The organism is Luteimonas aquatica, from assembly GCF_022662575.1.
In the GTDB taxonomy this organism is placed as follows: Bacteria; Pseudomonadota; Gammaproteobacteria; order Xanthomonadales; family Xanthomonadaceae; genus Luteimonas; species Luteimonas aquatica.
The window spans coordinates 56147-111208 of record NZ_JALBFU010000004.1 but is presented as its reverse complement, the minus strand read 5'-3'; the positions used below and the strand labels follow the sequence as shown (position 1 = coordinate 111208).

The window sequence follows — 55062 nt, the reverse complement described above, 5'->3', positions numbered from 1 at the left end:
TGCGCCTGCCGCACCTGGCCGCGCCCGCCGGACCGTACGCGAACGCGGTGCGCCACGGCGACACCGTCTACCTGTCCGGCCTGACCGCCTTCGGCACCGAGGCCGCCCGGGGCGACACCGCCGCGCAGACGCGCGCGGTACTCGCGCAGCTGCACGGCGCCTTGCGCGATCTCGGCGCGGACTGGCCGGCGGTGGTGAAGGTGACCATTTTCCTGACCGACCTGAAAACGCTGCCTGCCGTGCGCGCGGCACTGGTGGAGGCCTACGGCGCCTCGCCGCCAGCCAGTTCGCTGGTGCAGGTCTCCGGCCTGTTCGATCCCGCGCTGAAGGTGGAGATCGAGGCGGTGGTCGTGGCGCCCGCGCAGAAGCCGTAGCGCCGTTTTCCCGATCGTCCCGAAGCCTGCGCGGCGCCGCCGCGCGGGTCCAGGGAAGCGTTTGCCCGGCCTTCGCCGGCCGGGCGTCCAAAGCTGCGCGGCATTGCCCGCGCACCTCCCTTCACTTCACGGAGCATGCCCCATGAAAACCCGCACCCTCGGCCGCAACGGCCCCGCAGTCTCCGCCCTCGGCCTCGGCTGCATGGGCATGAGTTTCGGCTACACCACCGACACCGACGAATCCGAATCGCTGGCCACGCTTTCGCGCGCGCTCGAACTGGGCGTCAATTTCTGGGACACCGCCGAGATCTACGGCCCGCACACCAACGAGCAGCTGATCGGCGGCTTTCTGAAAGGCAGGCGCGACCAGGTCTTCCTCGCCACCAAGTTCGGCTTCGTCATCACCCCGGGCATGCAGGACGCGCGCGCCGGCGGCATCGACGGCAGCCCCGCCAACGTGCGCGCCGCCGTCGAGGGCAGCCTCAAGCGTCTGGGCACCGACTACATCGATCTGTACTACCAGCATCGCGTCGATCCGAACGTGCCGATCGAGGAAACCGTCGGCGCCATGGCCGACCTGGTGCGGGCCGGCAAGGTGCGTTACCTCGGCCTGTCCGAGGCCAGCGCCGACACCCTGCGCCGCGCGAATGCCGTGCATCCGATCACCGCGCTGCAGAGCGAGTACTCGCTGTGGACGCGCGATCCGGAGGAGAACGGCGTGCTCGCCGCCTGCCGCGAGCTCGGCATCGGCTTCGTCCCGTACTCGCCGCTCGGCCGCGGCTTCCTCACCGGCGCGATCCGCTCGCCGGAGGACTTCGAGGCCGACGACTGGCGCCGCACCAATCCGCGTTTCCAGGGCGAGAACTTCGCCAGGAACCTGGCGCTGGTCGAGCAGATCCGCCAGCTCGCCGCCGACAAGGGCGTGTCGCCGGGACAGCTCGCGCTCGCCTGGGTGCTGGCGCAGGACGAACACATCGTGCCGATCCCCGGTACCAAGCGCCGCACGTATCTGGAAGAGAACGTCGGCGCCGTCGATGTCGCGCTCGGCGACGACGAGCTGACGCGCATCGAGCTGGCGTTCCCGCTGCATGCCGCCGCCGGCGCGCGCTATGTCGCGGCGGGGATGCAGATGATCGAACGTTGATCGCGTTGCGCGCGGTGGCGGATCAATCGCGTTCGGCGATGTCCGTCACCGGGCGCGGCGTGTCGTCGCCGTTCAAGGTGTAGGCCTCCACGCCGGTGCCTTCGGCGCCGGCGACTTCGATCGACGCGATGCTGCCGGGTTCGCCGCTCAGCACGACCGAGACGGAATTGGAATTGCCGTTGGCGTCGTCGAGGCGCACCGTCTCGGACTGTCCGTTGGCGTAATGCACCGTGATTTCGGTGCCTTCGTCGAAGGTGCCGTCGTCCATGCTCAGGTAGAGGCGATCGTAGGGCTGGACCGCGTCCAGCTTGCTTCCGCCGCCGTCCGCGCCCTCGCGCCGCATTTCGGCGTTGGCCACGCGCCAGGTCCACGGGTTCTCGCGCATCACTTCGTTCGTGGCCGGGCCGGGTTCGTTGGAGGCGTCGCGCCCGGTGTTGGGGCCGGCGTCCACCAGCACGGGCACGCCGGAATAACCGCGGTTGCGGCGATCGCCCGGATCGTCCCAGCGCACATTGTTGTGTTCGTTGCTGATGGCGATGCCGGGCAGGCCGGTCGGGCCGAGTGCGTTGTTCATCTCGCGCACGCCGCGGTCGTCGTCGTGCAGGATGGCGCCGCCGGCGCCGCTGGAGGCGTTCTTGCCGGAGAAATCGATCACCTCGCCCCCGGCGTCGATCGTCACCTCGTAGACGCGCTCGTCGTCGGTGGTGCGGCCCCAGCGATTGCTGAGCACGGCCGGATCGCTGCCGTCGCCGCCGTCCTCGTTGCTGTACAGGATGCGGTAGGCGATGGTGGTGGTGCCGTCGTCGTGATGGATCACCTGCGCGGTGGTCATCAGCGGCGTGTTGTTGGTGGCCTGTTCGTTGTCGGCCAGCGCCAGGTTGGGCGCGTAGCGCGCGGCCAGCGCCTGATCGCGCACGGCCGGGTCGCTCGAATCGACATCGAGATTGGTGGCGTCCATGCGCACCGATGCGGGGTCGATGCGCGCTTCCGGCGCACCGGTGCCGAGCGCGCTGCTGTCGCGCAGCTCGATGGTGTGCGGGCCCGGTCCGAGCACGCCGAGGTTGACGTCGGCGCCGTCCGGATTCTCCGCGAAGATCGTCGCGTCGGCGACGTATTCGCCGTCGACGTAGACCGAGACGATGCCGGCGCGCGGTCCGCTCGCGTTGCTCCAGCTGGCGCCTTCCGGCGGCACGGCGTCGATGTGCAGCACGGTGGGATCCTGCGCCGAGCCGTCGACCTGCCGCGTGGCCAGCGTCGGCAGGGCGGAGGGCTGCTCGCGCACCGTGTAGCTGGTCAGGTCCTTGGCGCTGATCACGCCGTCGCGCTCGCCCCCCTTGGCGGCGGTGTCCAGGCGATCGCGCAGGTCGGGGGTATCGAGCAGGTGGCTGGCGGCGTCCACCAGCTCCTGGTCGCGGCTATGTTCGACGACGGCCTGCAGGTCGCCGCGGCTGATCTTGCCGTCGGCGTCGCCGCCCTTGGCCGCGGTGTCGAAGTCGCCGAAACGGCGATTGAGCACGTCCAGCGCAACATCGTCGGTGATGCGGCGCGGCGGCACGCGCGCGGGCTCGGCGTAGTGCACGGGGGCGGGTTCGGCCCGGACTCCATCGACGGACATGGCGGCGGCTCCTGGATGGCGCTGTCGGACCCTACCTTAGCCCCGCGCAGCGCGCATGACAGCTAGGAATGCCCCTAGCCGGCGCTACATGGAGGGACCGCCGCCGCGCGCGCTACCATCGGCCCCTGCCTGCCCACGGAGCATTGCCGATGCCGTCTCCACGCTGCCTTTCGCCGCTGCTCGCCGGCGCCCTTCTCGCCGGCATGCCGCTCGCCGCCGCCGCGCAGCAGACGCCGCCCACGCAACGCCCCGAGGTCGCGGCCGCCGCCGCCAAGCTGCGCCAGCAGGTGATCGATTGGCGGCGCGATTTCCACCAGCACCCGGAACTGTCCAACCGCGAGGAGCGCACCGCCGCGAAGGTGGCCGAGCACTTGCGCGCGCTCGGCCTGCAGCCGCGCACGGGCATCGCCCATCACGGCGTGGTGGCGATCATCCGCGGCGGCAAGCCGGGGCCGAGGATCGCGCTGCGCGCCGACATGGACGCGCTGCCGGTGCGCGAACAGACCGGGCTGCCGTTCGCCTCCCAGGCCACCGCGACCTTCCGCGGCGAGACGGTCGGGGTGATGCACGCCTGCGGGCACGATGCGCACACCGGCATCCTGCTCGGCGTGGCCGATGCGCTGGTGGCCATGCGCGAACGGCTGCCGGGCGAGGTGATGCTGATCTTCCAGCCGGCCGAGGAGGGCGCGCCGGCCGACGAGGAGGGCGGCGCGGCGCTGATGCTCAAGGAAGGCCTGTTCCGGGACTTCAAGCCGGAGGCCGTGTTCGGCCTGCACGTGTTCTCCTCCGTGCAGGCCGGCAAGATCGCCGTGCGCGGCGGCCCGCTGATGGCGGCCTCCGACCGCTTCACCATCAAGGTGCACGGACGCCAGACCCACGGCTCGGCGCCGTGGAAGGGCGTGGACCCGATCGTGGCCAGCGCCGATCTGATCTCCACCGCGCAGACCATCGTCAGCCGCCGCACCGACATTTCGCGGCTGCCGGCGGTGGTGACCTTCGGCGCCATCAAGGGCGGCATCCGCTACAACATCATCCCCGACGAGGTGGAGATGGTCGGCACCATCCGCACCTTCGACGAGGGCATGCGCCAGGACATCTTCGCCGACCTGAAGAACGTCGCCGAGCACGTCGCCAGCGCGCACGGCGCGCGCGCCGAGGCGCAGGTGCCCGACCAGCCGGGCAATCCGGTCACCTACAACGACCCGGCGCTGACCGCGAAGATGCTGCCCAGCCTGCAGGCGACGGTCGGGGCCGGCAACGTCTACGAACCCTCGCTGCAGATGGGCGCGGAGGATTTTTCCTTCTACGCCAAGCAAGTGCCGGCGATGTTCTTCTTCGTCGGCTCCACCGCCGAGGGCACCGATCCGGCGACCGCGCCCAGCAACCACTCGCCGAAGTTCCTGCTCGACGAATCCTCGCTCGACGTCGGCCTGCGCGCGCTGCTGCAGGTCACGCTGGATTATCTCGGCGCGCCGCGCGCCTAGCCGATCAGGGCAGCTCGCGGCCGGAGTGCGGGTCCAGCGCGTAGGGATGGTCCTCGTCGAGGAAGCCCGGTTGCGCGCGCACGCGCGCGATCCAGGCGCGCAGGTGGGCGAACGGCGCCAGCGACAGCCCGTCGGCCTCGTCGCTGCGGCTGGCGTAGGCGAACAGGGCGATGTCGGCGACGGTGTAGGCCTGGCCGGCGACAAAAGGCCGGCCGGCCAGCTGCGCGTCGAGGACGGCCAGCGCCTTGCGGCCGGCCGCGCGCTTGCCCTCCACCAGCACCGGCGCGCGCCGCGCCAGCTTGCCGGTCTGCGTCCAGTGGCGTAGCGCGCCGATCTGGCTTTCCACGCGCTCCTGCTCGAAGGACATCCACTGCAGCACCTTGGCGCGGTCGAAGCCGTCCGCGGGCAGGTAGGGCGTGCCCTCGGCGAGGTGGAACAGGATCGGATTGGACTCCGACAGCACGCGGCCGTCCTCGAAGCGCAGCGCCGGCACCGTGCCGGTGGGGCTGATCTGCAGATAGTCCGGGCGCTGGCCTTCGCCCTCGAAGATGCTGACCGGGACGCTGCGGTAGGGACGGTCCAGGTGCCGCAGCAGCTGGCGGACTTTCCAGGCGTTGCGCGAGGGCAGGTAGTCGTAGAGCGTGAGCATGGGCGCGAGAGGGTTGCGGGGTCGGGACGCAGTGTCCGGCGCGCGCGACCGCGGCGATATCCGCTTCTTGCGCGGGCGGCGTAAAATTGGCCCATGTCTTCGCAACTCCCGCTCGGCCGCGACGTCGCGTATCCGCGTCATTACGATGCTTCGCTGCTGTTTCCCATCCCGCGCGCGCAAGGGCGTGCCGGCCTGGGCTTGCACGGGGAAGCGCTGCCCTTCGTCGGGACGGACCGCTGGCATGCCTACGAGCTGAGCTGGCTGGACGGGCGCGGCAAGCCGGTCGTGGCCACCGCCACGATCAGCGTGCCGGCGGCCTCGCCCCACCTGATCGAATCCAAGTCGCTCAAGCTCTATCTGAACTCCTTCAACGCCGAGCGCTTCGACAGCGCCGAGCAGGTCCGCGCGCGCATCGTCGCCGACCTGTCGCACGCCGCCGGCGCCCCGGTCGAGGTCGTCGACGGGTTGCCCGCCATCGGCGAGGACGCCGGCCTGCAATCGCTGGACGGCCTGGCCGTCGACTGCGACCGCTACGACGCGCCGGACCCGGCGTTCCTGGCCGTGGCCGACGCCGGCGAGGTCGAGGAGCGCCTGCACTCGGCCCTGCTCAAGTCCAACTGCCCGGTCACCGGCCAGCCCGACTGGGCCGGCGTGACCCTGGCCTACCGCGGCCCGCGCATCGACCGCGCCGGCCTGCTGCGCTACCTGGTCTCCTTCCGCGAGCACGCCGAATTCCACGAGCAATGCGTGGAACGCATCTTCGTCGACGTGCTGGCGCGCTGCCGCCCGCGGGCGCTGTCGGTGGAGGCGCGCTACACCCGCCGGGGCGGGCTGGACATCAATCCCTGGCGCGCCACGCCCGGCCTGCCGCCGCCCGTTCCGGGCCGCGACCTGCGGCAATAAACGCCGCGCAAACAGCGCGACGGACTTCACGGCCGAAATATGATTTTTTAACAACGTTCGTGGGACGCTGCGCGCCGTCAACGCGGCATAGGAGCCCCTGATGAGCAACCCCCAGAATCCCAACGATCCGAACTCGCTCTCGCTCGCGTCTGGCGGTGCGAAGAATGACGAACCCAAGGCCGACTTCTCCGGCGTGACGAGCAAGGTCACGAGCACCGAACAGGAAGCGACCAAGGCCGACTTCAGCGGCGTGACCTCCAAGGTGACCTCCACCGAGGAAGCGGTCGGCGAACAGACCTATACCGTGCAGAAGGGCGACACCCTGTCGCATATCGCCAAGCAGTTCTACGGCAAGGCGAGCGCATGGCACCAGATCTTCGAGGCCAACAGCGATCAGATCAAGGATCCGGACTTGATCAAGCCCGGCCAGGTGCTGAAGATTCCGGCCAAGGCCGACTGAGCAGTTTCGCGTCTGTTTCCTGCGCGCCGGGCGCTGCCCGGTTCCGACCATTCCTGACCCTCTCACGGAGATACCCATGACAAGCAAGACGCTCAATCTCGCCATCGCCGCCGCCCTGGTCGGCTCGCTGGCGCTGGTCGGCTGCAAGAAGAAGGAAGAGCCCGCCGCCACGCCGCCGGCCGCCACCGAACCGGCCGCGCCTGCGCCGACCACGACGCCCGAACCCGCGCCGGCCCCGGCCGCCGCCACCGTCTCGGTGACCTCGGTCGACCTGGGCAACGCCGCCGGCCCCGACGGCAAGATCACCACCCCGACCTCGGCCTTCGGCAAGAAGGACAAGATCATCGCCGCCGTCAGCACCAGCAACTCCGATCCGGCCGCCGCCTCCACCGGCAAGCTGACCGCCAAGTGGACGTTCCAGGACGGCCAGGTGGTGAAGGAAGACTCCCAGGAGTTCAACTTCACCGGCCCCGGCGTGACCAAGTTCGAGCTGACCAACGACAAGGACTGGCCGGTGGGTAAGTACAAGGTCGAAATCTCGCTCGACGGCGCCGTCGTGCAGAGCAAGGACTTCGAGGTCAAGTAAGCGACCGCTCCATCCGCAAGACCCGCAGGGCGCGCCGAAAGGCGCGCCCTGCGCATTTCCGGAGAGCGCATCGTTTCAAGGAGCGCGCGCAATCGAACGGCCGGATTCGGGCGGCGCCCTCGCGCGGCGGCGGCGAACGCCATGCGTGCCGCATCCTGGGGCCAACCCTAGCTAGGACACGTCCCAGGTCGTCCGGCCCGGCAGCGCCGACTAGGCTTGGACCGTCGCCACGGATTCCGAGCACGCCATGACCACCATTTCCTCGCAGGTCCAGCCCTCCTTCGAAGCGCCGCCGCTGCCCGCGCAGCGCCCGCAGACGCCCGCCTCCGACGCCGCCGCGCGCGCGCCGGTCGCCGACGGCGTCTCGCGCATGCTCGCCGCGGTGCCGGCCAAGCGCCCCGACGACGGCGGCGGGGCCCCGAGCGGCGAGCGCGAACTGGTCGCCTCCGAGGACAGCGTCACCGCCGGCGGCGTGCGCGATGCCTACGACATGCAGCTGTACCGGGAGGCCGACGGCACCTATACCCTCGAACTCGACATGAAGATCGAGTTCAACTTCCAGGAAGGCCCCGACGGGCAGACCTGGACCGAGCAGGACAAGCAGCAGTTCATCGCCGACTACAAGCAGGCCATCGAGAACGCCTGGAGCGGCCACACCATCACCACCGACGACGGCCAGCAGGTCACGCTGGACGTCAATCTCGACGTCGGCGAGGCCCCGGGCGGCTTCTTCGGCGGCCTGAAGGATGCGGTCGACGGCAGCGAGAACTGGAACATCGACGTGGTGAAGATCGACGAGGGCGGCTTCAACCAGAGCTACGTGGTGCCGAGCCAGAACACCGGCCGCTTCGACAGCGAGGACGTCAATCCCGTGAACAAGGGTGCCTCCGACCCGCAGGTCGGCGCGGCGCACGAGTTCGGCCACATGATCGGCCTGCCCGACGAGTACAATGGCAACGGCGGTCCCGACGCGGCCAAGGACACCGACAGCATCATGCATACCGGCATGGACGTGCGCGAGCGCCACCTCGACATCCTGGAAACCTGGGTAGAGGACCACACCTGAACCCGCTCGCGCCCGCCCCGCTGATCCGCCCGCTGCTGGCATGCTGCCTGCTGCTGGCCGCGTGCGGCGGCCGCCTCCACGGTGACTCCATGTCCGGCAACGACGCGACCGACAACGCATGGCAGGCGGTACGCGCCGCCGCCACCCCCGAGGACCAGCGCCGCGGCATCGACGCCTTCCTGGCGCTGCAGCAGGGCGCCGGCGCGCCGCCGCTGCAGGTGAGCGTGCGCGAGCTCGCCTCCGGGCAGAAGGCGCGCATCGACCAGGCGCTCTGGGACCATCCGCAGCAGTACGAGGTCACCCTGCGCTACGGCGACCGCCAGTACCCCTTCGTGCCGCAGTCGCGCGCCAGCCTCGAGCCGCTGTTCCGCGAATAGGCCCGCAGCGTTGCGATTTTCCTCAGGCGCCGTCCCGCGGCGTCTTTTTTCGCCTGCCGCCGGCCCCTGAGGGACGGCCGCCGCCACCGGCCGGCCCGATCCGCTCGTCGCGCGCTTTGCCGCGGACCGGCTAAACCGCGACAATAGGCTTTCGTACGCGCCAGTCGAGCTGCCGCCCCGATGCGGTCGTATCGGCTGCGGACCCGCCGGTCCGCGGCCGGTGCCCAAGGCCACCGGCCCAGCGCGATCCCTCACCTCGGAGATTCCGATGTCAGATTTCACCCCGACAGTTCCTGCCGGTGGCAGCAAGATCACCCAGTCCGCGCAAGGCCTCAACGTTCCCGACCGTCCGATCATCCCCTTCATCGAGGGCGACGGCACCGGTCCCGACATCTGGCGCGCCAGCGTGCGCGTGCTCGACGCCGCGGTGGCCAAGGCCTACGGCGACAAGCGCAAGCTGGAATGGATGGAAGTGCTGGCCGGCGAGAAGGCCTACAACGCCACCGGCAACTGGCTGCCCGACGCCACCGTCGAGGCCTGCCGCGAATACCTGGTGAGCATCAAGGGGCCGCTGACCACGCCGGTCGGCGGCGGCATCCGCTCGCTCAACGTCGCCCTGCGCCAGATGCTCGACCTGTACGTGTGCCTGCGCCCGGTGCGCTGGTTCGAGGGCGTGCCCTCGCCGGTGAAGAAGCCCGGCGACGTCGACATGACCATCTTCCGCGAGAACACCGAGGACATCTACGCCGGCATCGAGTTCGAGCCGGGCAGCGCCGAGGCGCAGAAGGTGCTGGACTTCCTCGCCAAGGAATTCCCGCGCTCGTTCGACAAGATCCGCTTCGGCACGGCCGAGAAGGCGGCGGCCTGGGAGAAACAGCTGCAGGACATCGGCATGCCGGCCAAGGAGCCGGGCATCAAGGTCGGCGTCGGCATCAAGCCGGTCAGCTGGCTCGGCACCGAACGCCTGGTGCACGCGGCCATCCAGTACGCGATCGACAACGACCAGAAGTCGGTCACCCTGGTGCACAAGGGCAACATCATGAAGTTCACCGAGGGCGCGTTCCGCGACTTCGGCTACCAGGTGGCGCGCGACAACTTCGGCGCGGTCGAGCTCGACGGCGGCCCCTGGCACGTGATTCCGGAAGGCAAGCCGGGCGCGGGCATCGTCATCAAGGACGCCATCGCCGACGCCTTCCTGCAGCAGATCCTGCTGCGGCCGAAGGAATACGACGTGGTGGCCACGCTCAACTTGAACGGCGACTACCTCTCCGACGCCCTGGCCGCGCAGGTCGGCGGCATCGGCATCGCCCCGGGCGCCAACATCAACTACGTCACCGGCCACGCCGTGTTCGAGGCCACCCACGGCACCGCGCCCAAGTACGCCGGCCAGGACAAGGTGAACCCGGGCTCGGTGATCCTCTCGGGCGAGATGATGCTGCGCTACATGGGCTGGACCGAGGCGGCGGACGCGATCATCGCCGGCATGGACAAGGCCATCGCCAGCAAGCGCGTCACCTACGACTTCGCCCGCCTGATGGAGGGCGCGACCGAGGTGAAGTGCAGCGAGTTCGCGGACGAGATCATCAAGCACCTGTAAGGCGCAAGCGTTCCGCCCGCATGGAAAAGGCCCGGCATCGCCGGGCCTTTTCTGTTTTCGGCATATGCCGTGTGGCCCGCCAATGCTTCCTTATCTGCTGACGTTGCCGCCGCCATCGAAGCAAGCCGCCAATCCGTTCGCGTAATTGGCGACGGTGTTGCCGCGGCACACGGACTTGTTCCCGGTGTCGATGTAGATGCCATATCCCGGCGTGGCGCCGCTGTTGATGATCGTGTTGTTGCGATAGCTGGACACGTTCTCCGACGGCCCCATCCAGGCGAGGATCCCGTTCGCGGTGCCGTTGCTGCCGATCGTCACCACGCCGAGAATCCGGTTGTCGACGACTTCGAACGGGCCGGATACGGCATGGATGCCCACTGGATTGCCCCAGCTGCTGTCGGCCGCCGGCTTGACGCCACTCACCAGATTGTTCGCAACCAGGCCGTTGCCCTGCACGAAGATGCCTTTGGCCGTGCCCACCGACGGGCGGCCGCCGGTGTCGGTCACCTGATTCGCCCGCACGATGCTGCCCCATCCCTGCACGTCGATGCCGACCATCGTGCTCGCATCCACGTGATTGTGCTCCACCAGATGTCCCTGGCTGTTGCTGTTGTCGGTGTTGCCAAGCTGCAATCCGATATAGAACCCGCGAATACTGCAGTGGCGGATGGTGACATCGGCCCTGTTCTGTGCGCGAATGCCGAACGCCACCGTGCCCGGACCCGCGGCGGAACCGTCGATACTGCGTCCATTGCAGTCGATGGTCACATTATCGGTATTGATCGTGATGGCATTGCCGCTGACGATGGCGGTCGCCAGGTTCTGGTCGAGGCAGTACAGACCCGGCGTACCGATCGTCGCCGGAAGGGTGTCGATCGCGGTGCAGTTGCCGGCCTCGGCATGGGCCGCGAAACCGCAGCTTCCCAGGAGCAGGCCGGTGATGATCGATGAGCGCATGATGTATCTCCTTTGCATGGTGTTTCGGACGAATTGTTCGGCTTGCCTTGCTGCTGCGTGGCGCATACCACCCCCTTGTTGGCGCACGGTCGCGTAGCCGAAGGAGCCGGCTCCTTCGATCGCGATGCGTGATGACGTTAAGCGCGTTCCCCGACGCGCCTGCGAACCGGGCATGACGCCCGGCGATTCACTACGGCTAAACCACGCCGCGACCCTTCATGTGCGATCGGAATGGCGTCGGCGTGATCAGAAAATGATAGCCAGGGAGGGTCTCATAGCCGGAGACCACCGATTAAAAATTCAGCTTTTTGGATGCTCTGGCGCTGAGCGCTCGCCGCTTGCGTGAATCATCTCGCCGTCGACGTCACGGCTATTGACCGCCACTCGGTGCTCGCCCATGTCGGCGGGAAACAACGTATCGGAAGTGGACTGCAGGAGCTGTTCCAAGGTTCCCATCGTGATGCATCTTCCAAATGCGACAAGGCCAGAAAGGCGGACGCTGTCTGCAGGATCGCTCTTGCATATCCCTAAGAGCATCCTCTCTATCCTTGGTGTTTCTCCAGCATCACCGCCGGCTCCGGCTTCACCCGCACCGCCCACACCACGCCGCCGACCAGCAGGGTGATGCCGAGCAGGGTGAGCGGCGGCGGCATCTGGCCGCGCAGGGCGAAGGCGTAGCCCAATGCGGCCAGCGTCTCGAAGACGATCAGCTGGCCGACCAGGGCGGTGGGCAGGCGCTGGCTGGCCTCGTTCCAGCACAGGGTGCCGAGCCAGGAGGCGAACAAACCGATGGCGACCATCAGGCCGACGAAGAACATCGGCCGCGGGCCGAGCGGCATCGGGAATCCGTTGCCCGAGACCGCGTACCAAGCCCAGACCAGGACATAGCCGATCAGGGCCTGCGGCAAGACGGTGAGGCCCTGCGCGGTGGCCCAGGCGCGCGGCTTGCGGCCGGGGTGGTCGCGCAGCCAGTCGGCGTTGCGCAGCGGGTACCAGGTCCAGCAGGCCACGGCGACGATCGCCAGCAGCGCGCCGAGGGCGTAGCGGGTCGGATCGGCATTCGGTTCGTCGCGCAGCGCCTGCAGTTCGGCGCGGTTGACGCAGGCGATGCCGAGCGCGATCAGCAGCAGCGACGGCGCCAGGCGCCGCCAGGGCAGGCGGCCGTCGCGGCGGTGGTTGCGCAGGTTGGCGCTGATCGCGATCACCACCGGCAAGGTGCCGATGATCATGGTCGGCAGCGGACCGCCGGCGCGCTGGATGGCGGCGGCCAGGCAGACGTAGTACAGCAGGTTGCCGATCGCCGAGAGCTTCACCGCCTCCAGCCAGTCGGCGCCGCGCAGCTTGCGCAGCTCGGCGCGGTCCAGCCAGGCCAGCGGCAGCGCGATCAGGCCGAAGGCGAGATAGCGCCCCATCGCCAGCAGCGCCGCCGAGTATTCCGGCAACAGCAGCGGGGCGACGAACACCAGCCCCCACATCAGCCCGGCGGCGAGTGCGTACAGCGTGCCCAACCACATGGCCGATCCCCGGAACGAAACCGGCAATGTACCCGAAGCGCGCATCCGCGCCGCGTGCACGCGGCTCACGTGGTGGCGGCGATCTCGTAGTGCTGCACGCGCTCCTCGCGCGCCAGCAGATAGCGGTCGTCCTCGGGGTAGTAGCGGGCGCGGGTGAGATCGGCGCCGGCGAAGCCCTCGATGGCCTGCAGCGATTCCCAGGTCGAGACGATCAGGAAATGGGCGATGCGGCCTTCGCGCCGCTGCAGCACCTGCACACCGAGGTTGCCCGGCGTGGCGCGGTAGTCGGCCACGCCGCTGGCGAGCAGGTAGGCCAGGTAGTCGTCGGCGACCTCGCTCAGGGTGGTGCCGTGCCACAGGCGCGCGATCATGCGAAGTGCTCCGTTCGTGTCGATGGCGATGCCGGCCGCCGGGCGGCCGGCGCCTGGGGATCAGCGGAACGGCGACAGGGCGGTCGCCGAGCAGATCGCGGCGATCGCGCCGCGCTTGAACGCCAGGCAGGGCGACTCGCGGCGCGGCGTGCCGGCGCCAGCATCCGCCGATGCCGGCCTGGCCTCGGCATCGGCTTCCTGGTTCGCCAGGGAGAGGGCCAGGTCCGTATTCAGGATATGGCCCTGCTGGAACAACAGTCCGGTAAACAGGTTCATGGCCGACCTCGGTGATTGAGTGAAATCGAAGATACGCGCATACTCAGGCCCGAAAAAGCGACAAAACGGCAACCAAGCCTTGAGGTGAGTTCACAATGGGCCGACCCCCACTGCATGCCCTGCAGGGCTTCGTCGCCGCCGCGCGCTTCGGCAACCTCTCGCGCGCGGCCGAATCGATGCACGTCACCGTCAGCGCGCTCAGCCACCAGATGCGCGCGCTGGAGGAACGGCTGGGCTACAAGCTGCTCGCGCGCAACGCGCGCGGGGTCTCGCTCACCGCCGAGGGCCAGCGCCTGCTCGAGCGCATCGCCCCGCACCTGGACGCCATCGCCCAGGCGGTACAGCCCTTCGCGGCGCGGCGCGACGACATCCTCACCGTCAGCGCCACGCCGTCGATGGCCTCGAACTGGCTGGTGCCGCGGCTGGGCTCGTTCCTGGCCGCCCATCCGAAGATCGAGATCAACCTGCTCTCCAGCGAGGCGGTGGTGGATTTCGCCAGCAACGACGGCATCGACGCGGCCTTGCGCATCGGCTACGGGCAGTGGCCGGGGGTGACCGCCGAGCACCTGTTCGACGAGTGGCTGGTGCCGATGGCCAGCCCGGCGCTGGTGGAGCGCATGGGCGGCGGCATCGATGTCCGCCCGCTGGCCGAATGGCCGCTGCTGGGCGATCCGGACGGGGAATGGAACAACTGGTTCGCGCAGGCCGGCGGCACGCCGCCCACGCGCTTCGTGGCGGTGTTCGACAGTTCCGAATCGCACCACCGCGCCGCGCTCGACGGCGTCGGCGTGGCCATGGGGCGCCTGACCCGCGCGCGGCTGCTGCTCGAATCCGGACAGCTGGTGCGGCTCTCGCCGCAGCGGCTGAAGACGCGCTACGCCCACTACCTGGTCTACCCGCAGCGCTCGGCCGAGCACCGCGGCTTCCTGTCGTTCCGCGACTGGCTGCGCGAGCAGGCCGCCGAGCACGTCCGCAAGACCGAGTGAGGGCGCGGCGGGCAGGGCGGAGGCCTTGGCCGCTGTTACTCTCTCCCCGCGCCTCTCCCCTCGCTCCCGGGCCCATGGACGACATCGCCGCCGCTTCCATCGCCACCCTGATCCGCGACGCGTTCGAGGACTACCACGCCCGCTTCGCCGAGATCACCCGGCGCGCCAAGACGCGCTTCGAGACCATGGACTGGGCGGCCGCGCGCCTGGACGCGGTGGCGCGCATCGAGCTGTACGACGAATGCATCGCCGAATGCGCGCTGCGCCTGCAGGCCGCGCTGCTCGGCCGCGCGCACGACCGCGGCCTGTGGTCGGCGGTGCGCGACTACTACGCCGGCTCCATCGCCGAGCTGATCGACCGCGAGCTGTACAAGACCTTCTACAACACGCTTACCCGGCGCTTCTTCAAGACCCAGGGCGTGGACCGGGCGATCGAGTTCATCGCCATGGACATCGAGCCCACCGATGCGATCACGCATCCGGTGGCGCGGCACAGCTACGCGGTCTCGGGGCAGGTGGCCGACATGTTCGCGCGGGTGCTGGCCGACTACCGCTTCGAGGTGCCGTACGCCGACCGCGACGGTTGCGCGCGGCGGCTGGCGAAACGGCTGGAGCAGGACCTGGCGCACTGGGGCGAGCATCCGGTGCGCTCGATCGACCTGCTCGACACGGTCTTCTACCGCGAGCGCCGCGCCTACCTGATCGGCCGCGTGCTCGGCGAGCACCGCTTCTCGCCCTGCGTCATCGCCCTGGTCAACGACGGCGGCAAGCTCCGCGCCGAGGCGGTGCTGACCCGCCGCGCCGACGTCGCGCACCTGTTCAGCTATGCGCGCAGCTATTTCCAGGCCGACCTGTCCACGGTCGGCGACGCGGTGGTGTTCCTGCGCACGATCCTGCCGGCCAAGCCCATCGACGAGCTGTACACGGTGCTCGGCCGCGCCAAACAGGGCAAGACCGAGCGCTTCCGCACCTTCGTGCGCCACTTCACGCAGCACACGGACGAGGCGCTGACCCAGGCCGAGGGCATCCGCGGCATGGTGATGGCGGTGTTCACGCTGCCCAGCTACCCGCTGGTGTTCAAGGTGATCCGCGACCGCTTCGCCGAGCCCAAGACCATGTCGCGGCAGGACGTGGAGGACAAGTACGCGCAGGTCTTCCACCTCGACCGCGTCGGCCGCCTGCTCGACTCGCAGCCCTACCGCCACCTGCGCTTTCCGCGCGCGCGCTTCGCGCCGGAGCTGCTGGAGGAGCTGCTCGGCAGCTGCGCGGCCAGCGTCTCGGTGGACGGCCGCGCCGTGGTCGTGCACCTGTGCTACGTGCAGCGCCGGCTGCGCCCGCTCAACCTCTACCTGCGCGAGCAGGCGAACCCCGAGGACGCGCTGCGCGTGGCCCTGGACTACGGCCAGGCGATCAAGGACATGGCGCGCAACAACATCTTCCCCGGCGACATGCTGCTGAAGAACTTCGGCGTCAACCGCCACGGCCGGGTGGTGTTCTACGACTACGACGAGCTGTGCCTGGTCACCGACTGCCGCTTCCGCGACTGGCCGGAACCGACCTGCTACGAGGAGGAGATCGCCGACGAGCCCTGGTTCCACGTCGGCCCGCACGACGTCTTCCCCGAGCGCTTCCCGCATTTCCTCGGCCTGCTGCCGAGCATGGCGCAGGCGTTCCGGCAGGCGCACTCGGAGCTCTTCGACCCCTCCTGGTGGCGCGCGCTGCAGGCGCGGCTGCGGCGCGGCGACTATCCCGACACGCCGCCCTACCCCGACGACGCGCGGCTGCGCTGAGCCGCGCGCATCAGGCCACGCGCACCACGCGCTTGCCGAAGTTGTCGCCGCGCAGCAGGCCGATCAGGCCCTGCGGCGCGTTCTCCAGGCCTTCGACGATGTCCTCGCGGTAGCGGATCGCACCCTCGCGCAGCCAGGCGCCCATCTCGCGCAGGAACCGCGGGTACAGGGCGATGAAATCGCGCTGGATGAAGCCGCGCACGGTCAGGCGCCGGCGCAGGATCATGCTCATCAGCGCACTGGTGCGATCCGGGCCCGGCGGCGGCGCGGTGTCGTTGTAGTGCGCGATCAGGCCGCACACCGGCATGCGCGCGAAGTCGTTGAGCAGCGGCAGCACGGCGTCGAACACCGGGCCGCCGACGTTCTCGAAGTACACGTCGATGCCGGCCGGGCAGGCGGCCTGCAGCTGCGCGGCGAACTCGGGATCGCGATGGTCCAGCGCGACGTCGAAGCCCAGTTCCTCGCGCAGATAGTCGCGCTTGGCCGCGCCGCCGGCGATGCCGACCACGCGCGCACCGCGCAGCCGCGCGATCTGTCCGACCGTGGCGCCCACCGGACCGGCCGCCGCGGCCACCACCACGGTCTCGCCGGCCCTGGGCTTGCCGATCTCGTGCAGGCCGGCGTAGGCGGTGAACCCGGGCATGCCGTGGACGCCGAGCGCGGTGCTCGGCGGCGGGCCGGCCGGATCGAGCTTGCGCGTGAGCGCTGCGCCCTCGGCCAGCGCATAGACCTGCCAGCCGGCGTCGGCGGTGACGACTTCGCCCGGCCTGAAGTCCGGATGCAGCGATTCCACCACCTCCGAGACCGTGCGCCCGACCATCACCTCGCCGATCTGCACCGGCGGCGCGTACGACCTGGCATCGCTCATGCGTCCGCGCATGTAGGGATCGAGCGAGAGGAATCTCGTGCGCAGCAATACCTGGCCGGCGCGCGGCACCGGGAGCGGGGCGCGTTCGAGGCGGAAGTTCTCCAGGGTCGGTTCGCCGTGCGGGCGCGAGGCCAGCACGATGCGCACGTTCTCGGTCGCGGCCATCTCAGCGCCCCTGCGCGTCGGGACGGTGGTGCACGTACTCCACCACCGTGCCGTCGGGATGCACCGCGTTGAAGCAGGCGCCGGTGGGCACCCGCTGCAGCGGGAAGATGATCTTCGCGCCGGCCGCGACCAGGGCGTCGTAGTACGGCTGCACGTCCTCGACCAGCAGCGTGCCGGTGGTCGACTTGAACGGCGCCAGCGCCTGCTCGCTGCCCTCCAGCAGCAGGAACGCGCCGACCATGGCCAGGCGCAGGCCCGCTTCCGGAAACGGAAAGCCGCCGTCGGCCGCCACGCCCTGCAGCCGCTCGTAGAAGGCGACCGCCTCGTCCAGCGTGCCCGGCGGCACGAACACGCGGATCATCACCCGCGGCGTCTTCAGTCCGCGCGTGTCGTTGCGTTCGCGCCAGAGCGCGTCGAATCGGGAGGCGGGTGTCATGGGGATTCCGGGATCGATGCGTGCCCGCACCATACGGAGATTCGGCCAGCATGCCGACGCCACCGGCGGAAAGGCGGCGTTCCGTCGCTGCAACGCAAAACGCGATCGTCGCGGGAATGTGGCAGGCTGCGCGTCTTCCATTCCCCCGGAGTCGCGCCATGTCGTCGCCAAAATCCCTGTCCCGCGCCACCCTCGCGCTCTCGCTCGGCCTGCTGTGCGCTCCCGCGGCGCTGGCCGAGGCGCCCAAGGCCGACGCCGCGGCGGCACAGGCCGCGCCAGCGGTGTCCGCGGAGCTGCGGCAGGCCGTCGCCGGCGACTGGCGCGGTCCGAAGAACGTGCTGCGCGACGCCTATCGCCACCCGGGCGAAACCCTGAGCTTCTTCAAGCTGCAGCCGACGCAGACGGTCATCGAGATCACGCCCGGCGGCGGCTGGTACGCGGAGATCCTCGCGCCCTACCTGCGCGAGAACGGCAAGTACGTGGCCGCGATCGTCGACCCGGACAAGATCGAGAAGGGCCGCGAGTACCAGCAGAAGCAGAAGACCGCGCTGGAGACGAAGTTCGCCGGCGCGCCCGCGCGCTACGACCGCGCCGCCACCGTCGCCTACGATCCGGCGAAACCCTCGTTCGGCGCGGCGAACTCCGCCGACCTCGTGCTGACCTTCCGCAACGTGCACAACTGGCGCAGCGCCGGGCAGGCCGAGGGCATGTTCAAGGGCTTCTACGACGTGCTCAAGCCCGGCGGCGTGCTCGGCGTGGTCGAGCACCGCGCCAAGGCCGACGTGCCGGCCGACGACGGCAGCGGCTACGTCGGGCAGGCGCAGGTGATCGCGCTGGCCGAGGCCGCCGGGTTCAAGCTCGACGCGCAGAGCGAGATCAACGCCAATCCCAAGGACACCAAGGACCATCCCAACGGCGTGTGGACGCTGCCGCCGAGCAACGACCATCCGGCCGCGGACGATGCCAAGTACCAGGCGATCGGCGAGAGCGACCGCATGACGCTGCGCTTCGTGAAGCCCTGAGGGCCGCGCGCCGACAGCGCCTCGTCCTCCCGGCGCCATGCTGATCGCCTTCAACAAGCCCTACGGCGTGCTGTGCCAGTTCACCGACCGCGGCGTGCCGCCGCGGCGCACGCTGGCCGAGTTCGGCCTGCCGCCCGGCGTCTATGCCGCCGGGCGCCTGGATTTCGACAGCGAGGGCCTGCTGCTGCTCACCGACGAGGGGCCGCTGGCGCAACGCATCAGCCACCCGCGGCACAAGCTGCGCAAGACCTACCTGGCCCAGGTGGAGGGCGCGCCGCAGCCGGCGCAGCTGCAGGCGCTGCGCGCCGGGGTCGCGCTGAATGACGGTCCGACGCTGCCGGCCCGGGTCCGCCTGCTGGAGGCCCCGCCGGCGCTCTGGCCGCGCGACCCGCCGGTGCGCTACCGCAAGACGGTGCCCGACGCCTGGCTGGAGATCGGCCTGTCCGAGGGCCGCAACCGGCAGGTCCGGCGCATGACCGCGGCCGTGGGCCTGCCGACGCTGCGCCTGGTGCGCGCCGCCATCGGCCCCTGGCACCTGGCCGACCTCCCGCCCGGGGCCTGGCGGGAGGCCGGCGACGGCACTTCCTGAACACGTTTGGCCTCCGGCCGCACGCCGATTGGCGGGGCGTCCGGCGATTCTGCTAACGTGTTCGTCACACCTGTTCAGGTTTGGGGCGTGAGCGCGATATCCGCTAACTTCGGGCCGGCAACTCCTGCGCCGATACCGGGCAGGATTCTCGTTGTCGACGATCAGCCCGTGAACCTGCGGGTGGTCAGCTCTTTGCTGGCGCGCCACGGCTACGAGGTGGTGGTCGCCGAGAGCGGCGGCGAGGCCCTGCAGATCGCCACGGCCCAGGCGCCGGACTTGCTGTTGCTGGACATGCTGATGCCGGGCATGGACGGCTTCGCCCTGCTCACCGAGATCAAGCAGCGCGCCGAACTGCTGCGCCTGCCGGTGGTGTTCCTCACCGCCGCGCACGACCGCGACCTGCTGCTGCGCGCCTTCGACGCCGGCGCCGTCGACTACGTCACCAAGCCGTTCATGCCCGAGGAGCTGCTGGCGCGCGTGGACGCGCACGTCGGCCTGAAGCTGGCGCGCGATCGCCTGGAACGCGTGGCGCGCGAACGCCAGGATCTGGTCAACCTGGTCGCGCACGACCTGAAGAATCCGCTCAGCAGCGTGCTGTTCGCCAGCGACATCCTGCTCAGCGACGGCACGCGGCCCGAACGCATCCCGCGCTATCTGCAGATGATCCACGACAGCGCGATGGACGCGCTGGGCTACATCAAGCGCTACCTGGAAACCCAGGCCGACCATGCCGCCGTCGCAAGCGGGCACGAGGCGCGGGTGAGCGCCGCGCTTCCGGAAATCCTCGCCTGGCTGTCGGGACGCTACGGCCTGCAGCTGGAAACCCGCGGCCGGCAATTGCGCATGCAGGCACCTGCCGAGCATTGCCGCCCGGTGGCCATCGACGCGCTGGTGCTGCGCCAGGTGATGGAAAACCTGATCAGCAACGCGATGAAGTACGCGCCGGCCAGCGACATCGACATCTGCGTGCGCCCCGGCGCGCCGGGCTTCCGCCAGGTGGTGGTCGAGGACCGCGGCCCGGGGATCTCGGTGACGCGCCAGCACGAGCTGTTCAAGCCATTCGTCCGCCTGACCGATCGCGACCCGGGCCTGTCGAGCGGCCTCGGCCTGTCGCTGGCCAAGCAGATCCTGGTCAACGCCGGTGGCCAGCTCTGGTACGAGGACCGCGAGGACGGCGGCGCGCGCTTCGTGATCGAACTGCCCGACGCACACGCCTGAGGCACGCCGGCGCCGCCATCGCGGCGCCGGCGCGGATCGTCAGCTCTCCGAGGACGTCGAGGCCTGCGCGGTGTCCTTGCGCGCCGCACGCGGGCGCGAGGGCGCCTTCCTGGCTTCGATGCGCGTGGCCTTGCCGTCGATCGGCTGGCCCAGCGCCTTCTTTTTCTGGTGGCGGCGCACCAGATACCAGAGCACGCCCGCTCCGGCGACGGTGGCGATCGCCACGGCGGGATTGCGCCGCACCAGCGTGGTCGCCGCGCGGCCGCCGGCCTTCACCGCGCCGAGCGCCGCGCCGGTCTCCACCCACTTCATGGCGCGATCGGGCACGCTCTTCTTCAGGCTGTCGCCGACGCTGCCGGCGATCTCGAGCGCGCGGCCGGTGAGGGATTCGAACTTGCTCATGGGCTCATCTCCGTTGCTCCGATTCGCCGCCAGTGTGGCAGGAATCGCGTTGGCTTGGCGTTAGAGCATGCCGACGGAAGATGAACGCCGGCTGGTCCCCGGCCGCGCCCCCGCGGCGCGGCGCGGCTCAGCTGCCGCGCGGCTTGGCGCGATGCGTGGCCACCGCGTTCCAGGGATCCTCCGGCCAGGGATGCTTGGGATAGCGGCCCTTCATTTCCTTGCGTACCTCCGGATAGGTGCGTTCCCAGAAACTGCGCAGGTCCTGGGTCATCTGCAACGGCCGGCCGGCCGGCGAGAGCAGGTGCAGGGTCAGCGGCACGCGGCCCTCGGCCACGCGCGGCGTATCGGCCAGTCCGAACAGTTCCTGCAGCTTCACCGCCAGCACCGGCGCGGCCGGCGTGCCGTCCTCGCCGATGGCGTACTCGATGCGCCGCTCCATGCCCGAGGGCACCAGCAGGCGCGCGGGTGCGAGCGCGTCGATGCGCTGCTGCAGGCTCCAGTCCAGCGATGCCCGCAGCGCCTGCGCGAAGGCATCGGCATCGAGCGCGTCGAAGCGCGTCTTGCCGGCGAAGGCGGGGCGCAGCCAGTCCTCGCGCGTCGCCAGCAATGCTTCGTCGGAGAGATCGGGGAGCGCGAGCTCGGGCATCCACGCGCGCACGCTGCGCACCCGCGCGCGCCACTGCGCGAGCGCCTCGCTCCACGGCAGCGCGTCCAGTCCCAGCGTCTGCACCGCGTCGCTGAGCGCGCGCGCGGCGGCCTCGGGCTCGACGCGGCCGCCGGGCCGGGTGTCGAGCACGATGCCGTCGAAGCGGCGCACGCGCTCGCTGACCAGCGCGCGGCGCGCGGCGTCCCAGCGGGTTTCGTCGCCGTCGCGGAAATGCGGCGCGAAGCGCGCGCGCAGCGCCGCCTCGTCCAGCGGCGCGCCGCGCAGCAGCAAGGCGTCCTTGGCCTCGTAGCGCAGCTCGCTGGCGACCAGCCAGGGTTCGCCGAGCAGGGCACTGTCCTCAAACAGCCGCGCCATGCGGCCGTTGGCGAGCTGGTAGCGGCGCAGGTCGTCGGCATGACGGTAAGCGATGCGATCGGGAAAGGCGTGCGCGAGCAGATCGCCGAGCGCGTGCGCCTCGATCATCGACGGCGGCGCTGAATCCACGCGCAGGCGCCGCCGCCATTGCCTAGCCGCGGCGTCGATGGCCGCCAGCGCGCCGCGGCTGGTGTCGGGGGGCGCGCGTCCGTTGCGGAACGCGGCCAGCGCGCGCCAGCGCGCGGCGAGGGCATCGCCCCGGTTGCGAAGCGGGTCGCGCGCCTCGAGCAGCGCGGCCAGATCGCAGGCCAGGGCCTGCGCGACCGGATCGCGCGCGGACAACAGCATCGCCGCCAGACGCGGATGCGTGCCCAGCGCCAGCATGCGCCGGCCCTGCGCGGTGATGGCATGGCCCTGGTCGAGCGCATCGAGCCGGCGCAACAGGTCGTGCGCCGCCGCCAGCGCGCCGCGCGGCGGCGCATCGACGAAGCGCAGGTCCGCGCTGCCCCAGGCGGCGAGTTCCAGCGCCAGGCCCGCCAGTTCGACCTGCGCGATCTCCGGACGGCGCTGCGGTTCGAGCCGCTGCGAGGCCGGCCACAAGCGGTACGCCCAGCCTTCGGCGATGCGGCCGGCGCGGCCGGCGCGCTGGTCGGCCGACGCCTGCGAGATCGCCACCGTGTCCAGGCGCGCGAATCCGCTGTTGGGGTCGTAGCGCGGTTCCCGCGCCAGGCCCGCGTCGACCACCGTGCGCACGCCGGGCAGCGTGACGCTGGATTCGGCGACGTTGGTGGCCAGCACCACGCGGCGCCGGCCTTGCGGGTCCGGCCGCAGCGCCTCGGACTGGCGCTCGACCGCAAGCTCGCCGTGCAGCGGCAGCACCGCGACATCGCGCATCGACGGCGCATCGCCGCCGGTCAGTGCCGCCTCCACGCGGGCGATCTCGCGTTGGCCGGGCAAGAACACCAGCACGTCGCCCGGATGCGCGTCGAGCGCGTGCGCCACCGCGCGCCGCGCCTGCGCCTCCAGCGTCTCCTCGCGGCGCGCCGGGAAGTGCGCGATGCGCACCGAAAAACTGCGGCCGGCGCTGGACAATCGCGGCGCGTCGAGAAAAGCCGCCAGCCTTTCGCCGTCGAGCGTGGCCGACATCGCCACGATGCGCAGGTCCTCGCGCAGGCCGGCCTGCACGTCCAGGGCCAGGGCCAGGCCGAGATCGCCGGCGAGATGGCGCTCGTGGAATTCGTCGAACAGCAGCGCGCCCACGCCCTGCGGGCCGCCGCCTCCCAGTTCGGGATCGTCCTGCAGCATGCGGGTGAGGATGCCCTCGGTGACCACCTCGATGCGCGTGCGCGCGGAGACCTTGTTCTCGAAGCGGATGCGGTAGCCGACGGTCTCGCCCACCGCCTCGCCCAGTTGCGCGGCCATGAAGCCGGCAGCCGCGCGCGCGGCGACGCGGCGCGGCTCGAGCATGAGGATGCGCCGCCCCTGCAGCCAGTCGGCCTGCAGCAGCGCCAGCGGCACCTGCGTGGTCTTGCCGGCGCCGGGCGGCGCTTCCAGCACCAGCCGCGGGTGCGCGCGCAGCGAATCGATGATGCGCGGCAGCAATTCGGCGATGGGGAATGCGTCGGCGCTCACGTTCTGCGGGGCTTGCTGCGGTTGCGGATGGCGAGTGTCACATAACTGGGCTAGATTCCTGGAGTCTTTTGCCCGGGGAGTACAGATGTCGCGTTCGCCTTTCGCCGTCGGCGCCCTTGCCTGCGCCCTGTCCCTGGCCCTGCCGACCGCGCGGGCCGAAGTGTTCATCAACGAATTCCACTACGACGACGCCACCTCCTCCGGCGACGTCGGCGAGCGCATCGAGGTCGTCGCCACCGCCGGCGAGAGCCTGGGCACGTACCGCATCTACCTCTACAACGGCAGCACGCCGTCCTCGGCCACCACCTACGACAACGACCTGGTGCCGGCCGGCAGCACCGTCACCTGCGGCGGCAGCGTGCGCATCGCCACGCTCAGCTATCCCACCAACGGCATCCAGAACGGCAGCAACGACGCCATCGCTCTGGTCGACGGCAGCGGCAACGTGGTGCAGTTCCTCAGCTACGAAGGCCAGGTCACCGCCAGCAACGGCCCGGCGTCCGGACGCACCAGCGTCAACCTGCCGGTGTCCGAATCCGGCTCGACCGCGGCCGGCACCTCGCTGCAGCTTTCCGGCAGCGGCAGCGGCTACGCGCAGTTCTCCTGGCAGGGCTCGGCGACGCAGACCTTCGGCGCCTGCAACAACGGCCAGACCTTCACCACCACCGCGCCCAACACGCCGCCGAGCGTGACCTCGACCACGCCGGCCAACGGCAGCGGCGGCTTCCCCGCCGCCGGCGACCTGGTCGCCAACTTCAGCGAGGCCGTCACCCTGGCCAGCGGCGCGCTGACGCTGCAGTGCGCGCAGTCCGGCGCGGTGTCGCTCACCTACCCCGGCAGCGGCACGGCCATCACCGCCTCCACCGGCACGGCACTGCACGCGGGCGAAAGCTGCACCTTCACCGTCGTCGCGTCCAAGGTCAGCGACGCCGGCGGCGCGCATCCGGCGCAGAACACCGTGGTCGGCTTCACCGTCGCCGACGGCGGCAGCGGCGGCGACTACTACTCGCGCGTGAACACCAGCAGCGCCAGCCAGCTGCGCTGCTCGCTGCACGAGATCATCAAGGACCACACCGCCTACCCCTACAGCGGCGGCACCACCAACACCTGGAGCATCCTCGAGATCGCCGACGAGGACCCCAACAACAGCGGCCGCGTGCTCGACGTCTACCGCAACCGCAGCTACGCCAAGGGCAGCGACCGCGCCGGCACCGGTTCGGGGCTGACCTACAACCGCGAGCACACCTGGCCCAACTCGCTCGGCTTCGGCAGCGCCACCGGCGACCTCGGCCTGCCCAACGCGCCCTACACCGACACGCACATGCTGTACCTGAGCGACACCAGCCACAACGCCGACCGCGGCAACAAGCCCTACGCCGACTGCCCGTCCTCCTCCGGCTGCAGCGAGCGCACCACCGAGGTGAACAACGGCAGCGGCGGCAGCGGGCAGTCGAACTGGTTCAAGGGCCCCGACGGCAACGGCGGCTCCTTCCAGACCTGGAGCAAGCGCAAGGGCGACACCGCGCGCGCGGTGATGTACATGGCGATCCGCTACGAGGGCGGCACCGGCGCCAACGGCCAGTCCGAGCCCGACCTGGAACTCACCGACAACCGCAGCCAGATCGTCATCACGTCCAGCTCGCCGGCCTACATGGGGCTGCTGTCGACACTGCTGGCCTGGCACCAGGCCGATCCGCCGGACGCGGCTGAGCGCGCGCGCAACGAGGTGATCTACAGCTTCCAGGGCAACCGCAATCCCTTCGTCGACCATCCGGAGTGGGCGACCAACGCGCTGTTCACCTCCAGCAAGCCGGCGAGCTGCCAGCTGGCGAACTGACGCCGCAGGGCGGGCCGCGGTTCCCCGGGCGGGAACGTGCAAGCGGGAGCGCGGCCCGCCCCTTACACTGGCGCAATGCAACTAATCGACATCGGCGCCAACCTCACCCACGACAGCTTCGACCACGACCGCGACGCGGTGCTGGCCCGCGCCCACGCCGCCGGCGTGGCGCAGCTGGTGGTCACCGGCGCCAGCCGCGAGCACTCGCCCAAGGCGCTGGCCCTGGCGCAGGCGCATCCGGGGGTGCTGTTCGCCACCGCCGGCGTGCATCCGCACCACGCCACCGAGTACACCGACGAATGCGACGCCGAGATGCGCGCGCTGCTGGCGCATCCGCAGGTCGTGGCGGTGGGCGAATGCGGACTCGACTACTTCCGCGACTTCTCCCCGCGCCCGGCGCAACGCAAGGCCTTCGAGCGCCAGCTGCAGACCGCCGCGGACACCGGCAAGCCGCTGTTCCTGCACCAGCGCGACGCGCACGCCGACTTCATGGCGATGATGAGGAACTTCGACGGCCGGCTCGGCCCGGCGGTGGTGCACTGCTTCACCGGCACCCGCGAGGAACTGTTCGACTACCTCGACCGGGACTGGCACATCGGCATCACCGGCTGGCTCTGCGACGAGCGCCGCGGCCGGCACCTGCGCGAGCTGGTGCCGCACATCCCGGCGCAGCGCCTGATGATCGAGACCGACGCGCCCTACCTGCTGCCGCGCACGATCAAGCCGGCCCCGGCGCACCGCCGCAACGAGCCGATGTACCTGGCGCACATCGTCGAGGAGCTGGCGCGCGATCGCGGCGAGACGGCGGACGCGGCGGCCGCCTCGACGACGGCCGTCGCGCGGGAGTTCTTCCGCCTGCCGGGGTGAAGCGCCGCGGCGCCGCGGCGCGGCACCCCGGCAGGCGGAAGAACGCCCGCGCGACGGCCGTCGACGGGGCGGCCGCCGCGACGCCGGCCGTCGCGCGGGAGTTCGTCCGCCTGCCGGGGTGACGCGCCGCGGCGCCGCGGCGCTTGCGCAACCCCTACTGCACCGTGCCGGTCGCCTTCTCGCGCCGGAAGAGGCCGAGCAGCTTCTTGCCGAAGGCCACCACCACCACCAGCAGCGGGACCAGCAGCTTCTTCAGGCCCAGCAGCAGCACGCCGATCTTGGCCAGCAGGCCGGTCTTGGCGGCAAGGCCGCCGCCGATCAGCGCGGCGACGCCGTAGGCGGCGATCTTGTCGGTGGAGGCGTCGTAGTCGGCGTAGCGCGCACCCTGGTCGAACTCGGTCATCGGCAGCAGCTGCTGCATGCCGGCCTGCACCGCCGGCAGCTCGGCCATGTCCGAGACGGCATTGAGGCTGAGGAAGCCGCGACGGCCGAGCACGCGGATGTCGTAGTTGAGGGTGTGCTGCGGCGAGCCTTCGAAATCCAGCTCCTTGGCCCAGTACAGCTTCTTGCTGGCGCTGTCGTAGCGCGGCGGCACCGCCCAGCCGACCAGTTCCACGGTCTCGTAGCCCTGCTTCTTGCGCTCGGCGTTCTCCTCCCGGGTGCCGGCCTGCAGGTCCTTGAGCATGGCGTCGTAGTCGGTCTTGGCGGCGTCCTCGTCGGAGACGTAGCCCTCGTCGGAGTACGTCACCACCACCGCCCAGGACTGCTCGCTGTCCAGCGGCGCGGCGCTGGGCACCACCATGCCGAGCACGCTCTCGTCGGGCGGGTTGCCCCACAGCTGCTCCAGCACCTTGCGGGCGTCGGCCTTGTCGAGATAGCGGAAGCCGGCGTCGAGCTTGAAGTGCGCGTCGGCCTCGGGCACGGCGATCTCGCCGCTGCGGAAATGCAGGCCGTCGACGAAGGCCTTGAGCTTGCCCTCGTCGGGCTGGGCGTAGGCGCCCGCGGTCACGGCCAGCAGGCCGATCGCCAACCATCTTGCGAACATGTCGTGTCCCCTTTCCCTGGTGGACGTCCCCACGTCCTGCGCATCAGTGTGCAGCGGCCTCCCGTGCCGCGCAAGCAAGGCGCGCGGGGAAGATCAGGCCGGCGCGGCCGTCGCCCGCCGGGCCTCATAGCACTGCAGGTGGGTCCAGGCGGCGGCCAGCGACGGCGCACACTGGCCGGCGGCGCGCGCGCGATGCAGCATGTCGCCGACGATATGGGCCGCCTCCACCGGCTGCCCGGCCTCCAGGTCGCGCAGCATCGAGGCGGTGAGCGGCGATCCGGCCCGGGTCAGGGTTTCGCGCGCGGCGTCCGCGGCCTGCGCCGGCACCGGTTCGCCGGCGGCTCCGGCCACCGCCAGGCATTCGCGGTACAGCGCTTCCATGAGCGCGGCGCCGCCCTCGGCCGCGACGATCCCGCCGATGCTCGCGCGCATCAGGCAGGTGCCGGCGGCAAGCGCCGTGAGGAAGGCGAACTTGCCCCATTGCTCCTGGGCGATGCGCGGACTGTGCAGGCGGTCGATGCCCGCCTGCGCGCACAGCGCGTCGAACGCGCGCAGATGCGCCGTGCCCGTTCCGGGCGCACGTTCGCCGAAGGTCAGCGACGCCGGCTTGCCCAGATGCAGGATCTCGCCCTGCGGCCCTTTCGCCGCGCTGATGAAGCACAGGCCGCCGAGCACGCGCGAAGCGCCGAAGCGGGCGTCGAGCGCGTCGTAGTGGCGCAGGCCGTTGAGGATCGGCAGCACCGCGGTCTCGGCGCCGACCGCGGGCGCGACCGCCTCGATGGCGCTGTCGAGGTCGTAGGCCTTGCAGCTGAGCAGCACCAGGTCGAACGGCTGCCGCACGGCCAGCGCCGGCAGTTCCTCGGCCGTGGCGCAGGCCACCGCCACCTCGGCATCGCCGAGCGGGCTGCGGATGCGCAGCCCGTCCCGGCGCAGCTGCGCGGCGCGCGCCGGACGGACCAGGAAAGCGACATCGGCGCCCGCCTGGGCGAGGCGGCCGCCGAAGTAGCCGCCGGTACCGCCGGCGCCGAGAACCAGTATCCGCATCCGTCCGGCCTTTCGCTGCGCCGCGCTCAATACTGGGCGAGGTCGCCGCAGCCGCGCATCTCGGCCTCCACGCCCTCCACGTGCACCTGGACGCTGTGCATGTGCTTGCGGTCGGCGTCGTCGGTGCACTCCTCGCGCTTGATCTCCACGGTCGCCGGACGCGCGCCCTCGGGCAGGGTCAGCTCGCCGCTGAGCACGATCAACGTGCTCGGCGCATCCATCACCGGACCGTTGTAGCGCAGGTTGCCGCTGGCCTTGTAGCTGCCGCTGCCCCAGACCAGTTCGGTCTTGTGGTCGCCCTTGCCCACCGACTGGATGTCGATGCTGAAGTGCTCGCCGCCGCCCTTGAAGGCCGGCACGGGGCTGGGCGCGTCGCCGCCGATCTTGGCCTCGGCGGGTGCGACGGTCGCGTCGGTGGCAGGAGGCTCGCCGCCCGCCGGGGTCTTGTCGGCCGGCGCGCAGCCGGCGGCGAAGGCGGTGCCCAGAGCCGCTGCAACGAGGAACATCGTACGCATGGTCATCTCCTGTGTAGTGGCAGCGCTTGCAACGTACCCCATCCGCGAACGGGGTCAACCCGTCGCGGCCCATTCAGCTGCGCAGCCCCACTCCGCGCTTGAGCAGCCACAGGCCGAGCGCCGACAGCGCCACCACGAAGCCCAGCATCAGCGCATAGGCCACCGGCAACGGCACGTCGGACACGCCGAGCAGGCCGTAGCGGAAGGCGTTGACCATGTAGAAGATCGGGTTGGCGTGGGTGAGCGTTTCCGCCCAGCCGGGCAGCAGCTTCACCGAATAGAACACGCCGCCCAGGTAGGTGAGCGGGGTGAGGATGAAGATCGGCACGATCGCCACGTCGTCGAACTTCTTGGCGTAGACCGCGTTGACGAAGCCGGCCAGCGAGAAGATGGTCGCCCCCAGCACCACCGTGCTCAGCGTGACCAGCGGATGCGGCAGCCGCACCGTGGTGAAGAACATGGCGATGGCCAGCACGATCACGCCCACCATCAGCCCGCGCAGCACCGCGCCGGTGACGTAGCCGCCCAGGATCACCCAGCTGGGCATCGGGCTGACCAGCAGCTCCTCGACGTGACGGCCGAACTTGGCGCCGAAGAAGCTGGAGGAGATGTTGCCGTAGCTGTTCTGGATCACGCTCATCATCACCAGGCCGGGGACGATGAAGTCCATGTAGCGGATGCCGTCCATGCTGCCCACGCGCGAGCCGATCAGGCCGCCGAAGATCAGGAAGTACAGCGTCATGGTGATCGCCGGCGGCACCAGGGTCTGGCCCCAGATGCGCAGGATGCGCACCACCTCGCGGCGCACGATGGTGGCGTAGGCCACCCAGTTGCGCCGGGCGATGCTGCCCTGGTCGGCGGCGGCGGGCAGGCTCTGCGTGCTCATGCGGCCTTCTCCGCCGCCTGGACGGCGCCGCCCGGGCTGGTCATGCGCACGAACAGCTCCTCCAGCCGGTTGGACTTGGTGCGCATCGAGCGCACGCGGATGCCGGCCTCGTTGAACGCGGCGAACACGCGGTTGAGATCCATGGCGCGCGGCATGTCCAGGTCCAGCGTGTGGTCGTCGGCGGCGACGAGCGTGGCGCCCTCGATCTGCGGCAGCGCCGCCGGCAGGGTGCCGTCGATGTCGAACAGGAAGCCTTCCACGTCGAGCTTGGCCAGCAGCGCGCGCATCGGCCCCTGCTCGACGATGACGCCGCGGTCGATGATCGCCAGGTGCCGGCACAGGCTCTCGGCTTCCTCGAGGTAGTGCGTGGTGAGGATGATGGTGGTGCCGGCGGCGTTGATCTCACGCAGCGTGGTCCACATGCCGCGGCGGATCTCGATGTCCACGCCGGCGGTGGGCTCGTCCAGGATCAGCAGCCTGGGCCGGGTCATCATGGCGCGGGCGATCATCAGCCGGCGCTTCATGCCGCCCGAAAGGGTGCGCGCCATGACGCGCGCCTTGTCCCAGAGCTGGGCGCGCTTGAGTTCCTGCTCGGCGCGCGCGCTGGCCTCCTCGCGCGGGATGCCGTAGAAGCCGGCGTAGTTGACCAGGATGTCGAAGGGCTTCTCGAACATGTTGAAGTTCAGCTCCTGCGGCACCAGCCCGATCAGCCGCATCGCCGCGTCGCGCTGCGCGTGCAGGTCGACGCCGAACAGGCGCACCTCGCCCGAGCTCTTGTTCACCAGCGAGGAGACGATGCCGATCAGCGTGCTCTTGCCGGCGCCGTTGGGGCCGAGCAGGGCGAAGAAGTCGCCGGGCTGCACGTCGAGCGACACGCCCTTGAGCGCCTGCACGCCGGTGTCGTAGGTCTTGCGCAGGTCGCGGATGGCCAATGCCGGCGCGCCGGCCACGGGGTGTTGGGAGAAAGTCATGCGGGAGATGGGCGTCTGCGAAGGGGCGCTGCGGCTGGGCGTGCGGGGAACGCCTGCGATGCGGGGGCCATGGATGCCGGTCCCGGCGCGTCGGGCCGGCGCAACGGTGTGGTGCCGCGTTCGCCGCGGCGGAGCCGTTATTATAGGCGCCTGCGGGCCGCGCCCCGGTCAACGCTCCGTTCCGCCGGCCCGACGCGGCCTTCCACCCCACCGACAGGTCCCAGGTGCCCGTTCACTTCCCGCTGAAACTCGTCGGACGCCGCATGCTGGCGCCGACCGTCGCCCACCTCTCCTTCGTCCGCGACGACGGTCAGCCGCTGGATTTCGTGCCCGGCCAGTTCGTGCAGGTGCATTTCGAGTACGCCGACGGCACCGCGACCAAGCGCAGCTATTCGCTGGCGACCATCCACGACCACGCCCCGGGGCCGGACATCGAGCCGCGCCATCCGCGCGGCGAGGTGGTGGAGATCGCGGTGAGCTACGTCTCCGGCGGCGCGGCCACGGCCTTGTTCGAAGGCCTGCGCGAGGGCGAGACCGTCCAGGCCAGCGGCCCCTACGGCCGCTTCTGCCTGGCGCCGGCCGACGCCAACCGGCGCTATCTGCTGATCGCCACCGGCACCGGCGTCACCCCCTACCGCTCCATGCTGCCGCTGCTGGAACGGCAGATGGCCGAGCGCGGCATCGAGGCGGTGCTGCTGCAGGGCGCGCGCACGCCGCAGGAACTGCTGTACGGCGAGGAATTCCGCGCCTTCGCCGAGCGCCATCCGGGCTTTCGCTACCTGCCCTGCCTGTCGCGGCAGTTGCCCGAGGCCGGTTCGCCGCTCGCGCACGCCGACGTGCGCCACGGCTACGTGCAGCAGTTCCTCGACGAACTGGCGCCCGCCGCCGAGGGCGACATCGCCTATCTGTGCGGCAATCCGGACATGGTCGATGCCTGCTTCGAGGCATTGAAGGGCCACGGCCTGCCGGTGCCGCAGATCCGCCGCGAGAAGTACGTCAGCAGCAAGTAGCCGGCCGCGCTCAGCCGCGGCGCGCGGCGAGCACCGGCGCGAGGGTCTCCAGCCAGCGCCGCGCATGGCGCAGGCAGGCGGTGGCGCGTCCGCATTGCAGCTGCGCCGCCACGCCGGCGGTCACCGTCCAGGCGTCGCGGCGCACGAAGCCGAGCGCGATGCGCCAGTCCTCGGTATCCGGCTGCCGCCGCGCCTGTGCCGGCAACGCGTCGCGGATCTCGCCGCCATAGACGCCGGCGATGGCGTCCTCGAACGTCTCGGCCTGCAACGCGCGCAGCTGCGCGCGCATCCCCGAGATGCCCAGCGCCGCGACCGGATCGCCTTCGCCCGGATCGATGTCGACGGCGAGTTCGGCCGTGGCGGCCGACCAGTCGACCGCGCGCCGCTCCAGCTCGCTGTCCAGCAGCGCCGCCACCAGCAGCGGGTGATAGAGCTGGAAGAACTGCATCGTCGCGCCATGCGGCGCCGGCAGCGATTCCCAGGCCGACAGGTGCCCGTGCAGGTTGCCGGCGGCGAACAGCAGCGCCTTCGCGGTGCGCACCGCCGCGGTCGCCGGCATGCCGGTGAACAGCGCGCACAGCAGCATTTCCGCCAGCAGGTCCAGGTCGCGCCGCCACAGGCACCACCACAGGCCGTTCTCCAGCGTTTCGTGCACGTCGGCCGCGGCGTAGCCGGGCGGCAGCGGCTCGCGGCCGAAGGCGGTGAGATAGAAGATCGCGTGCGTCAATGCATAGCCGTCGTCGACGCTGAGCAGAGGCAGGAACGGCGAGTGCGCCAGCCAATGCCGGGGCTGCGGCGGCGGGCCGAGGCCGCAGAGCGCCTGGCCGAAGGCGACCTCGAGCCCCTGGTAGGGACTGCGCTCGCCGTCCGCGCCGAGCCCGCCCTCGCGCACCGCCGCGGCCGCCCGCGCGAACGCGGGCGCCTGCCGCCCGAGCGCGGACAGGAAACCGTCGCCGAGCGCGAGCATCGGCAGGCGCGAGGGCTGCCACAGCATGGCCTCGAGCACCGAATCGCCGCGCAGGCGCTTGTCGGCCCAGGCCAGCAGCGGCTGCGCGCTGGCGTGCAGGCGCGCCCAGGCGGCGGCGTTGCGCGAGACCGCCCAGCACAGCAGCGCGATCTCGCACGCGGCCTTGTCCGCCGCGCGCTCCCCCGCACGGCATTGCCGCAGCAGCGGCAGGTGCGCGTGCAGATAGGCGAACACCGCATCGACGCCGAAGGCGCCGCGCAGCCCCGTCTCCGCCGGCGCGGGCGGGACGGACCCGGCAGGTCCGCCCCGCAGCGCGATCGCCGCGCCCATCCTCAGCCCTGCCGCAGCGCGCCGAGCTCGGCGCGGATCAGCTCCTTCAGCGCGCCGCGATCGAACTGCTCCTCGAAACGGCGCGGACCCGGCCAGCGGCGCACGATCCAGCCGTTGCCGCACCAGATGTCCCACGGGTCCAGTCCGGACAGGGCGCCGCCCTTGACCATCGAGGAAAGGGTGACGTCGAGGTTGAGCATCTTGCCTTCGACGAGATTCTGCACGTTGTGTTCGAGATCGTTGGTCCTGGGCATTGCCTGTCTCCTTGAAAGGGATCGTTGAAAAGATGTCGTTCCGGGCGGGCCGGCACCGGCATTCGGGTGCCGCAGCGCGGCCCCTGCATCAAGGAACGTCGTCGGGCGGCGGCGACTGACACGGATGCGCCGCCGCGGCCGCATCTCCTGGCCTCGGCAGGAAGGGCACGGCGGCCATCGCCGCCCCGTCTGTAAAGGACGCTTGACATGCCGTGAAATCGCTTGCTATCGTGCCTGTCAAGCATCCTTGACAAGCTATCCGGCATGGCCATGAAACTTTCTCGCCTGCAGCGCCACTGCAACCGGCTCGGTCTGGCGGCGCTGGCCTGCGGCGCGGGCGCGCTGCTGGAGAGGCTGCGCCCGGGAACGATCGGCGACGGCATGGCCGGGGTCCTGACCGGCCTCGCCTTCGTCGGCGGCGCGATCTGGCTGGCGATGCGGCTGATGCCGCGCTGGTGGCGCGACATGGTCGAGGACGACTACGAAAGCCCCGCCGGGCGCGCCTACCGCCGCGAGATGCTGCCGGGCATGGTGCTGTACGTCGCCGCGGTGTTCGGCTCCTCGTACCTGATCCGGCGCGGCATCGATTCGGTGCCGCTGCGCGCCTGCGTGGCGGTGCTGCCCGGCCTCGGCCTGAGCTGGGTCACGGTGGCGATGGTGCGCTACGTGCGCCGCGTGGACGAGCTCGTGCGCCGGATCGAACTGGAATCGCTCGGCATCGCCGGGCTGGTGGTCGCGCAGCTGTACCTGGTTGGCGGCCTGCTGCAGCTGGCGCGGGTGATCGCGGTACCGGCGGCGATGGCGATGATCTGGGTGTTCCCGCTGCTGTGCCTGGGCTACGCCGTCGCCAAGTTCTTCGTGCGCCGGCACTACCGATGAACAACCGCCTGCGCGAACTGCGCGAACGCGCCGGCTGGTCGCAGGGCCGGCTCGCCGAGCAGCTCGAGGTCTCGCGGCAGACGGTGAACGCGCTGGAGACCGGCAAATACGATCCGTCGCTGCCGCTGGCCTTCCGCATCGCGCGGCTGTTCGGCGAACGCATCGAAACCATTTTCCTGTTCGAGGAGTGACCCATGAACTGCACGCCCATGCCCGCGGCCGGAAGGAGCTGACCGACATGTCGCCACGCAATCTGTTCCGCATCGCGCTCGCGCTCGCCGCGCTGGGCTGGTTCGGCTGGACCTGGTACCGGGGCCAGCACCCGCAGGCCGAAGACGCCGGCCCGCGGCCGCGTGCGGCCGCAAGCCACGCGACGCCGGCCGCCCCGCCGGCGCCGCGCAAGTACGGGCGCATCGCCTTCACGCCGTGCACGCTGGCCGCCTCGATGCCGGGCAGGCCCAGCGTGGAAGCGCAGTGCGGGAGCCTGCGCGTGGCGGAGAACCCGGCGCAGCCGCAGGGCCGCGGCATCGACCTGCGCATCGCATGGATTCCCGCCGACGACGACGCCCGGCTCGAACCCGACCCGCTGTTCGCGATCTCCGGCGGCCCGGGCGAGTCGATCGTCGACGGCTGGCCGGGCATGGCGGCCGCGTTCGGCGAGGTGCTGAAGACGCGCAACATCGTGCTCGTCGACCAGCGCGGCACCGGCCGGTCCAATCCGCTGCGCTGCGATTTCGGCGACTTGAACGATACGTCCGTGCAGGCGCTGGTGCCGGCCACGCAGGCCTGCCGCGACGCGCTGCAACAACGCGCCGACCTGCGCTTCTACGGCACCAGCCAGGCCGTCGCCGACCTCGATGCGGTGCGCCAGGCGCTGGGCGTGGACAAGCTGAACCTGTACGGCGTGTCCTACGGCACCCGCGTCGCGCAGCAGTACGCGATGCGCCATCCGCAGCGCGTGCGCAGCATCATCCTCGACTCGGTGGTGCCCAACACGCTGACCATCGGCAACATCTTCGCCCGCAACCTCGATCATGCGCTCGCGCTCCAGTTCGGGCGCTGCAGCGCGGACCCGGCATGCAAGGCGAAGCTCGGCGACCCGCGCGCCGAACTCGATACCCTGCTGGCCACCTTGCGCAAGGCCCCGCCGACGGTGGAATACCGCGACGCCGCGACGGGCGAAACGCGCAGCAAGGTCCTGACCGCGGGCGACGTCGCCGGGCTGGTGCGCATGTACGCGTACATGCCCACGGCCTCCTCGCTGCTGCCGTTGCTGGTGCACGAGGCCAACCAGGGCCGTTACGGCAACCTCGCCGCGCTCGGCAGCATGGACATGCTGCAGGACGCGATCGCGATGGGCATGCAGCTGTCGGTGATCTGCAGCGAGGACGGCGACAGCCTCGTCGCCCGCGACGAGGACACCGACACCGTGCTCGGCAACGCGCTGGCCGAGGCGATGGCCGCGCAGTGCAAGGTCTGGCCGAAGGGCGCGGTGCCGGCCGACTTCCGCGCGCCGCTGCGCGGCAGCGTGCCGGTGCTGGTGCTGGAGGGCGAGTACGACCCGGTCACGCCGCCCGACTACGGCCGGCAGGTGCTGCAAACCCTGCCCAACGGCCGCCTGCTGGTGCTGCGCGGACAGGGCCATGCGGTGTTCTCCGCCGGCTGCACGCCCAAGCTGATGACGCAGTTCATCGATACCGCCGATGCCAGGACGCTGGACGCCGGATGCCTCCAGCGCCTGCCGTACACGCCCCCCTTCACCTCCTTCAACGGCTGGTCGCCATGAACCCGAACCGCATTCCCGCCCCACCGCTTTCCGGAGCCGCGCCATGATCGTCGCCGAACACCTGCGCAAGACCTTTCCCGGCAAGGGCAAGGACAAGCACCCGGTCATCGCGGTCGACGACGTCGGCTTCCAGGCGCGCGACGGCGAGATCACCGGCCTGCTCGGCCCCAACGGCGCCGGCAAGACCACGACGCTGCGCATGCTATACACGCTGATGCGGCCGGAAAGCGGGCGCGTGCTGGTCGACGGCATCGACGTGGCCGCCGACCAGGCCGCCGCGCGCCGCGCGCTGGGCGTGCTGCCGGACGCGCGCGGCGTGTACAAGCGCCTGACCGCGCGCGAGAACGTGCGCTACTTCGGCGAACTGCACGGGTTGTCGTCGGCCGACATCGACGCGCGCACCCGCGCGCTGGCCGAGGCGCTGCAGATGACCGACTTCCTCGACCGCCAGACCGAGGGCTTCAGCCAGGGCCAGCGCACCAAGACCGCGATCGCGCGCGCGCTGGTGCACGACCCGCGCAACGTGATCCTCGACGAGCCGACCAACGGGCTGGACGTGATGACCACGCGCGGCCTGCGCGGCTTCCTCAGGCAGCTGCGCGAGGAGGGCCGCTGCGTGATCTTCTCCAGCCACATCATGCAGGAGGTCGCCGCGCTGTGTGACCGCATCGTGGTCATCGCGCAGGGCAAGGTGGTCGCGCAGGGCACGCCGGACGAGCTGCGCGCGCACACCGGCCGCGACAACCTCGAGGACGCGTTCGTCTCGCTGATCGGCTCGGAAGAAGGACTGCACGCATGAGCGCCATCCTGACCGTGTGGGCCAAGGAGCTGCGCGAATTCGTCCGCGACCGCCGCACCATGTTCATGGCCCTGCTGCTGGGCCCGCTGCTCACGCCGGCGCTGATGATCGGCCTGATCACGCTCGGCGAGAGCCGCGCCAAGAGCCAGAGCGAGAAGCCGCTGGACATCGTCATCGTCGGCGCCGAGCGCGCGCCGAACCTGATCGCGTGGCTGGCCGGCCAGGGCATCTCGGGCAAGGCGTTCGACGGCGATCCGGACGCGGCGATCCGCAGCCAGGACGAGGACGTGTACCTGCACATCGATGCCGGCTACGCCAAGGACTGGGCCGCGGGCAAGCCCGCGGTGGTGGAGATCGTGCGCGATTCCACGCGCCAGGACGCGGAGATCCCGAACCGGCGCCTGGAAGCGGCGTTGCAGGCCTACGGCCAGCAGGTCGGCGCGCTGCGCCTGCTCGCGCGCGGCATCAATCCGGGCGTGGCCGCGCCGCTGGCGGTCTCGCACAAGGACCTGTCGACGCCGGCCGCGCGCCGCAGCACGGTGATGGCGATGCTGCCGTACCTGTTCATCCTCAGCGCATTCCTCGGCGGCGCGTACCTGGTGATCGATATCACCGCCGGCGAGCGCGAACGGCAATCGCTGGAGCCGCTGCTGGCCACGCCGGCATCGCGCGCGGGCATCGTCACCGGCAAGATCCTCGGCGCCTGCACGGTCGGCCTGGCCAGCCTGCTGCTGACGCTGCTGGCGCTCAAGCTCGGCGCGCAGCTCGCGCCGGGCATCGCGCGCACGCTCGACGTCAGCTTCGGCGCCATCGGCACCATCCTGCTGGTGCTGCTGCCGATGCTGCTGATCGGCACCACCCTGCTGACCTGGATCGCGGCCGGCGCGAAATCGGTGAAGGAGGCGCAGAGCTACATGTCGATCCTGATGCTGCTGCCGATCATCCCCACGGTGATGCTGCTGGTGAATCCGGTGAAGACGCAGCTGTGGCAGTACGCGGTGCCGTTCCTGGCGCAGAACCAGATGCTGCTCAAGGTCATCCGCGTCGAAACCATCGCGCCGCAGGAATGGGCGGTGTACTTCGTGTCCGGGCTGGCGCTGGCGGCGCTGCTCTGGTTCGCCGCCATGCGCCGCTACCACCAGGAGCGGCTGGCGATCTCCGCCTGACGCCCCGCGCTCGATAGGGGGCCTTCCGAAACCGCCGCGCGCGTGCCGAAGCCGCGCGCGCGGATCAGCCGCCGCCGGCGCTGAAGCCGATGTTGCGCCGGGTGGTGACCGGCGCGGCCACCGGCTCGAAGCGCCAGCGCCGCACCGCGGCCACCGCCTCGCGGTCGAACACGCGCGGCGGGTTGGCGCGCACCACGCGGGCATTGGTCACCGTGCCGTCGGTGCCGACGGTGAATTCCACCTGCACCTCGCCCGACTGCCCGGCGCGCAGGGCTTCCATCGGATAGCGCGGCTGCGGCGTGCTGATCGCGCGCAGCGTCGGCGCCGCCGGTTCGGGCTCGGGCTTGGGCGCCGCCGCGGCCGCCTGCTGTTGCTGCTCGGCGCGCTGCGCGGCGGCCTTGCTCTCGGCCTCGCGTTGCGCGGCCGCCTTGCTCTCCGCCTCGCGCTGCGCGGCGGCCTTGCTCTCGGCTTCCTGGGCGGCGGCCAGCTGCTGCGCCGCCTGCTGCTGCTGCGCGGCCTGCTGTTGCTGGCGCTCCTTCTCCAGCTGCGCCGCGCGCGCCTGCTCCTGCTCGGCAGTGAGCTTCTGCTCCTCCGCGCGCTGGGTCACGGCGCTCTGCGCGCTGGCCACGCTCTCCTTCAGCCGCGTCAGGGCGGGATGGGTCGGGTCGGCTTTCTCGAGCAGGGCGTACAGGCGCTGCGCCTCGGCGAAATCCTCGCGATCGCGGCTCTGCTCTGTGGCGATCACGATCATCGGCAACAGGTCGGTCAGCGCGCTGGACGCGCCGGGGTCGCCCGGTGCCTTGTCGCGCAGCGCCAGGTAGTACTCGGCGGCGTTGTCGCCGGCCGGCGCGTACAGGCGGCTGTCCTGGTAGGCCTTGGCCGCCTTCTCGCGCAAGGTGTCGGCATTGAGCGCGGCCACCTGCGATGACACCGCCGGCTGCGCCGCCGCTGGGGCGGCCGCTCCGGCGGGCGTTGCGGTGCCGGCGGCGTCTTCCTTCTTGCCGCAGGCGCCCAGCGCGACGATCAGGGCTGCGCCCGTCGCCATCCGCGCGCAGACCATCCGGTACTGGCGCATGCATGGAACCGTTCGTGTGGCTGACATCTCGATCTTCCCCCTGGCGCATCGGACACGCCCATCAGGACGCGATAGTAGCGCGTGTTCGTCCATCCGGTCCGTGCCGCGCTCGGCGCGATCGCGGCTCGCGCGGCTTAACACGAGGCTTAACGCGCCCGGACGCGTCCCGATGCGCTCGATGCGGTTCGATACGGTGCAGGATGTTTATTTGCCGATGCAGAACGTCGAAAAAATGTGCCCGAGCAGGTCGTCGGGGACGACCCGGCCGGTGATCTCGCCCAGCGCGTCGTGCGCAGCGCGCAGCGACTCGGCGGCCAGGTCGAGGGTGTCCCCGGCCAGAGCGGTGCGCGCCATCGCCAGTTCGTCGCCGGCGCGGCGCAGCGCCTCGACCTGGCGCGCGCGCGCGGTGAACGCGCCGTCCGCGCTTTCCGCGCCACCCTGCGACCAGATCGCGCGCAGGTGCGCATGCAGGCGCTCGAGGCCGGCGCCGGTGCGGGCCGACACGTGCACGACGGCGTCGCCGCCATCGTCGGCGACGGCATCGTGCTGCGCCTGCGGCAACAGGTCGGACTTGTTGAGCAGCCATAGGCGCAGCGGCACGCCGGCGATGGCGTCCGCGACCGCGGCGCGGTCGGCCTCGGGCTGGCGCGCGTCGAGCACGGCGATGGCGAGGTCGGCGCGCGCCAGTTCGGCGTGCGCCCGGCGCACCCCTTCGCGCTCGATCGCGTCCTCGGTCTCGCGCAGGCCGGCGGTGTCCACCAGGGTCAGTTCCACGCCGTCGATGCGGATGGTCTCGCGCAGCAGGTCGCGGGTGGTGCCGGCGATGTCGGTGACGATGGCGCGCTCGCTGCCGGCCAAGGCGTTCAGCAGCGAACTCTTGCCGGCGTTGGGCGGGCCGACGATGACCGCGTGCAGGCCGTCGCGCAGCTTCTGGCCGCGCTCGGCCTCGGCCAGCAGGGCCTCGAGCGCGGCGATGGCCGCGTCCAGGCCCGCGCGCAGCTGCGCGCCGCCGAGGGTGTCGAGCGGTTCGTCGGCGAAGTCGATCGCCGCCTCGGTATGCACGCGCAGCGCGAGCAGCTCGGCGGCGATGGCCTCCACGCGCCGGGAGAAGGCGCCGTCGAGCGCGCGGCGCGCGGCGCGGGCCGCGCGCGTGTCGGCGGCGGCGATCAGGTCGGCCACCGCCTCGGCCTGGGCCAGGTCGAGCTTGCCGTTCAAGAAGGCGCGCTCGCTGAACTCGCCCGGCCGCGCGTCGCGCGCGCCCAGCGCCAGACAGCGGCGCAGCAGCTGCTGCAGCACCGCCGGGCTGCCGTGCGCCTGCAGCTCGACCACGTCCTCGCCGGTGTAGCTGGCCGGCGCCCGGAACAGCAGCGCGATGCCATCGTCGATGACGGCCCCGTCATCGTCGGCGAAACGGGCGTACTGCGCCTGGCGCGGCGCCAGCGGTCGGGCGCAGACGGTTTCGCCGATCGTCCGCGCGCGCGGCCCGGACAGGCGCACGATGCCGACGCCGCCCGCGCCGGGCGCGGTGGCGATGGCGACGATGGTGTCGGCGGCGTGCATGCCGCTATGGTCGCAGACCGGCGCGCGGCCTGCGCGACGCGGCCGTCACCCCTTCTTTCGCCATTCCTGCACCGAAGCCGCGCAGCTCAGGCCGCGGCAGTCCCGGCGCCCGGCGGCCGCCCCTGCCCCGCGACCTCGCTGGCCAGGCCGGCGGCGATGTAGTCGTAGAAATATTCCCGGACCGCGTCCACGTCGTAGCGGTAGAGGCGGTCGACGCCGGAATAGGGCTCGACGTTGAGCAGGCTGGTGTCGGCCAGGCCATGGATGAGGTTGCACAGGCTCATGTAGATGTGCAGCGCCAGCGCTTCCTGCGGCTTGTCGGGCAGCGCCGCGCGCAGGCTCACCGCCACCTGCTGGAAGTACGGCCCGACCTTGCGCACCAGCAGGTTCTGGCCGCCGCTGCCGGCCTGCCAGGTCAGCCGCGCCAGGAAGCGGATCGCCTTGCGGCCGAGCGCGGAGTCGGCGAACAGGTTCACGTAGGGGGCGAAGGCGATGGCGACGATCCCGCGCACGCTCAGCGCGCCGCGCGCGTTGGCCAGCTCGGCGAGCGCGGCGGCCTGCGCCGGCGCCATCATCTCGTTGACCGCATCGAGCACCGCCGCGACCAGGCCGTGCCTGTTGCCGAAGTGGTAGTGCACCGCCGACTGGTTGGCCTGCCCCGCCGCGGTGGTGATCGTGCGCAGCGACACGCCCTCGATGCCGTGGCTGGCGAAGCAGTCCAGCGCGGCCAGCACCAGCTGGTGCCGGGCATCGCCTTCCTCGCTGCGCTTGACGGGGCTGTTGCGGGCGACCTGTTGCATCGGGACGGAAGGCTACAGCACCGCGAGCCTGCGTTCCTGTGCCGGGGCCGAATCGACGGGCGCGGACGGGACCGGCTCCGCGTCGGCCGCCTCGATCCTCGCCTCCGGCACGGGGCGCCCGACCAGGGCGTAGTACTGCTCGGCGGTGAAGTGGTCCACCTCGATCGCCGCCATGCGCGCGGCATCGGCCTCGCGCAGCAGCTGCGCGCCCGGCGCGTCGATCAGTTGCAGGGCCACGGCCTCGCGCAGCTGCGCTTCCAGCGGCCCGGGCTGCAGTTCGCCGCTCTTGACCGCCTTGCGCAGGCGCTCGCGCAGGGGACGCGCGCGCAGCGTGAGACGGAAGGCGCGCAGCAGGCGGCCGGCGCCGCGGTCGGAGTCCGGCGGCAGGTAGGCGCCCTCGGTCAGGCGCTGCCAGGTCGGGCCGATGCTCTGCACCGCGTCGGCGACCGCCGCGTCGAGCGCGGCCGCCGGCGGGCCGCCGACCGGGTTCAGGCGCAGCCAGAAGCGGCCCGGGCCGCGCAGCAGCCGGCCGACCAGGCCGTCGCCGAAATTCTCGTAGGCGCCGAGGAAGCCCTGCTGGATCTGCCCCAGCGCGTGCTGCAGCGACCAGTGCACCAGCGCCAGGTCCTCGGGCTTGCGGCCTTCGGCCTCGAAGCGGCGCAGCGTGGAGAAGCCGACGAACATCCACGACAGCACGTCGGCCATCGCGCCGGAGAACCTGCCCTTCTGCTTGAGCTTGCCGCCGACCAGGAACAGCGCCAGATCGGTGAGCAGCGCGAAGCGCGTGGCCGACCAGGCCAGGCGGCGGTAGTACACGGCGGTCTCGCCGCCGACCGGCGATCCCGCGCTGAAGCCGCGGGTGAGGCCGCGCAGCAGATTGCGGCCGGCGTTGCCGACGATCTGCCCGCCCCAGCCCAGCAGCGCGCGGCGGAACTCGCGGGCATCGCCCCGGTCCACCGCCTGCACCACGCGCAGCACGTAGGGGTGGCTGCGGATCGTGCCCTGGCCGAACACGATCAGCGTGCGGGTGAGGATGTTGGCGCCCTCCACCGTCACCGCGATCGGGAAGGCCTGGTAGGCGTCGTTGACGATGTTGTTGGGGCCGCGCATCACGCCGCTGCCGGCGAACACGTCCATCACGTCCATCGCCACCTGGCGCCCGGCCTCGGTGGTCTGCAGCTTGAGCAGCGCCGAGATCACCGCCGGGCTCTGGCCGTTGTCGGCCGCGGCCATGGTGTACTTGAAGGCGGCGTCCATCTGGTAGGTCAGGCCGGCCACGCGCGCCACGCGCTCGCGCACGCCTTCCATCTGCCCGATCGGGATGCCGAACTGCTCGCGCACGATGCTGTAGGCGCCCATCAGCGCGGCGGCGCTGCGCATCGGCCCGACCGCGGTGGAGGGCAGCGAGATGCAGCGGCCGGTGGCCAGGCATTCCATGATCATCGCCCAGCCCTTGCCGGCGCCTTCCACGCCGCCGACGATGTCCTCCGCCGGCACCACCACGTCGGTGCCGACGATCGGGCCGTTGGGCAGGTGCTGCCCCATCGGATCGTGCCAGTCGCCCATGTGCAGGCCGGGCGTGCCCTTGTGCAGCAGCACCACGCTGATGCCCACGTCCTCGCCCTTGCCGAGCAGGTTGTCCGGATCGGACAGGCGGCAGGCCAGCGACACCAGGTTGGCCACCGGCGCCATGGTGATGTAGCGCTTGCGGAAGTTCAGGCGCAGCTTGAGCGCGCCGTCGGCCGCCCTGAACACCACGCCCTCGGCGCGGATGCTGGCCGCGTCCGAGCCCGCGGTCGGTTCGGTGAGGCCGAAGCAGGGGTAGTACTCGCCGCGCGCCAGCTTGGGCAGGTAGTGGGCGCGCTGCGCCTCGGTGCCGTAGCGGGTGACCAGCTCGGCCGGGCCGAGCGAGTTCGGGATCGAGGCCCAGTTGTAGACCGCGGTGTGCACAGCCGCCAGCTTGGACTTCACCGCGCCCTTGCCGGTCTTGGAGAAGGCCAGGCCGCCGTAGGCCTTGGGGATGCTCAGGCCGAAGAAGCCGCCCTCGCGCATGGCCGCGATCAGCGCCTCGGGCACGCGGCGCTCGCACTGGATCTGCCAGGGATCGGCCTGGCGGCAGATGGCCTCCACCGGACCGTCGAGGAAGGCCTGCTCCTCGGCGGAGAGCCGCGCATAGGGCTCGGCGAGCATGCGCTTGAAGTCGGGATGGCCGGAGAAGAAATCGCGATCCACCCAGGCGGTGCCGGATTCCAGCGCCTGGCGCTCGGTCTCGGAAACTTTCGGCAGCACCTTGGCCGCCTGCATCCAACGCATCAGGGCACCGAACATGCCTCACCTCGGGTCGTCGTGGGGATCGCGGGCAGCGGTCAGGGCGCCGGCCCGCAGCGACCATAGCAATGCGATTGCATTAATGCAAGCACATTAGTATTCTCGCCCGTATCGGCGCCCCTCCGGGCGCCTTCGTCCCCTGGAGCGGCATCCGTGAACACCTCCCTCCCGCGCAAGGTCGCCATCGTCGGCGCCAACCGCATCCCCTTCGCCCGCTCCAACACCGCCTACGCGCGCCAGTCGAACAAGGACATGCTGGTGGCCACCCTGCGCGGGCTGGTGGAAAAGCACCGCCTGCAGGGCGAGTTGCTGGGCGAGGTGGCCGGCGGCGCGGTGATGAAGCACTCGCGCGACTGGAACCTGGTGCGCGAATGCGTGCTGTCCTCGGGCCTGTCGCCGTTCACGCCCGCCTACGACATCCAGCAGGCCTGCGGCACCGGGCTGGAGGCGACGATCCTGGTCGCCAACAAGATCGCGCTCGGCCAGATCGAGGCCGGCATCGCCTGCGGCGCCGACACCACCTCCGACGCGCCGATCGCGGTGAACCCCGGCCTGCAGCGCGCGCTGATGGAGATCAACGGCGCACGCACGCGCGGCGCCAAGCTCAAGGGCCTGCTCAAGGCGCTCAATCCCATGCACCTGATCCCGGAGTTGCCGGCCAATCGCGAACCGCGCACCGGCAAGTCGATGGGCCAGCATGCCGAGATCACCGCCAAGCGCTACGGCATCACCCGCCAGGCGCAGGACCAGCTGGCGCTGGAAAGCCACCAGAAGCTGGCCCAGGCCTATGAGGCGGGCTTCTTCGCCGACCTGGTCATGCCCTACCAGGGCCTGAGCCGCGACAACAACCTGCGCGCCGACACCACGCTGGAGAAGATGGCCAAGCTGCCGCCGGCCTTCGCCAGGGACGGCACGATCACCGCCGCCAATTCCTCGCCGCTCACCGACGGCGCCTCGGCGGTGCTGCTGGCCTCGGAGGAATGGGCGCAGCGGCACGGCCTGCCGATCCTGGCCTATTTCCGCGCCGGCGAAGTGGCGGCGGTGGATTTCATCGACGAGCGCGAGGGCCTGCTGATGGCGCCGGCCTATGCGATCCCGCGCATGCTCGCCAAGCAGGGCCTGTCGCTGCAGGACTTCGACTATTACGAGATCCACGAAGCCTTCGCCTCGGTGGTGCTGTGCACGCTGGCGGCCTGGGAATCGGCCGAGTTCTGCCGCGAGCGCCTCGGCCTGGACGCGCCGCTGGGCAGCATCGACCGGGCCAGGCTCAACGTCAAAGGCAGCTCGATCGCCGCCGGCCATCCCTTCGCCGCCACCGGCGGGCGCATCGTCGGCACGCTGGCCAAGATCCTCGACCAGGCCGGCCACGGCCGCGGCCTGATCTCGATCTGCGCGGCCGGCGGGCAGGGCGTGACCGCGATCCTCGAGAAGTAAGCCGCCACGAACGCCGCGGCCGGCGGGCCTTGCCCGCGCGCGGCGCCCCTCTTCCCCATCACCGCGCGCGCATGTCCGACTACCTGCTCACCCTCGCCAACCATCCGCTCGCCGGCAAACTCGTGCGCGCGCTCGGCCTTCCCGCACCGGTGCCGCTCGCGCGCGCGTTGGCCGCCTACGCGCCGCAACCGCTGCAGGGCAGAACCGTGCTGTTCGGCGCCGCCGAGGGCGCGCAGGCCGAAGCGGCGCTCGAACGCGCGCTGCATCGCGCCGGCGCCACGCCGCTGCGCGAGGCACCGACCGCGGACGGCGGCAAGCTGCAGGCCGTGGTCTTCGACGCCACCGGCGTGCGGACGCCGGCCGCGCTGCGCGCGCTCTACGAATTCTTCCATCCGGCCGTGCGCAAGATCGCGCGCAGCGGCCGCGTGTGGATCCTCGCACCGCTGCCCGAACAGGCCGCCGATCCGGTGGCCGCCGCCGCCGCGCGCGGCATCGAGGGCTTCGTGCGCGCGCTGGCCAAGGAAGTGGGCAAGCGCGGCGCCACCGTCAACCTGGCCTACGTCGAACGCGGCGCCGAAGACCGGCTGGAGGCGCCGTTGCGCTTCTTCACCGGCGATCACGCCGCCTACGTCGACGGCCAGGCGCTGCGCATCACGCGCGCGGTGGCCATGTCCGATGCCGCGCCGGACACGGCCGTGCTGGCCGGCAAGATCGCCCTGGTCACCGGCAGCGCGCGCGGCATCGGCGCCGCCACCGCGGCGCGCCTGGCGCAGGAAGGCGCGCACGTGGTGTGCCTGGACGTGCCGGGCGACCGCGAGGCGCTCTACGACACCGCCGGCAGGATCGGCGGCAGCGCCTTGCCGCTCGACATCACCGCGCAGGACGCGCCGCGGCAACTGGCGGATTTCTTCCGCGACAAGTTCGGCGGCCTCGACATCCTGGTGCACAACGCCGGCGTCACCCGCGACAAGACCCTGGCCAACATGTCGCCGCAGTTCTGGGACCTGGCGCTGGCGGTCAACTTCGCCGCGGTCGCCGCGATCGACGAGGCATTGCTCGGCGAGGGCGCGCCGCAAAACAGCGTGCTGCGCGAGCACGGCCGCATCGTCTGCCTGTCCTCGCTGTCGGGCATCGCCGGCAACCTGGGGCAGACCAACTACGCCACCGCGAAAGCCGCGCTGATCGGTTACGTCGCCGCGCGCGCCCCGGCACTGGCCGCGCGCGGCATCTGCATCAACGCCGTCGCGCCGGCCTTCATCGAGACGCGCATGACCGCGGCGATGCCGTTCTTCCTGCGCGAGGCCGGGCGGCGCTTGAATTCGCTCTCGCAGGCCGGCCAGCCGCGCGACGTGGCCGAGGCGATCGCCCTGCTCTCCTCGCGCGGCGCGGCCGGCATCACCGGCCAGACCCTGCGCGTATGCGGGCAGAGCCTGCTCGGGGCGTGAGGCGGCGATGGGCCAAGACACGATGAGCCCGGCGCACGGCCAGCCGTTCACCGGCACCGAATTCGCGCATCCGCCTTCGCTGCTGCGCAGCTACCTGCGCGCGGCCCTCGCGCGGCGTCCCGCGCCGGACGGGATGACGATCGTGCCGCCGATCGCGCTGCGCCTGCGCGGGGCGCGCGCCGGCGCGGACCGCCTGCGGCGCTATCGCGCCGTCTGCGGTTTCGCCGAGGACGGACAGCTGCCGCTGCCCTATCCGCAGGTGCTCGCCGCGCCGCTGCACCTGGCGCTGGTCACCCATCCGGCGTTTCCGTTCCGCCCGGCCGGCATCGTGCACCTGCGCAACTGCTTCGCGCGCCATGCGCCGCTGCCGGAGGACATCGCGCTCGACCTGCAGGTGCGCACCGACGGCTATCGCATCGTCGGCAGCGGCATCGAGTTCGACCTGGTCACCGAGGCCCGCGACGCGCACGGCGCGATGCTGTGGGAGAGCGTCACCACCTCGCTGGTGCGCCTCGCGCAACGGGCGCGCGCGCCGGCGCCGCGCGCCGCGCCCGATTACCGCGGCTATCGCCTGCTCGAACAGTGGCCGGTGCCGGCCGACACCGGGCGGCGCTACGCGCGCGCCTCGGGCGACTGGAATCCGATCCACCTGCATGCGCTCGGCGCGAAGCCGCTGGGATTCCCGCGCGCGATCGCGCACGGCATGTGGTCCTTCGCACGCTGCCTGGCCGCCGTCGAGCGCATCGCCGCGCCGCAACCGCGCTGGCACGTCGCCTTCAAGCGGCCGCTGCTGTTGCCGGGAGACGCGCAACTGCATCTGCGCCAGGCGCAGGCGCATCCAGGGCCCGAGCGCCTGCAGCTGCTGCTGAGCGACCGCAGCGGCGCCACGCTCTACCTCGCCGCGGAAACCCCGGACTGACGGACCGGGCAACTCCCGTCCCCGTCATTGCTGCGCAAGCAGGGGTTTCAGCAGCCGCGTGGCCGGTCATCCGTGCCTTGCGCGGCGCGACCGCGGCTTCGGCCGCAAATCCACGGGATCGCGATCTCGGCCGCGTCGACGACACGACGCGGGAACGACGGCAGTGTCCCCGGCCGCGCGAGAACCACGCCGGGCGGCGACGGACCCCGGCCTCAGGACTTGGCCGCCGCCTTCTCGCCGGCCGGCTTGTCGGCGTACTTGCGCAGCATGTACCACTGCTGCAGCAGGCCCAGGCCGCCGTTGGCCACCTGGTACAGCACCAGGCCGGCCGGCAGGAACGCCAGGATCACGCCGAAGACCAGCGGCATGGTCTGCATCATCTTCTGCTGCATCGGGTCCATGCCCGGCGCCGGCGTGAGCCGCTGGGTGGTCCACATGATCGCCATGTTGACGATCGGCAGGATGAAGTAGGGATCGCGCGCGGTCAGGTCCTTTATCCACAGCGCCCACGGCGCCTGGCGCAGCTCCACCGACTCCATCAGCACCCAGTACAGGGCCATGAAGATGATCATCTGCGGGATGATCGGCAGGCAGCCGCCGACCGGATTGATCTTCTCCTTCTTGTACAGCTCCATCAGCGCCAGCTGGAACTTCTGCTTGTCGTCGCCGTAGCGCTCCTTCAGCTGCGCCATGCGCGGCTGGAACTTGCGCATCTTCGCCGCCGACTTGTACTGCGCGGCCGAGAGCGGGAACAGCAGCAGCTTGAGCAGCAGCACCATGCCGATGATGGTCCAGCCCCAGTTGCCGAACAGGCCATGCAGCTTGTCCAGTACCCAGAACAGGCCCTGGCCGAGCGTGGCGAAGATGGTGAAGCGGCTGTAGTCGACGGCGCGGTTCAGGCCGGGCACGCCCTGCGCGTTGATCTGCGAGACCAGCTTCGGCCCGACCCACAGCCGCGCCTGGCTTTCGCCCTTCTCGCCGGGCTTGAGCGCGAAGCCGGGACCGGTGGAGCGGATGCTGTCCACGCTGCCCTCGCGCACCAGGCTGAAGCGCGAGTCCTGGTCGTGCTGCGGGATCCACGCGGTGAAGAAGTGGTGCTGCAGCAAGGCGATCCAGCCGCCGGTGACGGTGATGTCCAGCGGGCCGTCGTCGACGAAGTCCTTGTAGCGGCGGCCGTCGTAATCGCCCTGGGTGTTGTACCACTTGGCGCCGGCGAAGCTGTACGACTCCGGATTGGTCATGCCGCTCTTGGCTTCCGGCGGAATGCGCGCCAGCTGGCGGTAGATGTAGCCCTGCCAGGGCTTGGCGCCGCCGTTGACGGCCTCGTCGCGCACCCCGATCACGTAGCTGCCGCGCTTGACCGTCCACACGCGGCGGATGGTCACGCCGTCGGCGCTCTTCCACACGAAGGGCACCGAGAGCTCGCTCTGCCCGGTGCCGAGCTTGATGTCGGCATTGCCGGCCTGTTCGGGCACGAAGCCGCTGACGTGGCTGGGCGCGGTGGCGCCGTTCTGGCCGATCCAGCCGCTCTGCGCGACGTAGTAGTGCGCGGGCGTTTCGTCGAACAGCTTCACCGGCGGGCTGCCGGCGTCGCGGCTTTGCGGGTACTGCAGCAGTTCGGCGTCGAAGATGTTGCCGCCGTCCAGGCGCAGGCGCAGCACGTCGGTGGTGATCGTCACGCGCGGGCCGGCGGCGGCCGAAGGCTGGGCGACCGGCGTGGCGGCGGCGGTCGGCGCGGCCGTGGGCACGGCGGGCGTGGCGCTGGGCACCGTCGAGGCGACCTCGCCCGGCACCAGCGAGGGGATCGCGGCGCCGGAGGCGGCCTGCGCGGTCGGCGGCGGCGGCGCATTGCGCTCCTTGCCCCATTCCATCCACAACAACACGGCCACCATCAGCCAGGCGAAGATCAAAACGGTACGAGTCGGATTCATCAGGCAGGCAGGCTTGGGCCGTCGGAGGGATCCGACGCAGGACGGGAAGGGGAGTCGGCAGACGGGGCTGCGGGAGGAATTGTGCCGCCGCCCGGCGACGCGGGCAATGCGCCGGCGCGCCGCAACAGCTGCAGCAGCGCGGCGCGCAGCGCCGGGTTGTCGCTTTTCGCGGCGGGCGGACGCGCTACCACCACGTAGCCGCCAGGCGGCAACTGGGCACGGACCCGGCGGAAGGTGTCGCGCAGCACGCGCTTGATGCGGTTGCGGCCGACGGCGTGGGGATCGACCTTGCGCGAGACCGCCAGTCCCAGCCGGGCCGGCTGCGCGTCCTCGCACACGTGCAGGGCGAACAGCGGCGAGGCCGTGCGGCGGCCTTGCTGGAAGATGCGGTCGAAATCGGCGCGCGCGCGGACCCGCGCCTGGGGCGGGAGGCCGGCGGTCATGTCAGCGACACTGTCGGGAGCCGGGGCGTCCGTGGCCTGCGAAGGCCGGCGCCCGGCGCTGAAGCTGCCGTCAGGCAGTCAGGCGCTTGCGGCCCTTGGCGCGGCGGCGGGCCAGCACTTTGCGGCCGTCGGCGGTCTTCATGCGGGCACGGAAGCCGTGGTCGCGCTTGCGCTTGAGGTTGCTGGGTTGGTAGGTGCGCTTGGTGGCCATGGCTGGAGCCAGATTCGGAGAGCAAGACCGACTATTTTAGCGAGCCGCCGGCGGCAGCGTCAAGCCGACCCTGTCCGAAGGGAAAGCGGGCGCCGCGGGCCGCGCATCGCCCTCCCGGGCCCGGTGGCGGCCCCGGCATGCGGCCGGGCGCAGCGGCGCGAGATTCGTCGCCGCCGCATGGATCGCGTCCGGCGATGCCGCGCGGGCACCGCGATTCCGCCGTCCTGCGCAGGTGCGCCGTCCCTGCCCCGGTGATAGTCTGCTTCGCTCCGCCGCGGCGTGCCACGACGCCGCGCGATGCCTGCTTCGCTCCGATCTGCTCGCTCCAAATCTGCTTCGATCAATCCGTCTCTGATGAGTCTGACTTCCCACCCCGACGCCTGGCCGCGCTGCCTGGAACGCCTGGAGGCCGAGTTTCCGGCCGAGGACGTGCACACCTGGCTCAAGCCGCTGCAGGCGACCTGGCGCGACGACGCCACGGTGCTGTACGCGCCCAACGCCTTCGTCCGCGACGAGGTGCGCACGCGCTATCTCGCACGCATCCGCGAACTGCTCGACCATTTCGCCGGGTCCTCGGAAGTCACGCTCGAAATCGGCTCGCTGCCGCGCGCGGCGAGCGCGCCGCCGGCCGCGATCCCGCGGCCGCTGCTGCGCGAGGTTGCCGGCGGCGAGGCGTTTTCCGGCAATCTCGACGAGCATTACAGCTTCGACAATTTCGTCGAGGGCCGCAGCAACCAGCTCGGCCGCGCCGCCGCCTGGCAGGCCGCGCAGAAGCCCGGCGACCGCGCCCACAATCCGCTGCTGCTCTACGGCGGCACCGGCCTGGGCAAGACCCATCTGATGTTCGCCGCCGGCAACGAGATGCGCCGCATCAACCCCGGCGCGCGCGTGCTGTACCTGCGTTCGGAACAATTCTACAGCGCCTTCTTCCGCGCGCTGCAGGAGAAGTCGGCCGACCAGTTCAAGCGCCAGTTCCAGCAGATCGACGCGCTGCTGATCGACGACATCCAGTTCTTCGCCGGCAAGGACCGCACCCAGGAGGAGTTCTTCCACACCTTCAACTCGCTCTTCGACGGCAAGCAGCAGATCATCATGACCTGCGACCGCTATCCGAGAGAGGTGGAGGGCCTGGAGCCGCGGCTGAAGTCGCGCCTGGCCTGGGGCCTGTCGGTGGCGATCGATCCGCCGGACTTCGAGACGCGCGCGCAGATCGTGCTGTCCAAGGCGCGCGAGCGCGGCGCGGAGATCCCCGAGGACGTCGCCTTCCTGCTCGCCAAGAAGATGCGCAGCAACGTGCGCGACCTGGAAGGCGCGCTCAACACGCTGGCCGCGCGCGCCAACTTCACCGGGCGCGCGATCACCCCCGAGTTCGCCCAGGAGACGCTGCGCGACCTACTGCGCGCCCAGCAGCAGGCGATCGGCATCCCCAATATCCAGAAGGTCGTGGCAGACTATTACGGATTGCAGATCAAGGATTTGCTGTCCAAGCGCCGGACCCGTTCGCTGGCCCGCCCCCGACAGGTGGCGATGGCGCTGGCGAAGGAGCTGACCGAACACAGCCTGCCCGAGATCGGCGACGCCTTCGCGGGTCGCGACCACACCACCGTCCTGCACGCCTGTCGCCAGATCCGGACCCTGCTGGAGACCGACGGCAAGCTGCGCGAGGACTGGGACAAGCTGATCCGCAAGCTCAGCGAATGAGCGCGCGGGGACGCCAGCCGGAAGGCCTGTATCACTCCGGGACAAGCTGTGGACAACTGGCGCCCGCGCCGGCGCCCGCGAAGTTATCCACAACTTGTCCGGAAGCCGATCGGCGTTTATCAACGGCTCTGTTTTCCGAAAATATCGTTTAGAATCAATGTGTTAGTTGTGTTACCAACGGCTTTTCGCGACACCAGCACCACCTGCTTTTGTATTTATCCAATCCTTAGAGCATGGCCATAGGGGACTTGAGAAGCATGCGTTTCAGTCTGCAGCGCGAAGTGTTTTTGAAACCCCTGGGCCAGGTCGTCAACGTCGTCGAGCGGCGTCAGACCCTGCCCGTCCTGGCCAACCTGCTGGTGCAGGTGAAGGGCGGACAGCTCTCGCTCACCGGCACCGACCTGGAAGTGGAAATGGTCGCGCGCAGCGCGGTCGACGACGCCAAGGACGGGGAGACCACGATCCCGGCCCGCAAGCTGTTCGACATCGTCCGCGCCCTGCCCGACGGCAGCAAGGTCACGGTGTCGCAGGCCGGCGACAAGATCACGGTGCAGGCCGGCCGCAGCCGCTTCACCCTGGCCAGCCTGCCGGCCAACGACTTCCCGTCGGTGGACGAGGTCGAGGCCACCGAGCGCGTCTCGGTCGCCGAGGCGGCGCTGAAGGAACTCATCGAGCGCACCGCCTTCGCGATGGCGCAGCAGGACGTGCGCTACTACCTCAACGGCCTGCTGTTCGACCTGGGCGACAAGCGCCTGCGCTGCGTGGCCACCGACGGTCATCGCCTGGCGCTGTGCGAGTCGGCGCTGGACGTGCCGGTGCAGGCCAAGCGCCAGATCATCGTGCCGCGCAAGGGCGTGCAGGAACTGCAGCGCCTGCTCGAGGGCGGCGACCGTTCGCTGGAGCTGGAGATGGGCCGCAGCCATATCCGCGTCAAGCGCGACGATGTCACCTTCACCAGCAAGCTGATCGACGGCCGCTTCCCCGACTACGAGGCGGTGATCCCGATCGGCGCCGACCGCGAGGTGCGGATCGAGCGCGAGGTGCTGCGCGCGGCGCTGCAGCGCGTGGCGATCCTGTCCAACGAGAAGTACCGCGGCGTACGCCTGGAAGTGTCCCCGGGCCTGCTGAAGATCAACGCGCACAACCCCGAGCAGGAAGAGGCGCAGGAAGAAGTCGAGGCCGATACCAAGGTCGACGGCCTGGCCGTGGGCTTCAACGTTAACTACCTGCAGGACGCCCTCACCGCCCTGCGCGACGAGCACGTGGTGCTGATGCTGCGCGATGCCAACTCCTCGGCCCTGGTGCGCGAGGCGGCGAGCGAGAAGTGCCGCCATGTGGTGATGCCGCTGCGGCTCTGATGGCCACCCCGCCCCGGGATCCGGCCTGGCCGGATCCGGCAAGAATGTTCCACGTGGAACATCAACGACGCCCGGGTTTCCGGGCGTCTTGGTTTTCGGCGGATGCCGCTAGGATGGAGGCCCTCATGCACCCCACCCCCACTGCCACGCGTCGGCCCGCCGTGCGCCCTGCTCCCTTGCGCGCCCCATGCGCCTGACCCGCCTCGACATCCGCGGGCTGCGGCGCTTCGGCGACGTTTCGCTGGCGCCCGCGCCCGGCCTGAACCTGATTACAGGCGACAACGGCGCCGGCAAGACCAGTGTGCTGGAGGCGATCCACCTGCTGGCCTATGGCCGCAGCTTCCGCGGCCGGGTCCGCGATGGCCTGATCCGTAGCGGGGAGCCGGCGCTGGAGGTCTATGCCGAGTGGTGGGAGGACGCCGGCGCGCGGCCGCGCAAGGTCGGCCTGCGCCATAGCGGGCAGGCCTGGGAGGGCCGCCTGGACGGCGCCTCGGTTGGGCAGCTGGGCGAGCTGTGCGCGGCGCTGGCGGCGGTGACCTTCGAACCCGGCAGCCATGCCCTGGTCAGCGGCGGCGGCGAACCGCGGCGGCGCTACCTGGATTGGGGATTGTTCCACGTGGAACCCGAGTTCCTGCCGTCGTGGCGGCGCTATGCCCGGGCGCTGAAGCAGCGCAACAGCCTGCTCAAGCAGCGCGGCGGCTCGGCCCGGCACCGGGCCGGGGACGCGCAGCTCGATGCCTGGGACCACGAGCTGGCCGAGGCCGGCGAACCGATGACCCGCCAGCGCCAGCGCTACCTGGAGCAGCTGCAGCAGGCCCTGCAACCCGCCTCGGCGGCGCTGGCCCCGGCGCTTGGCTTGGCCAGCCTGGATTTCCTGCCCGGCTGGCGCCGCGAGGACATGTCCCTGGCCGATGCCCTGCTCCTGGCCCGCGACCGGGATCTGGCCGCCGGCTATACCTCGGTCGGACCGCATCGTGCCGATTGGCGGGTCCGCCATGCGGCCCTGCCGAACGGGGAAACCCTGTCGCGGGGCCAGGCCAAGCTCACCGCGCTGAGCTGCATGCTGGCCCAGGCGGAGCATTACGTGGCGCAGCGCGGCGAGTGGCCGGTGCTGCTGCTGGACGATCTGGCGTCCGAACTGGATCAGGCCCATCAACGCCGTCTGCTGGACCGGTTGGCGACCAGTGGAGCGCAGGTCATCGTGACGGGCACGCAGCCGCCTGCGCCCCTGGTCGATCTGGGCCTTGCCCTGGCAAGGTTCCACGTGGAACAAGGGCTCGTGCATAGCGATCCGCCGGCCTGATCCGGGCCGAAGCCGCCACCGGCACCCTGACACGCGCAGCAGGACTGTCCGCGATCAACGCGGCGCCAGGATTACCCGGTTTGCAGGCCTGAAGGCAAAAACCACCCGATCCCGGCGGGACCGAGTGGTTCAGACGGCTGGTGCCCGGAACCCGGGGCCGGCCCTTTGCTCGCGATCCGCCGCTACCGGCGAAACGCGCATGGGATCAAAAACAGCCTCGATCAGCAGTAGCGAATGGTCTGCGAGACCTTGTACCACTGGTAATAGCCGTTCTTGTAGTGCGCCACGGCGTAAATCCCGTGGGTGGGGTCTCGGCCGGTCACCACGAACTTGTCGCAGGCCTGGTGGCTGCCGCCGGCGGCGGTGTTGCAGTTGTAGTTGCTGTACCAGGTCTTGCCGATAGCGGGACAGGTGCCGGCCGAGGCCGGCGTGGCCAGGCCGAGGCAGAGCAAGGGGGCGGCGACGAGCGAGGCCAGCGTGCTGCGCAGAAAGGTCATGTCAGCGTCTCCTGTGGAAAACCGGAAGCATGAGGAACGGCAACGCCACTCTATTGGACTGTCCAAGTCGGTGGCAATTATTGCGCCGCCGCCATCGTGGATGTTTTATGCGAAATAAACGCGCTGTCCGCAACGCCCGCGCCGCCTGCCCGGACGGCCTTCGGACCCCCGGCGTCCTGCTATAATTCGCGCTTCGATT

The 55062-nt window shown here is 70.8% G+C and carries 54 protein-coding genes (1 of these 54 running past the window's edge); 28 read left to right on the top strand and 26 right to left on the bottom strand.

The genetic code is table 11. From position 1 onward, the window contains the following. Together MD221_RS11025 and MD221_RS11020 are read left to right on the top strand one after the other, a co-directional pair. Positions 1-374: the 3' portion of a RidA family protein gene (locus MD221_RS11025; RefSeq protein WP_242111775.1), read on the top strand. 100 nt of this gene lie to the left of the window's left edge; only the last 374 of its 474 coding nucleotides appear in the window; its start codon lies beyond the left edge, outside the window; the stop codon is at positions 372-374. 142 nt (positions 375-516) lie between these two features. Beyond that, positions 517-1518, top strand: coding sequence for an aldo/keto reductase (locus MD221_RS11020; protein ID WP_242111774.1), 1002 nt, complete (start codon positions 517-519; stop codon positions 1516-1518). A gap of 22 nt (positions 1519-1540) precedes the next feature. Here the strand turns inward: MD221_RS11020 and MD221_RS11015 are convergent, their stop codons facing one another. Next, a complete protein-coding gene (locus MD221_RS11015) occupies positions 1541-3133 on the bottom strand; it encodes a hypothetical protein (RefSeq protein WP_242111773.1) in 1593 nt (530 codons plus the stop codon). Between the two features lie 149 nt (positions 3134-3282). On the opposite strand from MD221_RS11015, the gene MD221_RS11010 reads away from it, so the two are divergent. After that, complete coding sequence (locus MD221_RS11010; RefSeq protein WP_242111772.1) at positions 3283-4617, top strand: M20 family metallopeptidase; 1335 nt, start codon at positions 3283-3285, stop codon at positions 4615-4617. Positions 4618-4621: 4 nt separating this feature from the next. Here the strand turns inward: MD221_RS11010 and MD221_RS11005 are convergent, their stop codons facing one another. Next, positions 4622-5266, bottom strand: coding sequence for a glutathione S-transferase family protein (locus MD221_RS11005; RefSeq protein ID WP_242111771.1), 645 nt, complete (start codon positions 5264-5266; stop codon positions 4622-4624). Positions 5267-5359: 93 nt separating this feature from the next. Between MD221_RS11005 and queF the strand changes: the two genes are divergently transcribed. The 6 genes from queF (at position 5360) to icd (ending at position 10255) form a co-directional block, all read left to right on the top strand. Beyond that, on the top strand, positions 5360-6169 hold the full coding sequence (queF, locus tag MD221_RS11000; RefSeq protein WP_242111770.1) for an NADPH-dependent 7-cyano-7-deazaguanine reductase QueF: 810 nt from the start codon (positions 5360-5362) through the stop codon (positions 6167-6169). 100 nt (positions 6170-6269) lie between these two features. Continuing rightward, positions 6270-6629 (top strand): LysM peptidoglycan-binding domain-containing protein, encoded by a 360-nt coding sequence (locus tag MD221_RS10995; protein WP_242111769.1) that lies wholly within the window; start codon positions 6270-6272, stop codon positions 6627-6629. Between the two features lie 76 nt (positions 6630-6705). Then, on the top strand, positions 6706-7215 hold the full coding sequence (locus tag MD221_RS10990; protein WP_242111768.1) for a hypothetical protein: 510 nt from the start codon (positions 6706-6708) through the stop codon (positions 7213-7215). A 247-nt stretch (positions 7216-7462) separates the two neighbouring features. After that, positions 7463-8281 carry a hypothetical protein gene (locus MD221_RS10985; RefSeq protein WP_242111767.1) on the top strand — a complete coding sequence of 273 codons (819 nt, stop codon included), beginning with the start codon at positions 7463-7465 and terminating at the stop codon, positions 8279-8281. 89 nt (positions 8282-8370) lie between these two features. Continuing rightward, positions 8371-8658 carry a hypothetical protein gene (locus MD221_RS10980; RefSeq protein ID WP_242111766.1) on the top strand — a complete coding sequence of 96 codons (288 nt, stop codon included), beginning with the start codon at positions 8371-8373 and terminating at the stop codon, positions 8656-8658. Positions 8659-8926: 268 nt separating this feature from the next. Continuing rightward, complete coding sequence (gene icd / locus MD221_RS10975) at positions 8927-10255, top strand: NADP-dependent isocitrate dehydrogenase (protein WP_242111765.1); 1329 nt, start codon at positions 8927-8929, stop codon at positions 10253-10255. Positions 10256-10345: 90 nt separating this feature from the next. Here the strand turns inward: icd and MD221_RS10970 are convergent, their stop codons facing one another. From MD221_RS10970 to MD221_RS10950, 5 genes are all read right to left on the bottom strand, one after another. Next, the gene (locus MD221_RS10970) at positions 10346-11212 is read right to left on the bottom strand and encodes a right-handed parallel beta-helix repeat-containing protein (RefSeq protein WP_242111764.1); all 867 of its coding nucleotides are present in this window, start codon (positions 11210-11212) and stop codon (positions 10346-10348) included. A gap of 300 nt (positions 11213-11512) precedes the next feature. Then, a complete protein-coding gene (locus tag MD221_RS10965; RefSeq protein ID WP_242111763.1) occupies positions 11513-11659 on the bottom strand; it encodes a hypothetical protein in 147 nt (48 codons plus the stop codon). A gap of 95 nt (positions 11660-11754) precedes the next feature. After that, positions 11755-12726, bottom strand: coding sequence for a DMT family transporter (locus MD221_RS10960; RefSeq protein ID WP_242111762.1), 972 nt, complete (start codon positions 12724-12726; stop codon positions 11755-11757). Between the two features lie 65 nt (positions 12727-12791). Beyond that, positions 12792-13097, bottom strand: a complete 306-nt coding sequence (locus MD221_RS10955) for an antibiotic biosynthesis monooxygenase family protein (protein WP_242111760.1) — start codon at positions 13095-13097, stop codon at positions 12792-12794. Between the two features lie 60 nt (positions 13098-13157). After that, positions 13158-13373 carry a hypothetical protein gene (locus MD221_RS10950; protein WP_242111758.1) on the bottom strand — a complete coding sequence of 72 codons (216 nt, stop codon included), beginning with the start codon at positions 13371-13373 and terminating at the stop codon, positions 13158-13160. A gap of 95 nt (positions 13374-13468) precedes the next feature. Here MD221_RS10950 and MD221_RS10945 point away from each other — a divergent pair, with 95 nt between their 5' ends. Continuing rightward, a complete protein-coding gene (locus MD221_RS10945; RefSeq protein WP_242111757.1) occupies positions 13469-14359 on the top strand; it encodes a LysR substrate-binding domain-containing protein in 891 nt (296 codons plus the stop codon). Positions 14360-14433: 74 nt separating this feature from the next. Continuing rightward, positions 14434-16149: a bifunctional isocitrate dehydrogenase kinase/phosphatase gene (aceK, locus tag MD221_RS10940; protein WP_242111756.1), complete on the top strand. Its 1716-nt coding sequence runs from the start codon at positions 14434-14436 to the stop codon at positions 16147-16149. A gap of 10 nt (positions 16150-16159) precedes the next feature. On the opposite strand, the gene MD221_RS10935 is transcribed toward aceK, so the two are convergent. Together MD221_RS10935 and MD221_RS10930 are read right to left on the bottom strand one after the other, a co-directional pair. Then, positions 16160-17182, bottom strand: a complete 1023-nt coding sequence (locus MD221_RS10935) for an NADP-dependent oxidoreductase (RefSeq protein WP_242111755.1) — start codon at positions 17180-17182, stop codon at positions 16160-16162. Between the two features lies 1 nt (position 17183). Next, positions 17184-17618, bottom strand: a complete 435-nt coding sequence (locus MD221_RS10930) for a VOC family protein (RefSeq protein ID WP_242111754.1) — start codon at positions 17616-17618, stop codon at positions 17184-17186. A gap of 158 nt (positions 17619-17776) precedes the next feature. Here MD221_RS10930 and MD221_RS10925 point away from each other — a divergent pair, with 158 nt between their 5' ends. From MD221_RS10925 to MD221_RS10915, 3 genes are read left to right on the top strand one after another with little or no spacing between them, the layout of a single operon-like run. Then, entirely contained in the window at positions 17777-18640 is an 864-nt protein-coding gene (locus tag MD221_RS10925) for a class I SAM-dependent methyltransferase (protein ID WP_425602254.1), read from the top strand. A gap of 37 nt (positions 18641-18677) precedes the next feature. Beyond that, positions 18678-19229 carry a pseudouridine synthase gene (locus MD221_RS10920; RefSeq protein WP_242111753.1) on the top strand — a complete coding sequence of 184 codons (552 nt, stop codon included), beginning with the start codon at positions 18678-18680 and terminating at the stop codon, positions 19227-19229. Between the two features lie 57 nt (positions 19230-19286). Further along, positions 19287-20447, top strand: coding sequence for a hybrid sensor histidine kinase/response regulator (locus MD221_RS10915; RefSeq protein WP_339328424.1), 1161 nt, complete (start codon positions 19287-19289; stop codon positions 20445-20447). Between the two features lie 39 nt (positions 20448-20486). Here MD221_RS10915 and MD221_RS10910 read toward each other — a convergent pair whose 3' ends face one another. Both MD221_RS10910 and hrpB read right to left on the bottom strand, forming a co-directional pair. After that, positions 20487-20849, bottom strand: coding sequence for a hypothetical protein (locus tag MD221_RS10910; RefSeq protein ID WP_242111751.1), 363 nt, complete (start codon positions 20847-20849; stop codon positions 20487-20489). 127 nt (positions 20850-20976) lie between these two features. Then, positions 20977-23502 (bottom strand): ATP-dependent helicase HrpB, encoded by a 2526-nt coding sequence (hrpB, locus tag MD221_RS10905; RefSeq protein ID WP_242111749.1) that lies wholly within the window; start codon positions 23500-23502, stop codon positions 20977-20979. 85 nt (positions 23503-23587) lie between these two features. Between hrpB and MD221_RS10900 the strand changes: the two genes are divergently transcribed. Next, positions 23588-25339, top strand: coding sequence for an endonuclease (locus MD221_RS10900; protein WP_242111748.1), 1752 nt, complete (start codon positions 23588-23590; stop codon positions 25337-25339). 75 nt (positions 25340-25414) lie between these two features. Then, the gene (locus tag MD221_RS10895) at positions 25415-26206 is read left to right on the top strand and encodes a TatD family hydrolase (protein ID WP_242111747.1); all 792 of its coding nucleotides are present in this window, start codon (positions 25415-25417) and stop codon (positions 26204-26206) included. A gap of 154 nt (positions 26207-26360) precedes the next feature. On the opposite strand, the gene MD221_RS10890 is transcribed toward MD221_RS10895, so the two are convergent. From MD221_RS10890 to MD221_RS10870, 5 genes are all read right to left on the bottom strand, one after another. After that, positions 26361-27251: a DUF2167 domain-containing protein gene (locus MD221_RS10890; protein WP_242111746.1), complete on the bottom strand. Its 891-nt coding sequence runs from the start codon at positions 27249-27251 to the stop codon at positions 26361-26363. Positions 27252-27344: 93 nt separating this feature from the next. Then, the gene (gene panE / locus MD221_RS10885) at positions 27345-28295 is read right to left on the bottom strand and encodes a 2-dehydropantoate 2-reductase (protein WP_242111745.1); all 951 of its coding nucleotides are present in this window, start codon (positions 28293-28295) and stop codon (positions 27345-27347) included. Positions 28296-28321: 26 nt separating this feature from the next. Next, a complete protein-coding gene (locus MD221_RS10880) occupies positions 28322-28810 on the bottom strand; it encodes a hypothetical protein (RefSeq protein ID WP_242111744.1) in 489 nt (162 codons plus the stop codon). A 73-nt stretch (positions 28811-28883) separates the two neighbouring features. Next, complete coding sequence (locus MD221_RS10875) at positions 28884-29696, bottom strand: ABC transporter permease (protein WP_242111743.1); 813 nt, start codon at positions 29694-29696, stop codon at positions 28884-28886. Further along, entirely contained in the window at positions 29693-30667 is a 975-nt protein-coding gene (locus MD221_RS10870; protein ID WP_242111742.1) for an ABC transporter ATP-binding protein, read from the bottom strand. The genes MD221_RS10875 and MD221_RS10870 overlap by 4 nt, the downstream gene beginning before the upstream one ends. A gap of 224 nt (positions 30668-30891) precedes the next feature. On the opposite strand from MD221_RS10870, the gene MD221_RS10865 reads away from it, so the two are divergent. Then, positions 30892-31677 carry an FAD-binding oxidoreductase gene (locus MD221_RS10865; protein WP_242111741.1) on the top strand — a complete coding sequence of 262 codons (786 nt, stop codon included), beginning with the start codon at positions 30892-30894 and terminating at the stop codon, positions 31675-31677. Between the two features lie 10 nt (positions 31678-31687). Here MD221_RS10865 and MD221_RS10860 read toward each other — a convergent pair whose 3' ends face one another. Both MD221_RS10860 and MD221_RS10855 read right to left on the bottom strand, forming a co-directional pair. Further along, positions 31688-32974 (bottom strand): DUF6895 family protein, encoded by a 1287-nt coding sequence (locus MD221_RS10860; RefSeq protein WP_242111740.1) that lies wholly within the window; start codon positions 32972-32974, stop codon positions 31688-31690. A 2-nt stretch (positions 32975-32976) separates the two neighbouring features. Next, positions 32977-33228 carry a hypothetical protein gene (locus MD221_RS10855; RefSeq protein ID WP_242111739.1) on the bottom strand — a complete coding sequence of 84 codons (252 nt, stop codon included), beginning with the start codon at positions 33226-33228 and terminating at the stop codon, positions 32977-32979. A gap of 270 nt (positions 33229-33498) precedes the next feature. Between MD221_RS10855 and MD221_RS10850 the strand changes: the two genes are divergently transcribed. From MD221_RS10850 to MD221_RS10830, 5 genes are read left to right on the top strand one after another with little or no spacing between them, the layout of a single operon-like run. Then, complete coding sequence (locus tag MD221_RS10850) at positions 33499-34107, top strand: hypothetical protein (protein ID WP_242111738.1); 609 nt, start codon at positions 33499-33501, stop codon at positions 34105-34107. After that, positions 34104-34298, top strand: coding sequence for a helix-turn-helix transcriptional regulator (locus MD221_RS10845; RefSeq protein WP_242111737.1), 195 nt, complete (start codon positions 34104-34106; stop codon positions 34296-34298). Before MD221_RS10850 ends, MD221_RS10845 begins: the two co-directional genes overlap by 4 nt. 47 nt (positions 34299-34345) lie before the next feature. Next, the gene (locus MD221_RS10840; RefSeq protein ID WP_242111736.1) at positions 34346-35893 is read left to right on the top strand and encodes an alpha/beta hydrolase; all 1548 of its coding nucleotides are present in this window, start codon (positions 34346-34348) and stop codon (positions 35891-35893) included. Between the two features lie 43 nt (positions 35894-35936). Further along, complete coding sequence (locus MD221_RS10835) at positions 35937-36692, top strand: ABC transporter ATP-binding protein (protein WP_242111735.1); 756 nt, start codon at positions 35937-35939, stop codon at positions 36690-36692. Then, the gene (locus MD221_RS10830; RefSeq protein ID WP_242111733.1) at positions 36689-37858 is read left to right on the top strand and encodes an ABC transporter permease; all 1170 of its coding nucleotides are present in this window, start codon (positions 36689-36691) and stop codon (positions 37856-37858) included. Before MD221_RS10835 ends, MD221_RS10830 begins: the two co-directional genes overlap by 4 nt. Before the next feature lie 64 nt (positions 37859-37922). Here the strand turns inward: MD221_RS10830 and MD221_RS10825 are convergent, their stop codons facing one another. From MD221_RS10825 to MD221_RS10810, 4 genes are all read right to left on the bottom strand, one after another. Continuing rightward, entirely contained in the window at positions 37923-38933 is a 1011-nt protein-coding gene (locus MD221_RS10825; protein WP_242111732.1) for an energy transducer TonB, read from the bottom strand. 204 nt (positions 38934-39137) lie between these two features. Next, on the bottom strand, positions 39138-40493 hold the full coding sequence (gene mnmE, locus MD221_RS10820; RefSeq protein WP_242111730.1) for a tRNA uridine-5-carboxymethylaminomethyl(34) synthesis GTPase MnmE: 1356 nt from the start codon (positions 40491-40493) through the stop codon (positions 39138-39140). A gap of 86 nt (positions 40494-40579) precedes the next feature. Then, positions 40580-41293 (bottom strand): TetR/AcrR family transcriptional regulator, encoded by a 714-nt coding sequence (locus MD221_RS10815; RefSeq protein ID WP_242111729.1) that lies wholly within the window; start codon positions 41291-41293, stop codon positions 40580-40582. A 12-nt stretch (positions 41294-41305) separates the two neighbouring features. Beyond that, a complete protein-coding gene (locus tag MD221_RS10810; protein ID WP_242111727.1) occupies positions 41306-43621 on the bottom strand; it encodes an acyl-CoA dehydrogenase in 2316 nt (771 codons plus the stop codon). A 153-nt stretch (positions 43622-43774) separates the two neighbouring features. On the opposite strand from MD221_RS10810, the gene MD221_RS10805 reads away from it, so the two are divergent. The 3 genes from MD221_RS10805 to MD221_RS10795 all read left to right on the top strand — a co-directional run bounded on the left by MD221_RS10805 (position 43775) and on the right by MD221_RS10795 (position 47419). Further along, on the top strand, positions 43775-45055 hold the full coding sequence (locus MD221_RS10805; protein WP_242111726.1) for an acetyl-CoA C-acetyltransferase: 1281 nt from the start codon (positions 43775-43777) through the stop codon (positions 45053-45055). Between the two features lie 71 nt (positions 45056-45126). Beyond that, a complete protein-coding gene (locus tag MD221_RS10800) occupies positions 45127-46500 on the top strand; it encodes a 3-oxoacyl-ACP reductase (RefSeq protein ID WP_242111725.1) in 1374 nt (457 codons plus the stop codon). 22 nt (positions 46501-46522) lie between these two features. Continuing rightward, the gene (locus MD221_RS10795) at positions 46523-47419 is read left to right on the top strand and encodes a MaoC family dehydratase (RefSeq protein WP_242111723.1); all 897 of its coding nucleotides are present in this window, start codon (positions 46523-46525) and stop codon (positions 47417-47419) included. A 212-nt stretch (positions 47420-47631) separates the two neighbouring features. Here the strand turns inward: MD221_RS10795 and yidC are convergent, their stop codons facing one another. The 3 genes from yidC to rpmH all read right to left on the bottom strand — a co-directional run bounded on the left by yidC (position 47632) and on the right by rpmH (position 50004). Continuing rightward, positions 47632-49350 carry a membrane protein insertase YidC gene (gene yidC / locus MD221_RS10790; protein WP_242111722.1) on the bottom strand — a complete coding sequence of 573 codons (1719 nt, stop codon included), beginning with the start codon at positions 49348-49350 and terminating at the stop codon, positions 47632-47634. Continuing rightward, positions 49350-49793 carry a ribonuclease P protein component gene (gene rnpA, locus MD221_RS10785; protein ID WP_242111721.1) on the bottom strand — a complete coding sequence of 148 codons (444 nt, stop codon included), beginning with the start codon at positions 49791-49793 and terminating at the stop codon, positions 49350-49352. Before rnpA ends, yidC begins: the two co-directional genes overlap by 1 nt. Before the next feature lie 70 nt (positions 49794-49863). After that, positions 49864-50004 carry a 50S ribosomal protein L34 gene (rpmH, locus tag MD221_RS10780; RefSeq protein WP_041043460.1) on the bottom strand — a complete coding sequence of 47 codons (141 nt, stop codon included), beginning with the start codon at positions 50002-50004 and terminating at the stop codon, positions 49864-49866. Between the two features lie 354 nt (positions 50005-50358). On the opposite strand from rpmH, the gene dnaA reads away from it, so the two are divergent. From dnaA to recF, 3 genes are all read left to right on the top strand, one after another. Further along, entirely contained in the window at positions 50359-51705 is a 1347-nt protein-coding gene (dnaA, locus tag MD221_RS10775; protein ID WP_242111719.1) for a chromosomal replication initiator protein DnaA, read from the top strand. A gap of 257 nt (positions 51706-51962) precedes the next feature. Next, positions 51963-53063: a DNA polymerase III subunit beta gene (dnaN, locus tag MD221_RS10770; RefSeq protein WP_242111718.1), complete on the top strand. Its 1101-nt coding sequence runs from the start codon at positions 51963-51965 to the stop codon at positions 53061-53063. 187 nt (positions 53064-53250) lie between these two features. After that, the gene (gene recF, locus MD221_RS10765; protein ID WP_242111717.1) at positions 53251-54366 is read left to right on the top strand and encodes a DNA replication/repair protein RecF; all 1116 of its coding nucleotides are present in this window, start codon (positions 53251-53253) and stop codon (positions 54364-54366) included. A gap of 221 nt (positions 54367-54587) precedes the next feature. On the opposite strand, the gene MD221_RS10760 is transcribed toward recF, so the two are convergent. Next, on the bottom strand, positions 54588-54863 hold the full coding sequence (locus MD221_RS10760) for a hypothetical protein (RefSeq protein ID WP_242111716.1): 276 nt from the start codon (positions 54861-54863) through the stop codon (positions 54588-54590). Positions 54864-55062 lie beyond the last annotated feature (199 nt).

What these genes read in the sequence shown, in the direction of transcription:
- MD221_RS11020 (WP_242111774.1), top strand. Translation starts at nt 517, where the DNA reads ATGAAAACCCGCACCCTCGGCCGCAACGGCCCCGCAGTCTCCGCCCTC.
- MD221_RS11015 (WP_242111773.1), bottom strand. Translation starts at nt 3,133, where the DNA reads ATGTCCGTCGATGGAGTCCGGGCCGAACCCGCCCCCGTGCACTACGCC.
- MD221_RS11010 (WP_242111772.1), top strand. Translation starts at nt 3,283, where the DNA reads ATGCCGTCTCCACGCTGCCTTTCGCCGCTGCTCGCCGGCGCCCTTCTC.
- MD221_RS11005 (WP_242111771.1), bottom strand. Translation starts at nt 5,266, where the DNA reads ATGCTCACGCTCTACGACTACCTGCCCTCGCGCAACGCCTGGAAAGTC.
- queF (WP_242111770.1), top strand. Translation starts at nt 5,360, where the DNA reads ATGTCTTCGCAACTCCCGCTCGGCCGCGACGTCGCGTATCCGCGTCAT.
- MD221_RS10995 (WP_242111769.1), top strand. Translation starts at nt 6,270, where the DNA reads ATGAGCAACCCCCAGAATCCCAACGATCCGAACTCGCTCTCGCTCGCG.
- MD221_RS10990 (WP_242111768.1), top strand. Translation starts at nt 6,706, where the DNA reads ATGACAAGCAAGACGCTCAATCTCGCCATCGCCGCCGCCCTGGTCGGC.
- MD221_RS10985 (WP_242111767.1), top strand. Translation starts at nt 7,463, where the DNA reads ATGACCACCATTTCCTCGCAGGTCCAGCCCTCCTTCGAAGCGCCGCCG.
- MD221_RS10980 (WP_242111766.1), top strand. Translation starts at nt 8,371, where the DNA reads ATGTCCGGCAACGACGCGACCGACAACGCATGGCAGGCGGTACGCGCC.
- icd (WP_242111765.1), top strand. Translation starts at nt 8,927, where the DNA reads ATGTCAGATTTCACCCCGACAGTTCCTGCCGGTGGCAGCAAGATCACC.
- MD221_RS10970 (WP_242111764.1), bottom strand. Translation starts at nt 11,212, where the DNA reads ATGCGCTCATCGATCATCACCGGCCTGCTCCTGGGAAGCTGCGGTTTC.
- MD221_RS10960 (WP_242111762.1), bottom strand. Translation starts at nt 12,726, where the DNA reads ATGTGGTTGGGCACGCTGTACGCACTCGCCGCCGGGCTGATGTGGGGG.
- MD221_RS10955 (WP_242111760.1), bottom strand. Translation starts at nt 13,097, where the DNA reads ATGATCGCGCGCCTGTGGCACGGCACCACCCTGAGCGAGGTCGCCGAC.
- MD221_RS10950 (WP_242111758.1), bottom strand. Translation starts at nt 13,373, where the DNA reads ATGAACCTGTTTACCGGACTGTTGTTCCAGCAGGGCCATATCCTGAAT.
- MD221_RS10945 (WP_242111757.1), top strand. Translation starts at nt 13,469, where the DNA reads ATGGGCCGACCCCCACTGCATGCCCTGCAGGGCTTCGTCGCCGCCGCG.
- aceK (WP_242111756.1), top strand. Translation starts at nt 14,434, where the DNA reads ATGGACGACATCGCCGCCGCTTCCATCGCCACCCTGATCCGCGACGCG.
- MD221_RS10935 (WP_242111755.1), bottom strand. Translation starts at nt 17,182, where the DNA reads ATGGCCGCGACCGAGAACGTGCGCATCGTGCTGGCCTCGCGCCCGCAC.
- MD221_RS10930 (WP_242111754.1), bottom strand. Translation starts at nt 17,618, where the DNA reads ATGACACCCGCCTCCCGATTCGACGCGCTCTGGCGCGAACGCAACGAC.
- MD221_RS10925 (WP_425602254.1), top strand. Translation starts at nt 17,777, where the DNA reads ATGTCGTCGCCAAAATCCCTGTCCCGCGCCACCCTCGCGCTCTCGCTC.
- MD221_RS10920 (WP_242111753.1), top strand. Translation starts at nt 18,678, where the DNA reads ATGCTGATCGCCTTCAACAAGCCCTACGGCGTGCTGTGCCAGTTCACC.
- MD221_RS10910 (WP_242111751.1), bottom strand. Translation starts at nt 20,849, where the DNA reads ATGAGCAAGTTCGAATCCCTCACCGGCCGCGCGCTCGAGATCGCCGGC.
- MD221_RS10900 (WP_242111748.1), top strand. Translation starts at nt 23,588, where the DNA reads ATGTCGCGTTCGCCTTTCGCCGTCGGCGCCCTTGCCTGCGCCCTGTCC.
- MD221_RS10895 (WP_242111747.1), top strand. Translation starts at nt 25,415, where the DNA reads ATGCAACTAATCGACATCGGCGCCAACCTCACCCACGACAGCTTCGAC.
- MD221_RS10890 (WP_242111746.1), bottom strand. Translation starts at nt 27,251, where the DNA reads ATGTTCGCAAGATGGTTGGCGATCGGCCTGCTGGCCGTGACCGCGGGC.
- panE (WP_242111745.1), bottom strand. Translation starts at nt 28,295, where the DNA reads ATGCGGATACTGGTTCTCGGCGCCGGCGGTACCGGCGGCTACTTCGGC.
- MD221_RS10880 (WP_242111744.1), bottom strand. Translation starts at nt 28,810, where the DNA reads ATGCGTACGATGTTCCTCGTTGCAGCGGCTCTGGGCACCGCCTTCGCC.
- MD221_RS10875 (WP_242111743.1), bottom strand. Translation starts at nt 29,696, where the DNA reads ATGAGCACGCAGAGCCTGCCCGCCGCCGCCGACCAGGGCAGCATCGCC.
- MD221_RS10870 (WP_242111742.1), bottom strand. Translation starts at nt 30,667, where the DNA reads ATGACTTTCTCCCAACACCCCGTGGCCGGCGCGCCGGCATTGGCCATC.
- MD221_RS10860 (WP_242111740.1), bottom strand. Translation starts at nt 32,974, where the DNA reads ATGGGCGCGGCGATCGCGCTGCGGGGCGGACCTGCCGGGTCCGTCCCG.
- MD221_RS10855 (WP_242111739.1), bottom strand. Translation starts at nt 33,228, where the DNA reads ATGCCCAGGACCAACGATCTCGAACACAACGTGCAGAATCTCGTCGAA.
- MD221_RS10850 (WP_242111738.1), top strand. Translation starts at nt 33,499, where the DNA reads ATGAAACTTTCTCGCCTGCAGCGCCACTGCAACCGGCTCGGTCTGGCG.
- MD221_RS10845 (WP_242111737.1), top strand. Translation starts at nt 34,104, where the DNA reads ATGAACAACCGCCTGCGCGAACTGCGCGAACGCGCCGGCTGGTCGCAG.
- MD221_RS10840 (WP_242111736.1), top strand. Translation starts at nt 34,346, where the DNA reads ATGTCGCCACGCAATCTGTTCCGCATCGCGCTCGCGCTCGCCGCGCTG.
- MD221_RS10835 (WP_242111735.1), top strand. Translation starts at nt 35,937, where the DNA reads ATGATCGTCGCCGAACACCTGCGCAAGACCTTTCCCGGCAAGGGCAAG.
- MD221_RS10830 (WP_242111733.1), top strand. Translation starts at nt 36,689, where the DNA reads ATGAGCGCCATCCTGACCGTGTGGGCCAAGGAGCTGCGCGAATTCGTC.
- MD221_RS10825 (WP_242111732.1), bottom strand. Translation starts at nt 38,933, where the DNA reads ATGCGCCAGTACCGGATGGTCTGCGCGCGGATGGCGACGGGCGCAGCC.
- mnmE (WP_242111730.1), bottom strand. Translation starts at nt 40,493, where the DNA reads ATGCACGCCGCCGACACCATCGTCGCCATCGCCACCGCGCCCGGCGCG.
- MD221_RS10815 (WP_242111729.1), bottom strand. Translation starts at nt 41,293, where the DNA reads ATGCAACAGGTCGCCCGCAACAGCCCCGTCAAGCGCAGCGAGGAAGGC.
- MD221_RS10810 (WP_242111727.1), bottom strand. Translation starts at nt 43,621, where the DNA reads ATGTTCGGTGCCCTGATGCGTTGGATGCAGGCGGCCAAGGTGCTGCCG.
- MD221_RS10800 (WP_242111725.1), top strand. Translation starts at nt 45,127, where the DNA reads ATGTCCGACTACCTGCTCACCCTCGCCAACCATCCGCTCGCCGGCAAA.
- MD221_RS10795 (WP_242111723.1), top strand. Translation starts at nt 46,523, where the DNA reads ATGAGCCCGGCGCACGGCCAGCCGTTCACCGGCACCGAATTCGCGCAT.
- yidC (WP_242111722.1), bottom strand. Translation starts at nt 49,350, where the DNA reads ATGAATCCGACTCGTACCGTTTTGATCTTCGCCTGGCTGATGGTGGCC.
- rnpA (WP_242111721.1), bottom strand. Translation starts at nt 49,793, where the DNA reads ATGACCGCCGGCCTCCCGCCCCAGGCGCGGGTCCGCGCGCGCGCCGAT.
- rpmH (WP_041043460.1), bottom strand. Translation starts at nt 50,004, where the DNA reads ATGGCCACCAAGCGCACCTACCAACCCAGCAACCTCAAGCGCAAGCGC.
- dnaA (WP_242111719.1), top strand. Translation starts at nt 50,359, where the DNA reads ATGAGTCTGACTTCCCACCCCGACGCCTGGCCGCGCTGCCTGGAACGC.
- dnaN (WP_242111718.1), top strand. Translation starts at nt 51,963, where the DNA reads ATGCGTTTCAGTCTGCAGCGCGAAGTGTTTTTGAAACCCCTGGGCCAG.
- recF (WP_242111717.1), top strand. Translation starts at nt 53,251, where the DNA reads ATGCGCCTGACCCGCCTCGACATCCGCGGGCTGCGGCGCTTCGGCGAC.
- MD221_RS10760 (WP_242111716.1), bottom strand. Translation starts at nt 54,863, where the DNA reads ATGACCTTTCTGCGCAGCACGCTGGCCTCGCTCGTCGCCGCCCCCTTG.